The organism is Shewanella avicenniae (genome assembly GCF_017354945.1).
Lineage (GTDB): Bacteria > Pseudomonadota > Gammaproteobacteria > Enterobacterales > Shewanellaceae > Shewanella > Shewanella avicenniae.
The window spans coordinates 1-57,671 of record NZ_CP071503.1; the positions used below are offsets into that span (position 1 = coordinate 1).

50 protein-coding genes, 4 tRNA genes and 3 rRNA genes (1 of these 57 running past the window's edge) are annotated in these 57,671 nt (G+C 48.7%); 34 read left to right on the forward strand and 23 right to left on the reverse strand.

What is annotated here, in order from left to right; all coding sequences use genetic code 11:
* From dnaA to gyrB, 4 genes are read left to right on the forward strand one after another with little or no spacing between them, the layout of a single operon-like run.
* Positions 1 to 1,380, forward strand: a complete 1,380-nt coding sequence (gene dnaA, locus JYB87_RS00005; protein WP_207354904.1) for a chromosomal replication initiator protein DnaA — start codon at positions 1 to 3, stop codon at positions 1,378 to 1,380.
* 16 nt (positions 1,381 to 1,396) lie between these two features.
* Positions 1,397 to 2,497, forward strand: a complete 1,101-nt coding sequence (dnaN, locus tag JYB87_RS00010; protein WP_207354905.1) for a DNA polymerase III subunit beta — start codon at positions 1,397 to 1,399, stop codon at positions 2,495 to 2,497.
* Between the two features lie 15 nt (positions 2,498 to 2,512).
* Entirely contained in the window at positions 2,513 to 3,598 is a 1,086-nt protein-coding gene (gene recF, locus JYB87_RS00015) for a DNA replication/repair protein RecF (protein ID WP_207354906.1), read from the forward strand.
* A gap of 16 nt (positions 3,599 to 3,614) precedes the next feature.
* Positions 3,615 to 6,032, forward strand: a complete 2,418-nt coding sequence (gene gyrB, locus JYB87_RS00020) for a DNA topoisomerase (ATP-hydrolyzing) subunit B (protein WP_207354907.1) — start codon at positions 3,615 to 3,617, stop codon at positions 6,030 to 6,032.
* A 147-nt stretch (positions 6,033 to 6,179) separates the two neighbouring features.
* Here gyrB and glyS read toward each other — a convergent pair whose 3' ends face one another.
* Complete coding sequence (glyS, locus tag JYB87_RS00025; RefSeq protein ID WP_207354908.1) at positions 6,180 to 8,249, reverse strand: glycine--tRNA ligase subunit beta; 2,070 nt, start codon at positions 8,247 to 8,249, stop codon at positions 6,180 to 6,182.
* 11 nt (positions 8,250 to 8,260) lie between these two features.
* Entirely contained in the window at positions 8,261 to 9,166 is a 906-nt protein-coding gene (gene glyQ, locus JYB87_RS00030) for a glycine--tRNA ligase subunit alpha (RefSeq protein ID WP_207356546.1), read from the reverse strand.
* 106 nt (positions 9,167 to 9,272) lie between these two features.
* Between glyQ and JYB87_RS00035 the strand changes: the two genes are divergently transcribed.
* Positions 9,273 to 9,860: a DNA-3-methyladenine glycosylase I gene (locus tag JYB87_RS00035; protein WP_207354909.1), complete on the forward strand. Its 588-nt coding sequence runs from the start codon at positions 9,273 to 9,275 to the stop codon at positions 9,858 to 9,860.
* Between the two features lie 518 nt (positions 9,861 to 10,378).
* On the opposite strand, the gene tusA is transcribed toward JYB87_RS00035, so the two are convergent.
* The 3 genes from tusA to fadB form a co-directional block, all read right to left on the reverse strand.
* Entirely contained in the window at positions 10,379 to 10,630 is a 252-nt protein-coding gene (gene tusA, locus JYB87_RS00040; RefSeq protein WP_207354910.1) for a sulfurtransferase TusA, read from the reverse strand.
* A gap of 159 nt (positions 10,631 to 10,789) precedes the next feature.
* Entirely contained in the window at positions 10,790 to 11,956 is a 1,167-nt protein-coding gene (fadA, locus tag JYB87_RS00045; RefSeq protein WP_207354911.1) for an acetyl-CoA C-acyltransferase FadA, read from the reverse strand.
* Positions 11,957 to 11,969: 13 nt separating this feature from the next.
* A complete protein-coding gene (fadB, locus tag JYB87_RS00050) occupies positions 11,970 to 14,117 on the reverse strand; it encodes a fatty acid oxidation complex subunit alpha FadB (protein ID WP_207354912.1) in 2,148 nt (715 codons plus the stop codon).
* Between the two features lie 297 nt (positions 14,118 to 14,414).
* Between fadB and JYB87_RS00055 the strand changes: the two genes are divergently transcribed.
* From JYB87_RS00055 to hemG (JYB87_RS00065), 3 genes are read left to right on the forward strand one after another with little or no spacing between them, the layout of a single operon-like run.
* Complete coding sequence (locus tag JYB87_RS00055; RefSeq protein ID WP_207354913.1) at positions 14,415 to 15,047, forward strand: YigZ family protein; 633 nt, start codon at positions 14,415 to 14,417, stop codon at positions 15,045 to 15,047.
* Positions 15,048 to 15,067: 20 nt separating this feature from the next.
* Positions 15,068 to 16,525, forward strand: coding sequence for a TrkH family potassium uptake protein (locus tag JYB87_RS00060; protein WP_207354914.1), 1,458 nt, complete (start codon positions 15,068 to 15,070; stop codon positions 16,523 to 16,525).
* Positions 16,525 to 17,046 (forward strand): menaquinone-dependent protoporphyrinogen IX dehydrogenase, encoded by a 522-nt coding sequence (gene hemG / locus JYB87_RS00065; protein ID WP_207354915.1) that lies wholly within the window; start codon positions 16,525 to 16,527, stop codon positions 17,044 to 17,046. Before JYB87_RS00060 ends, hemG (JYB87_RS00065) begins: the two co-directional genes overlap by 1 nt.
* Positions 17,047 to 17,060: 14 nt before the next feature.
* Here hemG (JYB87_RS00065) and JYB87_RS00070 read toward each other — a convergent pair whose 3' ends face one another.
* A complete protein-coding gene (locus tag JYB87_RS00070; RefSeq protein ID WP_207354916.1) occupies positions 17,061 to 17,369 on the reverse strand; it encodes an ArsR/SmtB family transcription factor in 309 nt (102 codons plus the stop codon).
* Positions 17,370 to 17,571: 202 nt separating this feature from the next.
* Here JYB87_RS00070 and hemG (JYB87_RS00075) point away from each other — a divergent pair, with 202 nt between their 5' ends.
* Positions 17,572 to 18,129, forward strand: coding sequence for a menaquinone-dependent protoporphyrinogen IX dehydrogenase (gene hemG, locus JYB87_RS00075; protein WP_207354917.1), 558 nt, complete (start codon positions 17,572 to 17,574; stop codon positions 18,127 to 18,129).
* 3 nt (positions 18,130 to 18,132) lie between these two features.
* Here hemG (JYB87_RS00075) and JYB87_RS00080 read toward each other — a convergent pair whose 3' ends face one another.
* From JYB87_RS00080 to def, 5 genes are read right to left on the reverse strand one after another with little or no spacing between them, the layout of a single operon-like run.
* Positions 18,133 to 19,575 (reverse strand): TrkH family potassium uptake protein, encoded by a 1,443-nt coding sequence (locus tag JYB87_RS00080; protein WP_207354918.1) that lies wholly within the window; start codon positions 19,573 to 19,575, stop codon positions 18,133 to 18,135.
* Positions 19,576 to 19,587: 12 nt separating this feature from the next.
* Positions 19,588 to 20,997: a Trk system potassium transporter TrkA gene (gene trkA / locus JYB87_RS00085; RefSeq protein WP_207354919.1), complete on the reverse strand. Its 1,410-nt coding sequence runs from the start codon at positions 20,995 to 20,997 to the stop codon at positions 19,588 to 19,590.
* Between the two features lie 14 nt (positions 20,998 to 21,011).
* Positions 21,012 to 22,295, reverse strand: coding sequence for a 16S rRNA (cytosine(967)-C(5))-methyltransferase RsmB (gene rsmB / locus JYB87_RS00090; protein WP_207356547.1), 1,284 nt, complete (start codon positions 22,293 to 22,295; stop codon positions 21,012 to 21,014).
* A gap of 2 nt (positions 22,296 to 22,297) precedes the next feature.
* A complete protein-coding gene (fmt, locus tag JYB87_RS00095; RefSeq protein ID WP_207354920.1) occupies positions 22,298 to 23,251 on the reverse strand; it encodes a methionyl-tRNA formyltransferase in 954 nt (317 codons plus the stop codon).
* 24 nt (positions 23,252 to 23,275) lie between these two features.
* Positions 23,276 to 23,788: a peptide deformylase gene (def, locus tag JYB87_RS00100; protein ID WP_207354921.1), complete on the reverse strand. Its 513-nt coding sequence runs from the start codon at positions 23,786 to 23,788 to the stop codon at positions 23,276 to 23,278.
* A 128-nt stretch (positions 23,789 to 23,916) separates the two neighbouring features.
* Between def and JYB87_RS00105 the strand changes: the two genes are divergently transcribed.
* From JYB87_RS00105 to hemF, 6 genes are all read left to right on the forward strand, one after another.
* The gene (locus JYB87_RS00105) at positions 23,917 to 25,011 is read left to right on the forward strand and encodes a LysM peptidoglycan-binding domain-containing protein (protein WP_207354922.1); all 1,095 of its coding nucleotides are present in this window, start codon (positions 23,917 to 23,919) and stop codon (positions 25,009 to 25,011) included.
* Positions 25,008 to 26,108 (forward strand): DNA-processing protein DprA, encoded by a 1,101-nt coding sequence (dprA, locus tag JYB87_RS00110; protein ID WP_456114976.1) that lies wholly within the window; start codon positions 25,008 to 25,010, stop codon positions 26,106 to 26,108. The genes JYB87_RS00105 and dprA overlap by 4 nt, the downstream gene beginning before the upstream one ends.
* 2 nt (positions 26,109 to 26,110) lie before the next feature.
* The gene (locus JYB87_RS00115) at positions 26,111 to 26,584 is read left to right on the forward strand and encodes a DUF494 family protein (protein ID WP_207354923.1); all 474 of its coding nucleotides are present in this window, start codon (positions 26,111 to 26,113) and stop codon (positions 26,582 to 26,584) included.
* 152 nt (positions 26,585 to 26,736) lie between these two features.
* On the forward strand, positions 26,737 to 27,300 hold the full coding sequence (locus JYB87_RS00120; RefSeq protein ID WP_207354924.1) for a DNA topoisomerase family protein: 564 nt from the start codon (positions 26,737 to 26,739) through the stop codon (positions 27,298 to 27,300).
* Positions 27,301 to 27,389: 89 nt separating this feature from the next.
* Complete coding sequence (locus JYB87_RS00125; protein WP_207354925.1) at positions 27,390 to 27,953, forward strand: L-threonylcarbamoyladenylate synthase; 564 nt, start codon at positions 27,390 to 27,392, stop codon at positions 27,951 to 27,953.
* 16 nt (positions 27,954 to 27,969) lie between these two features.
* On the forward strand, positions 27,970 to 28,881 hold the full coding sequence (gene hemF / locus JYB87_RS00130) for an oxygen-dependent coproporphyrinogen oxidase (RefSeq protein ID WP_207354926.1): 912 nt from the start codon (positions 27,970 to 27,972) through the stop codon (positions 28,879 to 28,881).
* A gap of 29 nt (positions 28,882 to 28,910) precedes the next feature.
* On the opposite strand, the gene JYB87_RS00135 is transcribed toward hemF, so the two are convergent.
* Positions 28,911 to 29,342, reverse strand: a complete 432-nt coding sequence (locus tag JYB87_RS00135; RefSeq protein ID WP_207354927.1) for a group II truncated hemoglobin — start codon at positions 29,340 to 29,342, stop codon at positions 28,911 to 28,913.
* 151 nt (positions 29,343 to 29,493) lie between these two features.
* Between JYB87_RS00135 and aroE the strand changes: the two genes are divergently transcribed.
* On the forward strand, positions 29,494 to 30,330 hold the full coding sequence (gene aroE / locus JYB87_RS00140) for a shikimate dehydrogenase (protein ID WP_207354928.1): 837 nt from the start codon (positions 29,494 to 29,496) through the stop codon (positions 30,328 to 30,330).
* Positions 30,327 to 30,587 (forward strand): DUF1488 family protein, encoded by a 261-nt coding sequence (locus tag JYB87_RS00145; RefSeq protein WP_207354929.1) that lies wholly within the window; start codon positions 30,327 to 30,329, stop codon positions 30,585 to 30,587. The genes aroE and JYB87_RS00145 overlap by 4 nt, the downstream gene beginning before the upstream one ends.
* 14 nt (positions 30,588 to 30,601) lie before the next feature.
* Here the strand turns inward: JYB87_RS00145 and JYB87_RS00150 are convergent, their stop codons facing one another.
* Positions 30,602 to 31,141, reverse strand: a complete 540-nt coding sequence (locus JYB87_RS00150) for a gamma carbonic anhydrase family protein (RefSeq protein WP_207354930.1) — start codon at positions 31,139 to 31,141, stop codon at positions 30,602 to 30,604.
* Positions 31,142 to 31,555: 414 nt separating this feature from the next.
* On the opposite strand from JYB87_RS00150, the gene JYB87_RS00155 reads away from it, so the two are divergent.
* The 9 genes from JYB87_RS00155 (at position 31,556) to JYB87_RS00195 (ending at position 37,886) form a co-directional block, all read left to right on the forward strand.
* Positions 31,556 to 33,098, forward strand: a 16S ribosomal RNA gene (locus tag JYB87_RS00155).
* An 81-nt stretch (positions 33,099 to 33,179) separates the two neighbouring features.
* Positions 33,180 to 33,256: transfer RNA gene (locus JYB87_RS00160), tRNA-Ile, on the forward strand.
* A gap of 14 nt (positions 33,257 to 33,270) precedes the next feature.
* Positions 33,271 to 33,346 (forward strand) — tRNA-Ala (locus JYB87_RS00165).
* Positions 33,347 to 33,613: 267 nt separating this feature from the next.
* Positions 33,614 to 36,503 (forward strand): 23S ribosomal RNA (locus tag JYB87_RS00170).
* 88 nt (positions 36,504 to 36,591) lie between these two features.
* Positions 36,592 to 36,667: transfer RNA gene (locus JYB87_RS00175), tRNA-Val, on the forward strand.
* A gap of 76 nt (positions 36,668 to 36,743) precedes the next feature.
* Positions 36,744 to 36,859, forward strand: a 5S ribosomal RNA gene (rrf, locus tag JYB87_RS00180).
* The 16S, 23S and 5S rRNA genes sit together here with 4 tRNA genes alongside, the layout of an rRNA operon.
* 69 nt (positions 36,860 to 36,928) lie before the next feature.
* Positions 36,929 to 37,005 (forward strand) — tRNA-Asp (locus JYB87_RS00185).
* A 164-nt stretch (positions 37,006 to 37,169) separates the two neighbouring features.
* Positions 37,170 to 37,424: a YkgJ family cysteine cluster protein gene (locus tag JYB87_RS00190; protein ID WP_228729908.1), complete on the forward strand. Its 255-nt coding sequence runs from the start codon at positions 37,170 to 37,172 to the stop codon at positions 37,422 to 37,424.
* 9 nt (positions 37,425 to 37,433) lie between these two features.
* Positions 37,434 to 37,886, forward strand: a complete 453-nt coding sequence (locus JYB87_RS00195; RefSeq protein WP_207354931.1) for an Rrf2 family transcriptional regulator — start codon at positions 37,434 to 37,436, stop codon at positions 37,884 to 37,886.
* On the opposite strand, the gene JYB87_RS00200 is transcribed toward JYB87_RS00195, so the two are convergent.
* The 3 genes from JYB87_RS00200 to gpmM all read right to left on the reverse strand — a co-directional run bounded on the left by JYB87_RS00200 (position 37,883) and on the right by gpmM (position 41,450).
* Positions 37,883 to 38,644, reverse strand: a complete 762-nt coding sequence (locus JYB87_RS00200; protein ID WP_207354932.1) for a divergent polysaccharide deacetylase family protein — start codon at positions 38,642 to 38,644, stop codon at positions 37,883 to 37,885. The genes JYB87_RS00195 and JYB87_RS00200 overlap by 4 nt on opposite strands.
* A gap of 129 nt (positions 38,645 to 38,773) precedes the next feature.
* Positions 38,774 to 39,907: a murein hydrolase activator EnvC family protein gene (locus tag JYB87_RS00205; RefSeq protein WP_207354933.1), complete on the reverse strand. Its 1,134-nt coding sequence runs from the start codon at positions 39,905 to 39,907 to the stop codon at positions 38,774 to 38,776.
* Positions 39,908 to 39,917: 10 nt separating this feature from the next.
* Complete coding sequence (gpmM, locus tag JYB87_RS00210; RefSeq protein WP_207354934.1) at positions 39,918 to 41,450, reverse strand: 2,3-bisphosphoglycerate-independent phosphoglycerate mutase; 1,533 nt, start codon at positions 41,448 to 41,450, stop codon at positions 39,918 to 39,920.
* A 221-nt stretch (positions 41,451 to 41,671) separates the two neighbouring features.
* Between gpmM and JYB87_RS00215 the strand changes: the two genes are divergently transcribed.
* The 3 genes from JYB87_RS00215 (at position 41,672) to gpsA (ending at position 43,722) form a co-directional block, all read left to right on the forward strand.
* Positions 41,672 to 42,100 carry a rhodanese-like domain-containing protein gene (locus tag JYB87_RS00215; RefSeq protein ID WP_207354935.1) on the forward strand — a complete coding sequence of 143 codons (429 nt, stop codon included), beginning with the start codon at positions 41,672 to 41,674 and terminating at the stop codon, positions 42,098 to 42,100.
* A gap of 116 nt (positions 42,101 to 42,216) precedes the next feature.
* Positions 42,217 to 42,696, forward strand: a complete 480-nt coding sequence (secB, locus tag JYB87_RS00220) for a protein-export chaperone SecB (RefSeq protein WP_207354936.1) — start codon at positions 42,217 to 42,219, stop codon at positions 42,694 to 42,696.
* Positions 42,697 to 42,702: 6 nt separating this feature from the next.
* On the forward strand, positions 42,703 to 43,722 hold the full coding sequence (gene gpsA / locus JYB87_RS00225) for an NAD(P)H-dependent glycerol-3-phosphate dehydrogenase (RefSeq protein ID WP_207354937.1): 1,020 nt from the start codon (positions 42,703 to 42,705) through the stop codon (positions 43,720 to 43,722).
* Between the two features lie 84 nt (positions 43,723 to 43,806).
* Here the strand turns inward: gpsA and JYB87_RS00230 are convergent, their stop codons facing one another.
* The 4 genes from JYB87_RS00230 to JYB87_RS00245 all read right to left on the reverse strand — a co-directional run bounded on the left by JYB87_RS00230 (position 43,807) and on the right by JYB87_RS00245 (position 49,571).
* Positions 43,807 to 46,941 carry an efflux RND transporter permease subunit gene (locus tag JYB87_RS00230; protein WP_207354938.1) on the reverse strand — a complete coding sequence of 1,045 codons (3,135 nt, stop codon included), beginning with the start codon at positions 46,939 to 46,941 and terminating at the stop codon, positions 43,807 to 43,809.
* On the reverse strand, positions 46,922 to 48,619 hold the full coding sequence (locus JYB87_RS00235; RefSeq protein ID WP_407695822.1) for an efflux RND transporter periplasmic adaptor subunit: 1,698 nt from the start codon (positions 48,617 to 48,619) through the stop codon (positions 46,922 to 46,924). The genes JYB87_RS00230 and JYB87_RS00235 overlap by 20 nt, the downstream gene beginning before the upstream one ends.
* A gap of 40 nt (positions 48,620 to 48,659) precedes the next feature.
* On the reverse strand, positions 48,660 to 49,034 hold the full coding sequence (locus JYB87_RS00240) for a heavy metal-binding domain-containing protein (RefSeq protein ID WP_207356766.1): 375 nt from the start codon (positions 49,032 to 49,034) through the stop codon (positions 48,660 to 48,662).
* 114 nt (positions 49,035 to 49,148) lie between these two features.
* The gene (locus tag JYB87_RS00245) at positions 49,149 to 49,571 is read right to left on the reverse strand and encodes a hypothetical protein (RefSeq protein ID WP_207354939.1); all 423 of its coding nucleotides are present in this window, start codon (positions 49,569 to 49,571) and stop codon (positions 49,149 to 49,151) included.
* Positions 49,572 to 50,068: 497 nt separating this feature from the next.
* Here JYB87_RS00245 and JYB87_RS00250 point away from each other — a divergent pair, with 497 nt between their 5' ends.
* Together JYB87_RS00250 and JYB87_RS00255 are read left to right on the forward strand one after the other, a co-directional pair.
* On the forward strand, positions 50,069 to 50,632 hold the full coding sequence (locus JYB87_RS00250; protein WP_207354940.1) for a NapC/NirT family cytochrome c: 564 nt from the start codon (positions 50,069 to 50,071) through the stop codon (positions 50,630 to 50,632).
* 174 nt (positions 50,633 to 50,806) lie between these two features.
* Positions 50,807 to 53,152: a Tex family protein gene (locus JYB87_RS00255; protein WP_207354941.1), complete on the forward strand. Its 2,346-nt coding sequence runs from the start codon at positions 50,807 to 50,809 to the stop codon at positions 53,150 to 53,152.
* Between the two features lie 96 nt (positions 53,153 to 53,248).
* Here the strand turns inward: JYB87_RS00255 and JYB87_RS00260 are convergent, their stop codons facing one another.
* A complete protein-coding gene (locus tag JYB87_RS00260) occupies positions 53,249 to 53,773 on the reverse strand; it encodes a hypothetical protein (protein ID WP_207354942.1) in 525 nt (174 codons plus the stop codon).
* 44 nt (positions 53,774 to 53,817) lie between these two features.
* Positions 53,818 to 54,609 carry a pimeloyl-ACP methyl ester esterase BioH gene (bioH, locus tag JYB87_RS00265; protein ID WP_207354943.1) on the reverse strand — a complete coding sequence of 264 codons (792 nt, stop codon included), beginning with the start codon at positions 54,607 to 54,609 and terminating at the stop codon, positions 53,818 to 53,820.
* A 21-nt stretch (positions 54,610 to 54,630) separates the two neighbouring features.
* Between bioH and JYB87_RS00270 the strand changes: the two genes are divergently transcribed.
* Positions 54,631 to 55,407, forward strand: a complete 777-nt coding sequence (locus JYB87_RS00270) for a ComF family protein (protein ID WP_228729909.1) — start codon at positions 54,631 to 54,633, stop codon at positions 55,405 to 55,407.
* Between the two features lie 141 nt (positions 55,408 to 55,548).
* Positions 55,549 to 56,127 (forward strand): Fe-S biogenesis protein NfuA, encoded by a 579-nt coding sequence (gene nfuA / locus JYB87_RS00275; RefSeq protein WP_207354944.1) that lies wholly within the window; start codon positions 55,549 to 55,551, stop codon positions 56,125 to 56,127.
* Between the two features lie 87 nt (positions 56,128 to 56,214).
* On the opposite strand, the gene JYB87_RS00280 is transcribed toward nfuA, so the two are convergent.
* Positions 56,215 to 57,555, reverse strand: coding sequence for an MATE family efflux transporter (locus JYB87_RS00280; RefSeq protein ID WP_207354945.1), 1,341 nt, complete (start codon positions 57,553 to 57,555; stop codon positions 56,215 to 56,217).
* A 21-nt stretch (positions 57,556 to 57,576) separates the two neighbouring features.
* Between JYB87_RS00280 and JYB87_RS00285 the strand changes: the two genes are divergently transcribed.
* A protein-coding gene (locus JYB87_RS00285) for a polysaccharide deacetylase family protein (protein WP_207354946.1) crosses the window boundary here: on the forward strand, positions 57,577 to 57,671 show its 5' portion. It continues 961 nt past the right edge of the window; only the first 95 of its 1,056 coding nucleotides appear in the window; its start codon is at positions 57,577 to 57,579; the stop codon falls past the right edge of the window.

Consider the following 57,671-nt stretch of genomic DNA (forward strand, 5'->3'; position numbering starts at 1 on the left):
GTGACAGTTTCTCTTTGGCAACAATGCATTGGCAGGCTGCAGGATGAGCTTTCAGCGCAGCATTTCAGTATGTGGATCCGTCCACTGCAGGCTGAGATGGATGGTGAAACGCTAGTATTGTATGCGCCAAATCGCTTCGTGCTGGATTGGGTTCGGGATAAATACCTCAACTTGATCAATCAGTTCTTCACCGAACAACTGGGGAATGATGCGCCAAAATTGCGTTTTGATATTGGTAGTCGTCCGGTGGCTAAGCCGGTTGTTGCGCCTGCACCAGTGAACAAAGGTGTTGCGGCTAAAGCAGCAGTGCCTGCGGCAAACGCATTCACAGCAGAAGAGCCAGTGGTGGAGCATGGCTATCGCAGCAATATCAACCCAACTTATCAATTCGATAACTTTGTTGAAGGTAAATCGAACCAATTAGGTAAGGCTGCTGCATTGCAGGTCTCTGAAAACCCTGGCGGCGCCTACAACCCGTTGTTTCTTTATGGTGGTACCGGTTTAGGTAAAACCCACTTATTGCACGCAGTTGGCAACGGCATTTTGAAAAACAAGCCCAATGCCAAAGTGGTTTACATGCATTCTGAGCGCTTCGTACAAGACATGGTAAAAGCGCTGCAAAACAACGCCATTGAAGAGTTTAAACGTTATTACCGAAGCGTTGACGCCTTGTTTATCGATGATATTCAGTTCTTTGCCAATAAAGATCGTTCTCAAGAAGAGTTCTTTCATACCTTTAACGCGTTATTGGAAGGTAACCATCAGATCATCTTGACATCAGATCGTTATCCGAAAGAGATCGACGGGGTGGAAGATCGCCTCAAATCGCGTTTTGGCTGGGGTTTAACAATTGCTATCGAACCGCCAGAGTTAGAAACTCGCGTGGCGATTTTGATGCGTAAAGCATTAGAAAACGGCATTACTCTGCCAGATGAAGTGGCTTTCTTTATTGCGAAACGTTTACGCTCAAACGTACGTGAGTTGGAAGGGGCGTTAAACCGCGTGATTGCCAACGCCAATTTTACCGGTAGACCAATTACTATCGATTTTGTGCGCGAAGCGTTACGTGACCTCTTGGCTCTGCAAGAAAAATTAGTCACTATAGACAACATTCAGAAAACAGTGGCTGAATACTACAAGATTAAGATGGCAGATATGCTATCTAAGCGCCGCTCCCGCAGTGTTGCCCGTCCACGGCAAATGGCAATGGCGTTGTCTAAGGAATTGACTAACCAAAGTTTGCCAGAGATTGGCGATGCATTTGGCGGTCGAGACCATACAACCGTGCTTCATGCTTGCAGAAAGATTGCGCAGCTGCGTGAAGAAAGCCACGACATCAAAGAAGATTACGCGAACTTGATCAGAACTCTATCTTCTTAAATCAGGGATCTACACAATGAAATTTTCTATAGAAAGGGATGAGTTGCTTAAACCATTGCAACTAGTTTCAGGTGCTGTTGAAAGACGTCACAATCTCCCCATTCTCTCTAATGTTCTTGTGGAAGTAAGTGGTCACTCACTTAAGCTAACTGGTACTGATTTAGAAGTGGAACTGGTAGGCTCGGCGCCAATTAGTGGTGAGATCCAAGAGGGGCGAACCACGGTTCCCGCGAAGAAGTTACTCGATATTGTGAAGTCTTTGCCTGAGCACAGCGAAGTCAATATTGAACAACAAGAAAACAAGTGGTTACTGCGTTGTGGTCGCAGCCGTTTTTCGTTGGCGACCCTGCCAGCGGAAGAATATCCGAATGTTGAAAGCTTCGCGCCAAATATCGAATTTACGATTAGCCAAGGATTGCTCAAATCACTGATTGAAGCGACGCAGTTTTCGATGGCGAACCAAGATGTGCGTTATTACCTCAATGGCTTGTTATTTGAAACCGAAGGTAGCGTTTTACGAGCGGTAGCCACAGACGGTCATCGTTTGGCACTGAGTCATCGTTCTATCGAAGCGCAGTTGGCCGAAAACCAAGTGATTGTGCCGCGTAAAGGGGTGATGGAAATGTCACGTCTGTTAGACAGTGACGACCAAACGATTACCTTAGCGATTGGTGAAAATGCCATTCGAGCCACTACGCAAAGTGCTGTACTGACCAGTAAGTTGGTTGATGGACGCTTCCCTGATTATCGCCGCGTTTTGCCAAAAGGTGGAGATAAAGTGGTGATTGCCAGCCGCAATTCGTTGAAACAATCTTTGCTGCGTGCATCTATTCTATCGAATGAAAAATTCCGCGGTGTACGGATTCAACTGTCTGATTCAATTTTGAAGATCAATGCTAACAACCCAGAGCAGGAAGAAGCTGAAGAGATTGTTGATGTTGAGTACAGTGGTCCAGCTCTAGAAATCGGCTTTAACGTGTCCTATCTGCTCGACGTTCTTAACAGCCTCAAGTCTGATGATGTACGTATTACCTTGTCAGATGGAAACTCCAGTGCACTGATTGAAAACCACGTCGAAGAAGATTCTATGTACGTGGTTATGCCTATGCGTCTGTAGGTTTTTGCTGCCTTAATGATTATTCAGCAGCTGCAGGTTGCGCACTTCCGCAATATCCATTCAGCCCAATTGTCTCTCGGCAATGGGCTGAATCTCATTTATGGCCACAACGGCAGCGGTAAGACGAGTCTGCTTGAAGCCATTCATTTTCTTGGTTTAGGGCGATCCTTTCGCAGTCATCTATCACAGCGGGTTATCCAAGAAGGTGAAGAGTGTTTGCAACTCTTTTCCCGGTTAGTCAGTCATGATGAGCAGCAGCACAAGCTGGGGCTTAGGCGCTTTCGCAGTGGCGATACAGAAGTGCGTATGGATGGCGAGCGCATTAAAAAACTATCGCTATTGGCCGAAGCTTTACCCATCCAATTGATCACCCCAGAGAGTTTCGCGCTGCTGTTTGAAGGCCCTAAAGCGAGACGGCAATTTATTGATTGGGGCGCATTTCATTCTGATCCGAACTTTTACCTCAATTGGATGAATGTTAGACGTATATTAAAACAACGTAATCAATTGCTTAGAGATAAAGCCAGCTATCAGCAAATTGCGTTTTGGGATAAAGATTTTTTACGCTATGCCACTGTGGTGACTGATATACGAAAACACTATGTGGACTCGTTAAATGAGCAACTTAAGGGTATAATCGGAGGGTTTTTACCGCAGGTGGAAGTGAAGGTTTCCTTCACCCAAGGCTGGGACAGTAAAACCGATTTTGCCGAGCTCTTGCCGATGCAATATGAGCGTGATTTAGCCACAGGTTTTACGGTCAGTGGGCCACATAAAGCAGATTTACGTTTACGCGTTGGCAATCTACCAGCGCAAGATGCTTTGTCCCGTGGTCAATTGAAGCTGTTGGTCTGTGCGCTACGCATTGCACAGGGAAAATTGCTAAAACAGCAGTTAAACAAAAACAGCATCTATCTGGTGGATGACTTACCGTCAGAGCTAGATAAACAACATAGAAAATTACTGCTGCAGGAGCTGGTGGACACCCAAGCGCAAGTGTTTGTGACCGCCATTGACCCTGCCGCGATATCGGATTCTTTGAACTTCCCACCTGACAGGACGTTCCGCGTGGAGCGGGGGGAAGTGAAGGTCATTGAATAGCCAACGAGAGAATAATATGTCAAACAACAGTTATGATTCTTCGAGTATTAAGGTGCTCAAAGGCCTGGATGCCGTACGGAAAAGACCAGGTATGTACATTGGTGATACCGATGATGGTACCGGTTTGCACCACATGGTATTTGAGGTAGTAGATAACTCTATCGATGAAGCATTGGCGGGTTATTGCAGCGATATCACAATCACTATTCACCTCGATGGCTCTGTATCCGTTAAAGACGATGGCCGCGGGATCCCAGTTGCATTGCACCCAGAAGAAGGGGTATCTGCCGCGCAAGTGATCATGACAGTGTTGCACGCTGGCGGTAAGTTCGACGACAACTCTTATAAAGTGTCGGGTGGTTTGCACGGTGTGGGTGTGTCGGTTGTAAACGCCTTGTCAGAAAAACTGAAACTGACCATTTGCCGTGACGGCCACAAATATGAGCAGTACTACATTCACGGGGAGCCTAAAGCGCCGATTGCAGCGATTGGTGACTCTGATAAAACCGGTACTGAAATCCGCTTTTGGCCAAGCAAAGAAACCTTCACTGATGTTGAATTCCATTACGAAATTTTAGCAAAGCGCGTTCGAGAATTGTCATTCCTGAACTCAGGCGTGGGTATTCGCTTAGTTGATGAGCGCGATCAGAAAGATGAATTTTTCCACTATGAAGGTGGTATCAAGGCTTTTGTTAACTACCTCAACGTCAACAAAACGCCAGTAAACAAAGATATTTTCCACTTTTCACAAGAACGGGAAGATGGCATTACCGTTGAAGTGGCAATGCAGTGGAACGATGGTTTCCAAGAAAATATTTTGTGTTTTACCAACAACATTCCGCAACGTGACGGCGGTACCCACTTAGCTGGTTTCCGCGCCGCGTTGACCCGTAACCTCAACAACTATATGGAAGCTGAAGGTTACAATAAGAAGAACAAAACCAGCGCCACCGGTGATGATGCCCGTGAAGGTTTGACTGCGGTGATTTCGGTGAAAGTACCGGATCCAAAATTCAGCTCGCAAACCAAAGACAAACTGGTATCCAGTGAAGTGAAAGCGGCTGTGGAACAAACCATGGCGGAAAAACTGAACGATTACCTGCTGGAAAATCCGAACGAAGCACGCTTGATTGTATCCAAAATCATCGATGCAGCACGTGCCCGTGAAGCAGCGCGTAAAGCCCGTGAAATGACTCGCCGTAAAGGCGCATTAGATTTAGGTGGTTTGCCAGGTAAATTGGCAGATTGCCAAGAGAAAGACCCAGGTCTGTCTGAAATCTACATTGTGGAAGGGGACTCAGCGGGCGGTAGTGCTAAACAAGGCCGTAACCGCAAGAATCAAGCGATTCTGCCGCTGAAAGGTAAAATTCTCAACGTAGAAAAAGCGCGCTTTGACAAGATGCTGTCTTCGCAAGAAGTCGCCGCGCTGATCACTGCTCTGGGCTGTGGTATTGGCCGTGACGAATATGACCCAGACAAGACCCGTTACCATAACATCATCATCATGACCGATGCTGACGTCGACGGCTCGCACATTCGTACCCTGCTGTTGACCTTCTTCTTCCGTCAAATGCCCGAACTGATTGAGCGTGGTTATATCTACATTGCGCAGCCACCATTGTTTAAAGTGAAAAAGGGTAAGCAAGAGCAATATTTGAAAGATGAGCCAGCATTAACCGAGTATCTGACCAACCAGGCGTTGGACGGTGGTTGTATCTACCCATCAAAAGATGCGCCAGCCATTTCTGGTGCTGCGATGGAAAAACTCGTGCTGCAATATCGTGAAGTTGAAAGTGTGGTGGAACGTTTGGAAAAACGTTTCCCTACTAACGTGACCGATCGCATGATTTATCATCCTCGCGTAACCGCTGAAATGCTGGCCAATGAAACTGATATGGTCAGCTGGTGTAAGGCATTACTGGAAGATTTGGAAGCTCGCGAAACCCACGGTGTGCTGTATAAGCTGGCGCCAACATTAGAGCCAGAGCGTGGTGTGTATTTGCCACAACTGACGGTACGTAAGCATGGTATCGATACCCATTACCTGTTTAGCTATGACTTCTTCCATTCTAACGATTACAACAAGATCGCATCTCTTGGCGAACAGTTGGATGGTTTGATTGAAGAGGGTGGTTTCGTACAACGTGGCGAGCGCAAGAAAGACGTGGTCACCTTTGCTGAAGCGTTGGAATGGCTGGTGGCTGAGTCTAAACGTGGTGTTTACATTCAACGCTACAAAGGGTTGGGTGAGATGAACCCAGAGCAGCTGTGGGAAACTACCATGGACCCTGAAGCACGTCGTATGCTGCAGGTCACCATTGAAGACGCTATCGGCGCTGATCAGCTGTTTAATACCCTGATGGGTGATGCAGTAGAACCTCGTCGCGACTTTATCGAATCTAATGCGTTAAACGTCGCCAACTTGGACGTATAACATTATCCAAGCGTTTAAAAAAATACAAAAAAGGAGGGCTTAGCCTTCCTTTTTTAATGTCTGAATCGTGCACTGTAATCTGTTGAATCGACATAAAAAACGCGCTCCGAATCATCGGTAGCGCGTTTTTAATATTTGCAGCAAAGATTATTGCAGCAATGAGATATCCGCAACCTTGAGGAACAACCCTTGCAGCTTGTTCAGTAGTGCTAAACGGTTGTTACGCAGCGCTGCATCGTCAGCCATTACCATCACATGTTCGAAGAAGTTATCTACCGATTCACGTAGACTTGCCAGTAAGGTCAAGGCGGATTGATACTCACCTTGATCAAACAATGGCGCCAACTGTGGTGCTAATGCGTTTAATGCATCATTGAGTGCGATTTCAGCGGATTCTTGCAGCAGTGCTGGGTTGATGTCGCTTGGCAATTCGCCGTCAACTTTGGCCAGAATGTTCGATACACGTTTATTCGCTGCGGCTAGTGCCAATGCGGGTTCTAGCGTACGGAAGTGGCTCACGGCGTTGATGCGCGCGTCAAAGTCAGCTGGCTTGGTTGGGTAACGCGCCAGTACCGACAGGATTACGTCGGTGGCGATACCTTTATCTTGATACCAAGCACGGAAGCGCGCCATCAAGAACTCGACCACGTCATCAGCGGTATTGGCATTGCTCAGGTTGCTGCCATGAGCAGCAATGGCTTGTGCCACGATATCACGCAGATCTAAAGCCAACTTGTTCTCAACGATGATACGCAACGTACCAATCGCTGCACGACGCAGCGCAAATGGGTCTGCCGCGCCTTTAGGTGCTTGGCCGATACCGAAAATACCGGTCAAGGTGTCCAGCTTTTCGGCCAGCGCTACTGCGCATGAGGTGATAGCTGTTGGTACGCTGTCGCCTGAGAAACGTGGTTTGTACTGTTCTTCCAAGGCAACGGCTACTGCTTCAGTTTCACCATCAAGACGGGCGTAATGCATGCCCATGGTGCCTTGAGTGTCGGTGAATTCCATCACCATGTTGGTCATCAAGTCAGTCTTAGACAACAACCCCGCACGTGCTGCATCAACACCATCAGTGCCTAAGCTGCGCGCGATATAACCAGCAACCTGTGCAATGCGCTCAACACGGTCTTTCAATGTGCCGAGTTGCTGCTGGAATACCACGGTAGCTAAACTCGCGATACGAGATTCAAGCGTTTGTTTTTTATCGGTATTAAAGAAAAATTCAGCATCGGCAAGGCGAGGGCGAACCACTTTTTCGTTACCGGCAATAATCTGCTGTGGATCTTTCGATTCGATATTGGCAACGAAGATGAAGTGAGGCATCAATTTGCCTGCAGCATCAAATACTGGGAAGTATTTTTGGTCACCTTTCATGGTGTAAACCAGCGCTTCTGCCGGTACTTTCAAGAATTTGTCTTCAAATGACGCTGTCAGAACTACTGGCCATTCAACCAAAGATGCCACTTCTTCAAGCAGCGCTTCGTTGATATCAGCTGTACCGCCTAATTTGGCTGCTGCCGCTTCTGCATCGGCTTTAATAATGGCTTTACGTTGTTCGTAATCCACAATCACTTTGCCGCGTTCCAGCAGGGTTTGTTGGTAATCGTCGGCATGGGCGAGTTCAAAGCTGGCTTCACCCATAAAACGGTGACCGCGTACGGTGCGGGCTGAGGCGATGCCCAAAATGCTGCCTTCAACTATCGTGTCGCCAAGCAACATCGTAATTGTGTGTACTGGACGAATAAACTGGGCGGTGTTTGCACCCCAACGCATACGTTTTGGAATGGGCAGTTTGTCCAGCGCGGTTTGTACCATCGCTGGAATCAAGCTGGTGGTGGCGACGCCAGTCACTTTGGCGTGATACACCAGCCATTCACCTTTGTCTGTTGCCAGACGTTCAGCCTCGGCGACTTCAATACCATTACCCCGAGCCCAGCCCTGAGCCGCTTTGGTCGGATTACCATCGGCATCAAATGCTGCTTGAACGGACGGACCACGTTTCTCTACCACTTTATCTTGCTGTGCAGTTGCCAATTGTTCTACTGCAATTGCGAGACGACGCGGAGCCGCAAACCATTTAGCTGCAGTGTAAGCGAGTTCCGCCTTGTTTAACTCTTCAGTAAAATTGGCCAGGAACGACTCGGCCAAGGTACGTAGCGCTTTTGGCGGTAGCTCTTCAGTACCAATCTCAATTAGTAAGTTTTCAAATTTCATACTGCTAGTCCTCACTTACACATTGGGAAGCCAAGAGCTTCACGCGCTTGATAGTAGGCTTCCGCCACACCTTTGGCCATGGTGCGTACGCGTAGGATATAACGTTGGCGCTCGGTCACGGAAATGGCGTGGCGTGCATCTAACAAGTTGAATGCATGAGAGGCTTTCATCACTTGTTCATAAGCGGGCAGTGGTAACGGTTTTTCTAAACCTAATAAGTGGTTACAGGCCTTTTCGCACTGTTCGAACATACCAAACAGGAACTCAACATCGGCGTGTTCAAAGTTGTAGGTAGATTGTTCCACTTCGTTTTGATGGAATACATCACCATAAGTGATTTTGCCCAATGGGCCATCGGTCCATACCAAATCGTAAACACTATCAACGCCTTGAATATACATTGCTAGACGTTCTAAGCCGTAAGTGATTTCACCGGTTACAGGGCTACATTCCAAGCCACCAACTTGTTGGAAATAGGTAAACTGGGTGACTTCCATGCCGTTCAACCATACTTCCCAACCAAGACCCCAAGCGCCCAATGTTGGCGATTCCCAGTTGTCTTCCACAAAGCGAATATCGTGCACGGTTGGGTCGATGCCCAGCGCTTTGAGTGAGCCTAGATAGAGCTCTTGGATATTATCTGGAGAAGGCTTGAGTACTACTTGAAATTGGTAGTAGTGCTGCAAACGGTTTGGGTTTTCGCCATAGCGACCATCGGTAGGGCGGCGTGAAGGCTGAACATAAGCGCTGCTCATTGGCTCTGGGCCGAGTGAACGCAAAAAAGTCTGTGGATGGAATGTTCCCGCACCCACTTCCATGTCCAGCGGTTGGACAATCGCACAGCCTTGCTGTGCCCAGTAATCCTGTAACGTCAGGATAAAACCTTGGAAGGTTTTAACGTCATACTTACTCGTCATGTCTACTGTATCAGCCATTGATAGAAAATGTTTTCGATTATACCTTGTAGGTCACTGGTTATGTAGGTTAATTTTGCCGCAAGACGCCATTTTGCTGGAGATTGCTATGGATTCACTGACTCGTTGTGGTTGGGTTTCAACCGATACTGTGTATCAACAGTATCATGATGAGGTGTGGGGAAGACCGGTTTATGAACCACTGGAGCTGTTTGCCAAATTGTGTCTTGATGGCCAGCAAGCCGGGCTTAGTTGGATCACCATTCTTAAACGACAGCAAAATTACTATGATGCTTTTGCTAACTTCATCCCGAGTGAGATTGCCAAATTTGATGATGCTCGTGTAGATGCGTTGATGCTGAACAGTGGCATTATTCGAAATCGCGCTAAAATTCGATCCATTGTTGGCAACGCCAAAGCCTATTTAGCCATGGAGCAACAGGGTGAGAATTTTAGTGAATTCTTATGGAGTTTTGTTGGTGGAGAGCCACAGGTTAATCACTTTAAGCAATTAAGTGAGGTGCCAGCGCAAACGTCTGCATCATTGGCTATGTCAAAGGCGTTAAAGAAAAAAGGCTTTAATTTTTGTGGGCCGACTATCTGTTATGCGTTTATGCAAGCTGTTGGTATGGTGAATGATCATTTAACTGATTGTTTTTGTTATAATTCATGTATTGATGTTTCACGTGAAACATGAAAATGCGCTGCTACGTAAAATCTGAGTCGTCTGTGGCTAACTTCCGCCACAGAATTTAAAATATTTTTCGATTTTTTACGACTCGAATTCTGCTACCGATCGGATCGACGATATTAAATCTTATAAGATTTATTAATTTTTCCGCTCGAAGCTACAGACCAAATTCAATCCGAGCTGCATAGTTAGACATTGGTTTGTGTTATTTGCCGTCATTGCCAGTGTATTGATGGCAGCAAAACTTGCCGTAGTACTCTCTTGCCTTAGTCGAACCAAGTTAAGAACAAATTTAACTAGTTGATTTGACAGTTACGCCTTCGCAGACTTATCAACAATTCATTGGTGGCAATTTTTAGCAATAGGGACAACGGCTAACTTTTTAGCACAATGTCAAAATCAAATAACGACGGTTTGGTGTTGGTCTGACGGATTAATATGAGGCTTAAAGCCAGCCGTTGGCGTTCTAAGAACGTCCTTTCGAACGACGTGCATTCGTAGGATAGTTTTTCCCCCGCTGGCTATTAAAGGCCTTTCTTGATCAAATATTGAAAAGGCAACGCATCTGTTTGAAAGCTTACTAAGGTGTGGTCCATAAACTGGCAGAAGCCGGGAATGTCGCGAGTAGTCGCTGGATCATCCGCAATAACTAATAATGTTTCTCCCTCATTCATGTGACGTACTTGCTTTCTGATCATCATGATTGGCTCAGGACACCGAAGTCCTAATGCGTCTAAGGTAACATTGGCGTTTTCGAATTCAGTTGAAGATGACATCGTTTACTTCTCGTTTACGGATTGGTTTAGCCGTCGTATTTTATCCCTCTGCGTTAAAGAATGCAGCTGCCAATTTATGTAATGTTTCACGTGAAACAAAAAGGGACTCTTGTAAGAAAGTCCCTTTGAATAAAAGGCAAAAAATTGCGAAGTAAAGTGCTAGTCAACTCTTTCAAAGACGGTACTTATGCCTTGGCCAAAACCAATGCACATGGTTGCCAAGCCAAGACTAGCATCTCGTTGTTGCATGAGGTGTAACAAGGTCGTTGAAATACGGGTTCCTGAACAACCAAGTGGGTGCCCCAACGCTATTGCACCGCCATTCAAATTGACTTTAGTTTCCAGCTGTTCTAGCAATCCCAAATCCTTTACACAGGGTAGTGCTTGGGCTGCGAATGCTTCATTCAACTCAACTAAGTCGATATCATCGATCGTCAACTTGGCTCGAGCGAGCGCTTTTTGGCTGGCTGGTACTGGCCCGTAACCCATGGTGGCAGGATCACAACCAGCAACAGCCATAGATTTAACGCGAGCCATGATTGGCAAACCGAGAGTGCGAGCCTTAGATTCAGCCATCACCAACATGGCCGAAGCACCATCAGACAGTGCGGACGACGAGCCTGCAGTTACGGTGCCATTAACAGGATCAAAAACCGGTTTCAATTGGCTCAATGCCTCAAGACTTGCATCAGCACGAATGACTTGATCTTGCTTACACAAAATCAAATTACCCTGGTCATCGTGGCCAACAACCGGGGCTATTTCATTATCAAAGCTTCCTGCAGTCATCGCAGCATAAGCGCGTTGATGCGAGCGCAAGGCAAACTGGTCTTGCATCTCGCGAGAGATACCATGCAGTTTGCCTAACAACTCTGCGGTTAGTCCCATCATGCCTGAGGCTTTAGCCACCGTCTTACCTAAGCCAGTATGAAAGTCGACACCATGAGACATGGGCACATGTCCCATATGCTCAACACCACCCACAATAAAGATCTCACCCATGCCACACATTATCGATTTGGCTGCTTGATGCAGTGCTTCCATGGATGAGCCACATAGCCGATTTACGGTCACCGCAGCTACAGATTTTGGCAATCCAGCTAATAGTGCTGCGTTGCGACCGATGTTAAAACCTTGCTCTAATGTTTGCTGCACACAGCCCCAAATAACATCCTCTATATCAGTGGGATCGACTTGAGGATGACGGGCTAACAGTGCTTTCATTAAATGGGCTGATAGGTCTTCTGCTCGAACATGACGAAAAACTCCGGCTTTGGAGCGTCCCATTGGAGTACGTAAACAATCAACGATAACTGCATGTTCCATTTTCTACGTCTCCTTAAGCGTGTTGGTAAAAGTGTTCGCCACGTTCGATTCGTAGGCGAACAGAACTTGGTACTTGGTAAAGTGGCCCAAGATGACTAAAGTTTGCCGCCCAATCGATATACTTCGGCAATCCCATTTGCTCAAGATAGCTAAATACACCACCTCTAAATGGCGGAAATCCTAGGCCATAAATTAACGCCAAATCGGCCTCGGCAGCGGACTGCACTATGCCTTCATCAAGGCATAAGAGTGTTTCGTTAATCATCGGGATCATCATCCGTGCAATAATCTCATCTTCTGAAAATTGCGCAGCGGGACTATCTGTCAAATTAGCAAGTTCGGCACATGGTGTTTTAACTGACTTACCACGCTTGTCTTTACTGTAGCTGTAGAAACCTGAACCGGTCTTTTGGCCAAAACAACTGGCCGTAAAAAGCTTGTGAATGGCATCTTGATAAGTCACCGCCATTCGTTCAGGAAACCCCTCAGCCATAACTTGCTGGGCATGATGGGCGGTGTCGATTCCTACTACATCTAACAAGTATGCCGGCCCCATCGGCCAACCAAACACTTTTTCCATCACTTTGTCGATAACGGTATAGTCTGCGCCGTCTGCAACCAGCTGGCAGAACCCGGCGAAATATGGGAATAGCACCCGGTTAACGAAAAAGCCTGGGCAGTCATTAACCACAATTGCGGTTTTGCCCATTTGTGTGGCATATCCCACTACAGTCGCGACAGTCTCGTCGCTAGTGACACTTGATTTGATCACTTCAACTAACGGCATCCGATGAACAGGATTAAAAAAATGCATGCCGCAGAATCGTTCAGGATGCTTTAAAGCAAGCGACAGCTGATTGATAGAGATTGTGGATGTGTTAGAGGTAATGACCGCATTGTCGCTCACATGCTTTTCAACATCAGCAAGTACAAGCGCTTTAACTTTGGGGTTTTCAACCACAGCTTCAACCACAATATCGCTCATTTCAATGGCATCGTAATTCAAGGTGGGTTGAATGCTGTTGAGCACCTGCGCCATTTTCTCTGGTGTTAAGCGTCCACGTTCAATCTGTTTTTGTAGCAGCTTGCTTGCCTCGTTGAGTCCCAGCTGAATCGCATTGGCATTTATATCTTTCATTACTACTGGCACATGCTTCACCGCACTTTGGTAAGCAATGCCCCCTCCCATAATGCCTGCGCCAATCACGGCGGCGTTGCCTGTTGGGCGCGCCAAACTTACATTTCTTTTGGCGAGTGACTTGACGTACTGATCGTTCAAGAATAATTGGATGAGGGATTTTGCGGTTGCTGTTTTGGCTAAACTCATAAACGCATGATGTTCATTTACTAACGCGTGTTCGCGAGTATCTGCAGCACTTTTCTCTATCGCCGTTAGTGCAGCCATCGGTGCCGGATAGTGCTTACCGGCTTTGGCGTAAACGAGCCCTTTGGCGACATTAAACGACATCATCTGCTCTAACTTACTCAAACTGAGCGGTTGCTGCTTTTGCTGCCGCCGCGCCTGCCAATCAATCTCCTCATTTATTGCCAACGCGAGTAGCGCATTGGCGCTTTCAACAAGCTGTTCTTTATTGACTACAGCATCGACTAAGCCTAATGACAGCGCCTCAGTACTGCGACACTCTTTTGCTGACGTAATCAACTCAAGCGCATTATCAACGCCAATGAGCCGAGGCAATCTCACCGTGCCACCGAATCCGGGAATAATGCCCAGCTTGGTTTCAGGAAGGCCAATGCGCAGGTCATCACTCGCAACGCGGAAATCGGTGGCAAGTACGGTTTCACAGCCGCCACCGAGCGCGAAGCTATTTACGGCAGCGACTGTTGGAAAAGGCAGATCTTCGAGTTTATTGAAAATAGCGTTTGCGCTTAGTAGCCATTGATAGAGTTGCGCATCTTCCTCGGCAAAAAGCGTTAAAAACTCGGTAATATCCGCACCAACAATAAAACTGTCTTTAGCAGAACTGAGCACAAGCCCTTGCAGCTGCGGATCTGCATTGACGATGCTATCAAGCGCTTGATTAAAGTCATTAAGGGTTTGCCGATCAAACTTATTAATCGCGCTGTCTTCACGATCAAACAGCAGATGCGCAATACCGTTTTGCTGTGTCACTTTTACCGTTGAACTTTGATAGAGCATGGTCAACCTTCCATTTGAGTGCGCCCTTTGGCCACTTTAGCAACTGGTACGATGAGATTTTAGTGTGGAAGTTTATTAAGCAAATTACAATAACCAATTTAAACAGTTGTTTTAATTTTGTCAGTTGCTTGCAGTTGGTGTTGAAGTTTCTTTATGAATATCAGTTGGATATGTAACTATTTTGAGCTAGATATAGTGGGATATACCTTGGTCTAATACTTGATGGACACTGGCTGTAGCAGTGTTTAGTGACATCAAGGCATAATAGCCAGATTGAGATATCTAAAGGTTATAAGCTTGAGTCAGCACTATTTTGTTTTACAGCGCCCCGTTGAAGTCATGGAAGAGATTAAAGGCAGCAAATTTATTACCTTACTCTTTAATGCGAATAGTCCTGATGAGTTTCGAGCACAGCTACTGCTGGTAAAACAACAATACCCGGGCGCGAACCATTACTGCCAAGCCTTTATTGCCTCGATGCCGGGTGATAATGCTTCTGTCGGATTTAGTGATGACGGTGAGCCATCAGGTAGTGCAGGACGGCCAATGCTAAATGTGTTGCTGGGTGCCAATATTGGTTTTTGCGGTGCAATATCGGTGCGTTATTTTGGCGGAACTAAGTTGGGGGTGGGTGGCCTCGTGCGCGCGTATTCAAGTGGCGTGAAGCTGGCTATTGCTCAAGCGCTGCTTGAGCTGCGTCAGCCAAGTGAAGTCATCACCCTTGAATGCAGCTACAGTGAACTTGGATCAGTTGAACATTTTTGCCAACGCCAGCAATTAGTGATTGAGGATAAGCATTTTTCCGAGCAGGTGTCGCTGAAGATTCAACTTCCTCTATCCTGTATAAATGCGTTATGCGAGCAGTTAAAGGCGATAAACCCCATGGGCGTTTATATTGTGCGAGCTAATTCAGATTCAACTCAACGGTAACCAAGACGGTTAGGAGCAAAATGCACTATCGAACGATTACTCGTATCACTGGCCTGTTAGTTGGACTGTTTTCGATTACTATGCTGCCACCAGTTGCGGTGTCGATGATTTATAGCGATGGCGGCGGTAGAGCTTTTGTCCAAGCATTTTTTATCAGTATTATTATCGGCTTATTCTTGTGGTACCCCAATCGCCAATATAAGCATGATCTGCGCACCCGTGAAGGCTTTCTGATTGTGGTGCTCTTTTGGACTGTGTTGGGGGCGATTGGTACCTTGCCATTCCTGCTGGTAGATAACCCCGAATTAGGCCTAGCTGACAGCGTATTTGAATCTTTTTCGGCGCTGACGACGACTGGCGCCACCGTGATTGTCGGATTAGACCAACTCCCGAAAGCAATACTGTTTTACCGGCATCAATTGCAGTGGCTAGGGGGGATGGGGATCATCGTGCTTGCCGTAGCGATTTTGCCAGTCCTGGGAATTGGGGGAATGCAGCTATATCGGGCTGAAATTCCTGGGCCAGTAAAAGATAGCAAGATGACCCCTCGTATTGCCGAAACCGCCAAAACCCTCTGGTACATCTATCTGTTATTAACCATTGCTTGCGCCGCCGCCTATCACTTTGCTGGAATGCCAGTGTTTGATGCGATTTGTCACTCGTTTTCAACCATCGCTATTGGTGGGTTTTCTACCCATGATGCCAGTATTGGTTACTACCAAAGCCCTGCGATTAACCTGATTTGTGTGTTTTTTTTGCTGGTGGCTGCCGTGAATTTTAGCCTGCATTTCGCGGCATTTTCGCGTCGTGGTATTAACCTTAAAACCTATTTTCGTGACGCGGAATTTCGAGCGTTGCTGATTGTGCAATTTGCCTTAACAGCCGTGTGTTTTGCTACCTTACTGCATACTGGCATCTATGATTCGCCTGAAGAAACTCTGGACTATGCCTTGTTCCAAGCAGTATCTGTATCAACAACCGCAGGTTTTGGTACTGAAAGCTTTCATGAATGGCCATTGTTCCTGCCAATACTGCTAATCTTTTCCAGCTTTATCGGTGGCTGTGGTGGTTCCACTGCGGGGGGGATTAAGGTGATCAGGATGGTGCTGCTGATCCTGCAGGGCTATCGTGAATTGAAACGACTCATTCACCCCAGGGCCATGTTTTCTATTCGCATCGGCAGTAAAGCGCTGCCAGATCGGGTAATTGATGCGGTATGGGGGTTCTTTTCCGCTTATGCCTTGGTGTTTGTGGTGTGCATGCTCATTCTGATGGCAATGGGGATGGATGCTATCACCTCATTTAGTGCAACTGCGGCATGCCTTAATAATCTTGGCCCAGGCTTAGGTGATGTTGCCGCTAACTATGCGGCTATTTCCGATGCTGAAAAGTATGTGCTGGTGGTCGCTATGTTGTTTGGTCGTTTGGAAGTGTTCACCTTGTTAGTGTTATTTATTCCGAGTTTCTGGAAGAACTAATGGCCAATATTTTGTTACTGTATTCAACGGTAGATGGTCAGACACGTCGCATCTGTGAGGCAATGCTGGCACCATTTGCCGCTCATAACGCACAGCTTTGCTCCATCGAACAGGCGTCAGAGTCTCAACTGCTTTGGGCAGACAAGATCTTAATTGGCGCCAGTATTCGCTATGGCAAATTCCGTCCGAACCTGTTCCAGTTTGTGAATCGTTACAAAGCGTTAATTGATGCAAAACCGAATGGCTTTTTCTGCGTTAACGCAGTGGCACGCAAACCCAACAAAAACTCCCCAGCGACCAACAGCTACATGCATAAGTTTTTAAGACTATCGTTGTGGCAGCCCCGATTAATTGGAGTGTTTGCTGGACGGATTGCGTATCCACAGTATGGCTTCTGGGACCGGAACATTATCCGCTTCATCATGTGGCTTACTAACGGGCCAACCGATGTAAAACAGACATACGAATTCACTGACTGGGAGTGTGTACGTCAGTTTGCCAATGAATTCTTAGCGAAATAGCTGTTTAAACGGCGTTAAACAGAGCAGAACTTGCGATGCAGGATTGAGATAACTTCAGTCACTTGTTCGTTCTTTAACGAGTAATAAACGATTTGAGAGCTTTTACGGGTAGCCACTAAATCTTCGGTACGTAGTACTGCCAAGTGTTGAGATAAGGCAGACTGGCTCAAAGGAACTGTTTCGTTCAGTTCGGTCACACTCAGTTCGTTATCCAATAGCAGACATAAGATCATCAGTCGGTAAGGATTTGCTACTGCTTTGAGCCATTTAGCCGCGACTTCCGCGTTCGTCAGCATGGCACCGACGTTAATTTCTTTTGTCATTTGTGACATCCATCCCATTTTGATTAGATAATTCTAATCAAATACTAATAAATCCGCAATGAAGCAGTCTGCAACCTAGATCGCATTTTTACTAATTAGGAAATGCAACTGATTGTCTTCTTTGGGCATTATCGTAGATCCGTTGCTTGGAATACGGCAATATTTGTAGTCACTTAATCAAAAAATAATAGAGTCAACGTCAATGAAATCTGTGCTGATCTTGTATTTTTCCCGTGGCGGCCATACCGCCAGAATTAGTCGTCATTTGATGCGTTCAATAGCGGCTGAACAATGTCGTTGCGAGATGATGGACATTAGAGAAGCGAGCAAAGAAGGGGTTGATTGGGACGAGTGGGATGCCGTGGTGTTTGGTGCCTGTGTGTTGTACGGAACATATGACAAAACCGTGTTTGAGTTTTGCGAGCAGCACCAACTGCAGTTAGCGGAAAAAGGCGTGAGCTTCTATTCGGTCAACGTGGTGGCTCGTAAGCCGGAAAAACGCATTCTGGAAAATAACAAATACCTGCAGAAGTTTGTGAAGTTATCCGCCTGGAAACCTAAGGATTTGAAAATTATCGCGGGTAAGGTCGACTACCCATCTTGGGGGTGGTTAGACTCGCAAATGATCCGTCTGATTATGAAGATGACTGACGGGCCAACCGATCCTAAAACCGTTATCGATTACACCGACTGGAATGATGTCGCTGATTATGGCAAACATATCGCCAGCTTAGTGAAGGGGTCACCAAGCGCTGAATAAGCGTTAATAACGCCAGAAGCTGGGGTGAAATAGTACTGCTACCGTTAGAATCTCTAACCGCCCCAGCAGCATGCCGATCGCCAATGCCCATTTGGCCACGTTAGGTAGCGTGGAAAAGTTGCCCGCGGGACCAATGGTGTCACCTAAACCGGGGCCTACGTTGGTCACTGCAGTAATCGCACCTGATAAGCTTGTGAGCGGATCGAGTCCACACAGTACCAATACCAAGGTCAGCAGCACAATTACCAATGCAAACAACATCATGAAGGTTACTAACGAGCGCACAATTTCTTCGTTGATTGGCCGGTTGTTATAGCGTTCGCGGAAGATACCGCGCGGGTGAAATTGTTGCTTCAACTGCTCGCGCATAATGGCCACGGCAATTTGAAACCGGAAGATTTTAATCCCGCCGGACGTTGAACCGGAGCAACCGCCAACAAACATCAAGAACAGAAAGGCGATATTTGCCAATGCGCCCCAACTGCCATAATCCGTGAGGCCATAGCCGGTTGTAGTGACAACGGAAACCACGTTAAAACTGGCGAGTCGTAGCGCATCAATAAACTGAATATCGCGGGTGTCAAATAGCCAATACGCTAGACCGATAGAGACAACAGCGAGAAACAACACATAACCGCGGATTTGGGCATCATTCCAAACCTTTAAGGTGCGTTGTTGAATGGTCTGCACGAACACCAGTAATGGCAAACCACCCGCAGCCATAAACACAACCCCTACCCAGTGGCAGTTCTCAGAGAATGCGGCCATCGAACTGTCAGAGGTCGAATAGCCGCCGGTAGACAGTGTGGTCATCGAGTGGTTTACAGCAGCAAACCAATCCATGCCCGCCAGATGGTATGCAACTGCACAGGCGATGGTTAGGCCGATGTAAACCAAAAACAGATACTTGGCGAGACTTTGAGTGCGGGGAATTGACTTATCTGACCAATCGGAGGACTCGGTGCGGAACAGCCGCATCCCGCCAACGTTCAAAAATGGTAGTACGGCTACCGCCATCACAATAAAGCCAATACCGCCGAGCCATTGCAGTAATGAGCGCCACACCAAAATCGAATGGTCCATCTTATCTAGGCCAGATAACACGGTGGAACCGGTCGTGGTAACCCCTGACATGGTTTCGAAAAAGGCATCGGTATAACCAATACCGTGATACAAAGTGAATGGCATTGCCGCGAAAATACTGACGATAAACCACGTCAGGCTGGTCAGCAAAAACATATCGCGAATATTAAGGTGCAGATGTTTACTCTGGCCGCGATGGACGCAAATACTGGCGACAATACCGGTGACCATGGCTGAAATGAGAAAGGCCATTGCTGTTTCTTCGCCATAGACCAATGCCAATGCCAACGGAATAAACATAAATCCAGTCAGCATCGACAAAAAAAGCCCGAGAATAAACAGCAGCGGTTTGAAATTCAGCATGGCAACAACAACTTAGAAGAAGAAGGCGCTAGGTTGGAACAGTTTTTCAACTTCTCCAACAAACTTCTTGTTCACTAAGAATAAAATGACGTGGTCACCTTGTTCGATCACGGTACGGTCATGAGCCATCAGTACTTCCTCGTTCCGTACGATCGCACCTATAGTGGTGCCGGGCGGCAATTTGATTTCACCTACCTGACGTCCAACCACCTTACTTGTACCCGCATCACCGTGTGCAATTGCTTCAATGGCTTCGGCAGCGCCGCGGCGCAGAGAGTAAACGTTACAGATATCGCCTTGGCGAATGTGGGTTAGCAGTGCAGATATGGTGGCTTGCTGCGGAGAAATAGCAATGTCGATATTGGCTTCTTGCACAATATCCACATAGGCTTCGCGTTGGATCAGCACCATCACCTTTTTGGCACCTAAGCGTTTAGCCAGCAGTGCCGACATAATGTTGGCTTCATCATCGTTTGTTACGGCGATAAATACGTCGGTCTGGTCGATGTGTTCTTCTAATAGCAACTCTTGATCAGAGGCGTCACCACAAAACACTGTGGTATTTTCTAACGCTTCAGACAGCGCTTCAGCACGTTCTCGGCGATGTTCGATTAACTTGACGGAATGATTACGTTCTAGTTTTTTGGCCAAGCCTAAGCCGATGTTACCACCACCGGCAATCATCACGTTGCGATAGGAGTTATCGAGCTTTTGCATCTCACTCATTACCGCACGAATGTGGCGACTATCGGCAACAAAGAAAACTTCATCATCTGCTTCAATGATGGTGGTACCGCGCGGCATGATCGCACGACCTTGACGGAAAATTGCCGCAACCCGGGTATCAATATTTGGCATGTGTTCGCGGAGCGCCGCCAGCGCATTACCCACCAAAGGACCACCGTAGTAAGCCCTAACCGCAACCAAACTGACCTTGCCATCGGCAAAGTCACGGACTTGTAAAGCGCCAGGATATTCGATGAGCCGTTGAATGTAAGTAATCACTAACTGCTCGGGTGCGATCAGTTCATCGATAACAAAACCGCCACGCAATTTGGCTTCGCTATTTTTGGTTTCGCTGTCGATAAATAACTTGTCTTGAATGGCGAGATATTGCTCAGAACGGATACGCGCAATCTTGGTTGGGGTGCCAAACAGGGTATAAGCAATTTGACAGGCGGACATGTTGCATTCATCGCTGTTGGTCACTGCAACCAACATGTCGGCATCCTCAGCGCCAGCCTCTTGCAGCACACCAGGATGTGCGCCGTGGCCAACGACGACCCGTAAATCGAACTTATCCTGCAGTGCACGCAGGCGAGCACGGTCGTTGTCGATAATGGTAATGTCGTTATTTTCTCCGACAAGGTTTTCAGCCAGTGTGCCGCCGACTTGCCCTGCACCGAGGATGATGATTTTCATGCCGCGAAAAGCTCCTAAGCGATAGCTTTAACCAATTTGGCGTAGTAAAACCCGTCCATATTGTCCTGTCCGGGCAAGATTTGCCAGCCTGTCGTGCTGTTTTGTTGTGAAGCTGTGATGGCGACTAATGATGCATCTGGCGTGCGCGCGACAAATGCATCAATCTGCTGGCTGTTTTCTTGTGGCAGAATGGAACAAGTTGCATAGAGCAGGGTGCCGCCCGGTTTCAACCATTGCCAGCAATGGTCTAGAATCTGGGCTTGGATAGATTGCAGCGCATCAATGTCGTTGGCTTTACGGAGCCATTTGATATCGGGATGGCGGCGGATTACGCCGGTCGCGGAACAGGGCGCATCTAATAAAATGCGATCAAATTTTTCACCTTGCCAACTCGCATCAATGTTAGCGGCATCCGCACACAATATGGTGGCATCTAACCCCAAGCGTTGGCAGTTCTCAGTAACACGTTCCAATCTTTTTGCATCATTGTCCAGCGCGACTAAACGCACATCGGCAGATTCGAGAATATGGCAGCTCTTTCCTCCCGGTGCCGCACAGGCATCGAGAATCAAGTCACCATTCTTCGGTTCCAGCAAGGTGGCTGCCCATTGAGCCGCTTGGTCTTGCACCGACACGCTACCACCAGCAAAACCGGGCAGTACAGCAACATCGGTTGGCTGCGCTAACAAAATAGCATCGGCGGTAAGCCCTGCTGTTGCGGAGATTTCAAGTGCGTTTAACTGCGCTAGATAGCTATCACGTGATTGCTGGCGTTGGTTGTTGCGTAGCCACATTGGTGGCCGTTGCTGGCTTTGCTCAATAATCTGTTGCCAACTATCGGGATATGCGGCTTGGAGTTTTTTCACCATCCAGCCAGGGAAGCAGTATTTTAGCGTTTCATTGCTGGTTTCTAACGGTTCTTCCGCGCGTTGAATGTTACGCAACACGCCGTTAATCACTTTGACGAGGTTTTCAAAGCCAAGTTGGCGACAGGCTTCAACGGTTTCTGAAATCGCCGCGTGTGCCGGAATTCGAGTGAAATACAGTTGATAACAACCAATCAACAGCAGATGGTGTAATAGACGTTGTTTGTTTTTAAATGGCTTTTGCAGCCGTTGGCTAACAGAGTTATCCAGTTGCGGTAATACCCGCATCACGCCGTAGCTTAATTCGGCCAGTAAGGCGCGATCTTTACCGTTACTAAGCTGTGCCTGATGTTGCGGCAATACCGTGGACAATGAAGCACCGTTTTCTAACACTTGGAAAACAACTTGGGCGGCGAGGGCGCGGATATTCAATCTCATAGTTTGCTATCCAGTTGCGTACCTTCGGCAAACCATTCGCCTCTGGCATTCAGAATGTCAGCCACTGGCATCGCTTTCTTGCCCGGCAGTTGCATCTCGGTGATCACCAGTTGGCCTTCGGCGGTGGCAATCGTTAGCCCTTGCTTGTTGGCCGTTAAAATAGTGCCAGCGGGATGAGCGCTGGTGGTCGCTTCCGCATGCGCTTGCCAGACTTTAATGTTTTGTTCATTGAGCGTGAAATAACTAACAGGCCAAGGATTAAATGCGCGAATTTCTCGCGATAGCGCTGCCGCTGACTTCTGCCAATCTAGTTGCGCTTCCTCTTTGGAGAGCTTTTCCGCATAGGTCGCCAAACTATCATCTTGAGGAATAGCAGTGAGCGTGCCTGCTGCTAAACCGCTCAACGCCTCGATCAATGAAATGGGCCCTAATTCAGCCAGCTTGTTATACAGGGTGGCGGATGTATCAGTCGGTTCAATTGGTAACTTGCTGATCAACAACATGTCGCCCGTGTCGAGGCCGGCGTTCATCTGCATGATGGTCACGCCCGTTTCCGCATCGCCCGCCCAAAGCGCACGTTGAATTGGTGCCGCGCCACGCCATTTGGGCAAAATCGAACCATGCACATTGATACAGCCAAGTTTAGGTGTATCGAGCACGACTTGAGGCAAAATCAGCCCGTAGGCCACAACCACCATAATGTCAGCGTCTAATGCGGCCAAGACCTGCTGAGCTGATTCGTCGCGTAACGATTTCGGCTGGTATACCGGGATTTGGCTTTCCTGCGCCAGCACTTTCACTGGGCTCGGGGTTAACTTATGGCCGCGACCCGCTGGGCGGTCAGGCTGGGTGTAAACCGCAATCACTTCATGTTCGCTTTCAATAAGCGCTTGTAGATGGCGTGCGGCAAAATCCGGTGTACCGGCAAAAATAATTTTCAGCGAATTCAAAACGTGTTCCTGAATTAGAGGCGATTAGCTGCTTTTAGCGTCAGCACGCGCGGCTTTTTCAAGCTTTTGGCGAATGCGTTGGCGCTTTAATGGTGAGAGATAGTCAACAAAGAGTTTGCCTTGAAGGTGATCCATCTCGTGTTGAATGCAGATTGCAAACAAACCATCAGCTGCTACGGTGAACTCGTTACCGTCGCGATCAAGCGCTTTAACGGTCACAAATTCACAGCGATCAACTTTGGCATAAACACCGGGAACCGACAGACAGCCTTCCTCGTTACAAAAGTCACCGCTTTTATTAATGATGGTCGGATTGATAAACACTTTTGGGCGTTCAACCTCATCCTGTAAGTCCATCACAATCAATTGCTGATGAAAATCGACTTGTGTTGCCGCTAAACCAATGCCTTTTTCTTCATACATGGTTTCGAACATATCGTCGATTTGGGTTTGCAAAGCGGCACCGAATTCAGTGACCGGCTTGGCAATTGTTCTAAGTCTTTCATCTGGATAGCGTAATACGTTTAACAAAGCCATATATAACTCTTAACAATCGTGCTAAAACCAAGGGACTTGGTTATACTCTTTGGTGCTAATGACATAATTTTAATCGTTAGCGGGGATCAATAACAGAAAAAGCGCATTTTTCCTAATGTGTTGACTACATGGACGGGCCCATGAAAAGGTTTACTCTACTTGCGTTGCTTGCAATTGTCTGCGGTGGAACATATGCAGATGTGCTCACGTTAAAAGCTGGTCACCCAGACTCATACGTTGTAAAGAAGGGTGATACGCTGTGGGATATCTCGGCAATGTTTCTCAAAGATCCTTGGCGCTGGCCAAAATTGTGGGGAGCAAACCCACAAATTGCAAACCCGCATCTTATTTATCCAGGGGATAGACTCACATTGGTGTTTATCGATGGTGAGCCAAGATTAGTCACAAAACCCTTTAAAAAATCCGGTCCAACAGGACAGGTCAAACCCAAAGGCGATGCGGTTCCCGCGATTGATCTCGCCGTTATTCAACCTTATCTAGTGCAAAACCGTGTGGTGGATGAAGCGTGGTTAGCTGAGCAACCTAAAGTCTTAGGTGGTGAAAACCCCTCTTATCATCATGTAGATGGTGATGTGGTTTATGTGCAAGGCAATGTTGCCGAAGGCACTAAACTGGCGTTTTATGCAGAAGGGCGCAAGTTTGAAGATGACGCCACCGGTGAGTCGTTAGGGCAAGAAATTATTCTGTCCGCCACTGGCCGAGTTATCGAAAGTGGTGATGTGTCGCGGGTACTGCTTTTCAGAAGTTTCCAAGAAACCAAAGCGGGTTATCGGGTGATGTCGATTGAAGATGACTCCTTGATACCAGCCTATTTTATGCCAATGGCCGGTGAAGCTGAGGGCGCAACACTGTTGGCAGCTAATGGCAATATCCGCGAAATGGGTAAGCTCGATGTCGCCTATATTGACCGTGGCGCTAACGCTGGCGTAAAACCGGGTCAGGTGTTCACCGTGTACAAGCCTGGCGCGACCGTGGTGTTTGATAACGATGGTATTCCGGTTGCACCCGCTGATCAGTCGGCATATGACAAGTTGAAAGCGGCAATGGGTGAAGATATTCAATTACCCAAACTGTATCGTGGCCAAATGATGGTGTTTAAGGTGTTTGATAAAACTGCGCTGGGCATCATCTTGGTAGATCAACGCCCAATGCGCGTCGGTGACCAACTGTTTAAGCCAAACGCTATTTTAAAAGGAGAATGACCGAAGACTATTTGGTCGATTGGTTAGTTGTCAGTGCGGTATCCGGGCTTGGCCCGCTGCGGATTTGGCAATTACTTCAGCACATGGATGTGCAGCAATTACGACACCGATTAGCATGTGAACCGCAATCGGTGTCGTCTAGACTGCAAGCGTCCGATATCGCTGCGGCTGAACAAAAAGTCGAGCAAGCCTTAGCTTGGCAGGCCGCTTCTCAACATCACTTCATCGTGACACCGCATTCCCCATTTTACCCACCCTTATTAGCTGAGCTTGATGACGCGCCGACCGTGTTATTTTGTAAAGGCGAAATCGATAGCTTAGTCGCACCATCAATCGCGCTAGTTGGCAGTCGTGATGCCAGTCGCAATGGACTGCAACATGCCTATGATTTTGGCCGACAACTGGCAGAGTTGGGGCTGGTGGTGGTCAGCGGGATGGCGGCCGGTATTGATGGTGCCGCGCATCAAGGTTGCTTGATGGCTGGTGGGCGAACGCTCGGTGTGCTGGGTACCGGCGTGGAACAGATTTATCCCAAGCGTCATCGCAAGCTCTATGACGACGTGATGCAGTCTGGCTGCTTGATCAGCGAGTTCTGGCCTGATGTTAAACCCTATGCCGGCAATTTTCCCAAGCGGAACCGCATTATCAGTGGCTTATCGCTGGGAACGCTTGTGATAGAAGCGCGCCGAAAAAGTGGTTCATTGATCACCGCAAGACTCGCCAGTGAGCAAGGCCGAGAAGTTTTTGCTTTACCGGGCAGTATCTTAGCGGGCGACCACCAAGGGTGTCATGATTTGATTAAAAATGGTGCAAAACTTGTCGACACGCTGGCCGATATAGTGGAAGAGCTGCCGCCTTTATTGCGGGCGCACCTTGAATCTTTGCCGATTGAGCCCCATTTAACCAAAGAAGACAGCTCCGAGTTGCCATTTAAAACACTGTTAGCTAGTGTAGGGTATGAAACCACAGCAGTAGATGTAGTGGTTGCAAACAGTGGTATAGCGGTAGATCTGGTGTTGGAACAGTTGCTTGAGCTTGAACTACAAGGGTTTGTAGCGGCTGTACCTGGTGGTTACGTTAGACTTAAGAGGAGCTAGCCATGTTCGATATCCTCATGTATTTATTTGAAAACTACGTCCATAGTGAAGTAGAGCTAATGGTTGATGAAGATGAATTGACCAAAGAGCTTACTCGCGCTGGTTTCCATCAGTCTGAAATTTTAAAAGCCTTAAACTGGTTAGAGCGACTTGCTGCCCTGCAAGAAAGTGAATCGCCTTACCTTACCGCCAGCAACAAAAACGCGTTCCGTATCTATACGGCTGCCGAAATGGATAAGCTTGATGTGGAGTGTCGTGGATTTCTGTTCTTCCTGGAGCAAGTTAACGTGCTCAGCTTTGAAACTCGGGAGATGGTGATTGACCGAGTGATGGAGTTGGATGAGCCCGCAATTGTGTTGGAAGACTTAAAGTGGGTCATTTTGATGGTGCTGTTTAATGCCCCCGGCAACGAATCTGCCTATTCGCAGATGGAAGATCTGATCTTTGAGCAGCCCGACGGGCGATTACACTCATAAGCGCAACATCAGAATGAATAAGAAAGGGGCTAAAAGAGCCTCTTTTTTAATACACAAAACAAGGCGCTTGGCTATGTTAAACTGCAGCCAAAGTTTTTAGTAAAACTCTGTAGCCGCGGGCTGTAGAGAACGTCAGCAGTGAAAGGCGAGTTATGGCAAAGATAGATCAACAGCTATTTAATGCGAAAGCGCATGCACTGGAGAAAGAATTCGAACTGTGCCCCAAGTGTGGTGCAGAGCTGAATATTCGCCATAGTAAGCATGGGAGCTTCCTTGGCTGCTGCAACTATCCGCAATGTGATTATAGTCGTCCGCTTGTTCAGCATGAATCGATTGAATCTCAGCCTATTCCCGGCTCTGAATGTCCTGATTGTGGTGCTGAGTTAGCTGTGAAATCGGGTCGCTTTGGTATTTTTATCGGTTGCACCAACTATCCAGAATGCCGTCATATCGAAAAACACACCCAAGATGTCATCGAACAGCAGGTGCAATGTCCGCAATGTCAGACCGGCTTTCTCGAAACCAAAACTAATCGCTATGGCAAAACCTTCTTTGCTTGCAGTGGTTATCCCAAATGTCGTTTTGTGGTGAATTACCCGCCTCATGCTGAGACGTGCCCTCAATGCGGCTTCAGGATTTTGGTTGAGCGCAAAACTGCCTCTGGCAAGCGATTGGAGTGCCCAAGCAAAAGCTGTAACTACAAACGACCGGTGTGATCTTGCTCAAGTTTTACTGGTCAGTCATTATCGCTGCGTTATAATTCCGCCACTTACATTATTAAACACCTTATCGTTAAGGATTGAGCATGTTGCAGATCGCTGCGACCGATGTTGCTGAGTTGGTCGCTAAAGGCGGTGTAATCGCCTATCCCACAGAAGCGGTTTTTGGTTTGGGCTGCGACCCAGATAACCTTGCTGCCGTTCAACGCATTCTTGATATCAAGCAACGTCCTTGGGAAAAAGGGCTGATCATGGTGGCCGATACCTTCGAGCAACTACGGCCGTATCTGGACTTAACCAATATTACTGAAGCGCAGCTTGCGCACGCGCATCAGTATTGGCCAGGGCCATTTACTTTTATCTTCCCCGCCAAGCAAAGCCTTTCCACCTTAGTGCGCGGTAAATTTGATACTGTCGCGGTGCGAGTATCCGCTCATCCGGTAGTCAAAACTTTGTGTCAAACGGTGGGTAAACCATTGATTTCGACCAGCGCCAATCCAGCGGGAGAAGATCCCGCGTTAGACAGCGATACCATCCAACAGATGTTTGGTGACACTTTAGATGCTGTGGTGGTGGGGGAGTTGGGCGAACAACGCCAGCCATCGACCATCATTGATATTCGCAGCGGTAACGTATTACGTCAGGGATAAGTAGACAGGAGAACCCATGGTTCCGGATTCCAGTGCAGTAAAAGCTTTTTTACTTCAGTTGCAGAATAAAATCTGCCAAGCGTTAGAGCAGTTGGATGGCAGCACCACATTTGTTGAAGACAGCTGGCTACGTGACCAAGGTGGTGGTGGTCGTAGTCGAGTGTTGACCAATGGCGCGGTGTTCGAGCAAGCAGGGGTTAACTTCAGTCATGTGACGGGTGAGCAAATGCCTGCCTCGGCAACTGCTCATCGGCCTGAATTGGCGGGGCGTAGTTTTGAAGCCATGGGCGTGTCACTGGTGATCCACCCACTCAATCCTTATGTGCCGACCACACATGCCAATGTGCGTTTCTTTATTGCCCACAAAGAGGGCGCCGATCCGGTGTGGTGGTTTGGTGGTGGCTTCGATCTCACGCCTTACTATCCGTTTTTGGAAGATGTACAACAGTGGCATCGTCAAGCAAAGGCGTTGTGTGAGCCGTTTGGTGACGATGTCTATCCACGTTACAAAAAATGGTGTGATGACTATTTCTACCTGCCACATCGCAATGAAACCCGAGGTGTGGGTGGTCTATTTTTTGATGATCTCAATCAAGGTGGGTTTGAGCGCTGTTTCGACTTTATGCAAGCCGTTGCAAATGGCTTTATTGCGGGTTATAGCCCGATTGTCGAACGTCGTAAACATACCGAATATGGCGCGCGCGAACGAGAGTTCCAGCTTTATCGTCGTGGTCGCTATGTGGAATTTAACTTGGTTTATGATCGCGGCACCTTGTTCGGGCTACAAACCGGCGGACGCACCGAGTCAATCCTGATGTCGATGCCGCCGTTGGTGCGTTGGCAATATGGCTATGCGCCAGAAGCGGGGACGCCTGAAGCTGAGCTCTATGAAGACTTCCTCAAACCGCGCGACTGGTTAGCTGATTAGTCTGACTTACCTGATAGCGTAATCCGGCGCTATTGGTTACGCATATGGTCAGCAAGTTGGCTAATTGCTTGGTAAATAACGCGGCGATGTTCCGCGTTTTTTACTGCTTGCGTTAACGCAGCGTTCATACACAGCAACCATTGATCCCGCATCTGTTCGTCGATAGCAAATGACAAGTGCCTTGCCCGTAACATTGGCGCGCCACGGCGTTGGGTAAACAGTTGCGGTCCGCCCAACCAGCCACTTAAAAACTCAAACAACTTCTGTTCTGATTCATCCAGAGTTTGCGGATGGATAGCGAGCAACGCCTGTGTTGCTGGGTTGCTGCGCATCTCTTGATAGAACAAATGCGCGATGTTGCGAATGGTCGCTTCGCCGCCAATTAAGTCATATGCATTTGATTGTGTCGGATCGCGCTCTGCAGCAGCTTGTTTACCGAGTAAACGTTTAATAAAGTTCATACCGATTATTTTGAGTTGCGTTACCGCCATTATAACGGGCAATGCCGATTTGATGCAGCGTATCGTTGCCTTGTTAACATTGCCTCGTTGCTGGTGGCCATTTACACTGAGGCTAAATATTCCACTCACAACCTACGCGACAGATTCTCTTATGGCTGAACCGCAACAAGCAGATAGATACGCTGTATTTGGCAATCCTATCGCACACAGTAAATCCCCAGATATTCATCAAGCGTTTGCCAAGCAAACAGGGCAGCAGCTGAGTTATGAACGAATCCTCGCGCCTGTTGAAGCGTTTGAGCAAACTGCCCGTAGTTTTTTTGCCGATGTGCGAGCAAAAGGTGCGAATGTGACCGTGCCATTCAAAGAGCAAGCTTTCGCCATGTGCGATACGTTAAGCGAGCGCGCCAAATTAGCCGGCGCAGTCAATACCCTCATCAAGCTGGAGAATGGTCAACTGCAAGGCGATAACACCGATGGGCTTGGCTTGGTAAGCGACCTACTGGCGTATACAGTTCTTGAGGACAAGCGGGTGTTGTTAATTGGTGCTGGCGGTGCTGCAAAAGGATGTTTGTTGCCATTATTGGAAGCTGGCGTTGCGAGTATCGACATTTACAACCGCACACTGGTAAAAGCCGAACAATTGGCTGCGGTTGCTCCACACCGTTGCCAAGCAGTAACAGCAGCGGCTTTGGCACAAGGCTATGATGTCATCATCAACTCCACTTCCGCGAGTTTACATGGTCAGCTCCCCGAGGTTCCCGCGCACATTATTGCGGAGCACACAGTTTGCTACGACATGATGTATGGCAAAGCGATCACCTTATTTAACCAATGGTCGCTTGAGCAAGGTGCAAAGGCCTCGATTGATGGCTTGGGTATGCTGGTGGGGCAAGCGGCGCACAGCTTTAACCTTTGGCGTGGGGTGATGCCTGACGTTGCCCCTGTACTTAGCCTGCTCAGACAACAACTTGAGACATCGGCATGAATCAACAATTGATTTTTAATGATGACGCTATGCTCGACAGTGCGCGCCAGGCAATTGTCTGTTCAGTGATGGATGGGGGGATGAAGCTAAGATGTGTCGTGAGTCTGGAGTATTTATCCCGACTCAATGGCAGCCCTGTTCCACTAAATCAGTTGCTCGATTGCTTTGAGCAATATCGCTTCGACATTGAAGATGAGATCGAAGCGATGCTTGCGAAAGAGCAGTTTAATCAAGCTGGCGAGCTAGAATTGCACTAGGTCGCCTGACCGGGTCAAAGCTCAGCGAGATATTCATTCTTTAAGCGTACATAGTTGTCCGCAGATTTAGGTAAAAAAGCCAATTCACTTTCGCGTAATGGCCGTGCTTGTTTCGCTGGATTACCCACATACAAATAGCCGCTTTCTAAACGTTTGTTCGGTGGCACCACAGAACCGGCTGCGATAATCACATTATCTTCTACCACCACATTATCTAAAATAACCGCGCCCATTCCGACTAAAACGCAATTGCCAATCTGGCAACCGTGCAACATTGCCTTGTGGCCCACAGTAACATCGTCACCAATGATCAGTGGGTAGCCGTCAGGATTTGACTCGCTGCGACGGGTGACATGCAACACAGTGCCATCTTGAATACTGGTGCGCTTACCGATACTGATGTAATTCACATCACCACGCGCAGCGACCATTGGCCAAACATTGGCATCATCATCTAAACGAATGTCCCCGATAAGCACTGCAGCTTCATCAACGTACACATCCTTGCCCAATTTTGGTGTCATGCCCTTATAAGCACGTAACTTTTGACTCATAAAGAGCTCCTTTGCTGATGTTTTGCCCATTATATGGTGAAAAATAAACAAGTTGGCTCAAATAGTCAGCAAACAAACTAAAAAAGCCAAAAAAGCGTAAAAAGCCACTTGCGCGGATTTCTGATGTCCCTATAATGCGCACCCACTGAGACGGCACAGCGCGAAAGCAAAGGCGGTTGAGGTGGTGATGAGGATGACTCATCGCAAGGCGAAAATAAGTTTGAAATCAAGCTTGACGCCGACTCGGGGAAGTGTAGAATACGCAGCCCTGACCTGAAGTGAGTTCTTCAGGCTGCTCTTTAACAAGTTATCAAGCAATCTGTGTGGGCACTCTCAGGTTGATATATCGACAAACGATTTATCGACTTTATGAAGAGTGTTCATACGAACAGAATTCATTAGAGTCAAAACTTTCAATTGAAGAGTTTGATCATGGCTCAGATTGAACGCTGGCGGCAGGCCTAACACATGCAAGTCGAGCGGCAGCGGGGAGTAGCTTGCTACTCTGCCGGCGAGCGGCGGACGGGTGAGTAATGTCTGGGAACTTGCCCATTCGAGGGGGATAACAGTTGGAAACGACTGCTAATACCGCATACGCCCTACGGGGGAAAGGAGGGGCTCTTCGGACCTTCCGCGAATGGATAGGCCCAGATGGGATTAGCTAGTTGGTGAGGTAAAGGCTCACCAAGGCGACGATCTCTAGCTGGTTTGAGAGGATGATCAGCCACACTGGAACTGAGACACGGTCCAGACTCCTACGGGAGGCAGCAGTGGGGAATATTGCACAATGGGGGAAACCCTGATGCAGCCATGCCGCGTGTGTGAAGAAGGCCTTCGGGTTGTAAAGCACTTTCAGCGAGGAGGAAAGGTTAGTAGTTAATACCTGCTAGCTGTGACGTTACTCGCAGAAGAAGCACCGGCTAACTCCGTGCCAGCAGCCGCGGTAATACGGAGGGTGCGAGCGTTAATCGGAATTACTGGGCGTAAAGCGTGCGCAGGCGGTTTGTTAAGCGAGATGTGAAAGCCCCGGGCTCAACCTGGGAATTGCATTTCGAACTGGCAAGCTAGAGTCTTGTAGAGGGGGGTAGAATTCCAGGTGTAGCGGTGAAATGCGTAGAGATCTGGAGGAATACCGGTGGCGAAGGCGGCCCCCTGGACAAAGACTGACGCTCATGCACGAAAGCGTGGGGAGCAAACAGGATTAGATACCCTGGTAGTCCACGCTGTAAACGATGTCTACTCGGAGTTTGGTGTCTTGAACACTGGGCTCTCAAGCTAACGCATTAAGTAGACCGCCTGGGGAGTACGGCCGCAAGGTTAAAACTCAAATGAATTGACGGGGGCCCGCACAAGCGGTGGAGCATGTGGTTTAATTCGATGCAACGCGAAGAACCTTACCTACTCTTGACATCCACAGAATCTGGTAGAGATACCTCAGTGCCTTCGGGAACTGTGAGACAGGTGCTGCATGGCTGTCGTCAGCTCGTGTTGTGAAATGTTGGGTTAAGTCCCGCAACGAGCGCAACCCTTATCCTTACTTGCCAGCGGGTAATGCCGGGAACTTTAGGGAGACTGCCGGTGATAAACCGGAGGAAGGTGGGGACGACGTCAAGTCATCATGGCCCTTACGAGTAGGGCTACACACGTGCTACAATGGTCAGTACAGAGGGATGCGAAGCCGCGAGGTGGAGCCAATCTCTTAAAGCTGGTCGTAGTCCGGATCGGAGTCTGCAACTCGACTCCGTGAAGTCGGAATCGCTAGTAATCGCAAATCAGAATGTTGCGGTGAATACGTTCCCGGGCCTTGTACACACCGCCCGTCACACCATGGGAGTGGGTTGCACCAGAAGTAGATAGCTTAACCTTCGGGGGGGCGTTTACCACGGTGTGATTCATGACTGGGGTGAAGTCGTAACAAGGTAGCCCTAGGGGAACCTGGGGCTGGATCACCTCCTTACCTAAGCGATATACGATTTGATGAGTGTTCACACAGATTGCTTGATGAAATGTAGAGCAAGAAAACAGAGAAATCTGTAAGGGGTCTGTAGCTCAGGTGGTTAGAGCGTTCGCCTGATAAGCGAGAGGTCGGTGGTTCGAGTCCACTCAGACCCACCAATAATCTTGAAAATGGGGCTATAGCTCAGCTGGGAGAGCGCCTGCCTTGCACGCAGGAGGTCTGCGGTTCGATCCCGCATAGCTCCACCATCTTTCAAGATGAACACTTGCTCCGTGGTAACGGAAATGCCAAAGATAAGTTTCGAATTTATCTTTGGCTTTTTTAAGCCTGCTCTTTAACAATTTGGAAAGCTGATAGTAGAGATTAAATAGCGATATTTAATCGAAATTGAGTTCTCAAAATACTTCAATCAAGTGTTTTGGATATTCATGTGTTCGAAAGGACACAATCAAGGCGAAAACAAACCATATGGGTCGTGCATGCGATTCGGTCGAGGAAACTCATCCGGGTTGTATGGTTAAGCGACTAAGCGTATACGGTGGATGCCTTGGCAGTCAGAGGCGATGAAGGACGTATTAACTTGCGATAAGCTCAGATGAGGCAGTAAAAGCCGCTTGAGTCTGAGATTTCCGAATGGGGCAACCCACTTACATAAGTAAGTATCATTAAGTGAATACATAGCTTAATGAGGCAAACCGGGAGAACTGAAACATCTAAGTACCCCGAGGAAAAGAAATCAACCGAGATTCCCCTAGTAGCGGCGAGCGAACGGGGACCAGCCCTTAAGCTTTTGGGGTGTTAGTGGAATGCGTTGGAAAGCGCAACGGTACAGGGTGACAGTCCCGTACACGAAAACTAACCTTAAGTGAAAACGAGTAAGGCGGCACACGTGACATGTTGTCTGAAGATGGGGGGACCATCCTCCAAGGCTAAATACTCCTGACTGACCGATAGCGAACCAGTACCGTGAGGGAAAGGCGAAAAGAACCCCTGTGAGGGGAGTGAAATAGAACCTGAAACCGTATACGTACAAGCAGTGGAAGCGGTTCTTGAGACCGTGACTGCGTACCTTTTGTATAATGGGTCAACGACTTACATTTAGTAGCAAGGTTAAGCGAATAGCGGAGCCGTAGGGAAACCGAGTGTTAACTGCGCGTTTAGTTGCTAGGTGTAGACCCGAAACCCGGTGATCTAGCCATGGGCAGGTTGAAGGTTGAGTAACATCAACTGGAGGACCGAACACACGTCTGTTGAAAAAGACGGTGATGACCTGTGGCTGGGGGTGAAAGGCCAATCAAACCGGGAGATATCTGGTTCTCCTCGAAAGCTATTTAGGTAGCGCCTCGAGCGAATACCATTGGGGGTAGAGCACTGTTAAGGCTAGGGGGTCATCCCGACTTACCAACCCTTTGCAAACTCCGAATACCAATGAGTACTACTCGGGAGACAGACGGCGGGTGCTAACGTCCGTCGTCAAAAGGGAAACAACCCAGACCGTCAGCTAAGGTCCCAAAGTTATTGCTAAGTGGGAAACGATGTGGGAAGGCTTAGACAGCTAGGATGTTGGCTTAGAAGCAGCCATCATTTAAAGAAAGCGTAATAGCTCACTAGTCGAGTCGGCCTGCGCGGAAGATGTAACGGGGCTAAGCAATACACCGAAGCTACGGGTACATACTTTGTATGTGCGGTAGAGGAGCGTTCTGTAAGCCGTTGAAGGTGAAGGGGTAACCCACACTGGAGGTATCAGAAGTGCGAATGTTGACATGAGTAACGATAATGGGGGTGAAAAACCTCCACGCCGAAAGACCAAGGGTTCCTGTCCAACGTTAATCGGGGCAGGGTGAGTCGACCCCTAAGGCGAGGCTGAAAGGCGTAGTCGATGGGAAACGGGTTAATATTCCCGTACTTCTGCTAACTGCGATGGAGAGACGGAGAAGGCTAGGCCAGCGCGGCGTTGGTAGTCCGCGTTTAAGGTAGTAGGTGTTGTGCTTAGGCAAATCCGGGCACATTTACACTGAGAGCTGATGACGAGTCACTAAGGTGATGAAGTGGTTGATGCCAAGCTTCCAGGAAAATCTTCTAAGCTTCAGGTTAGTAGGAATCGTACCCCAAACCGACACAGGTGGTCGGGTAGAGAATACCAAGGCGCTTGAGAGAACTCGGCTGAAGGAACTAGGCAAAATGGTACCGTAACTTCGGGAGAAGGTACGCTCCTGTTGGTGATGAGACTTGCTCTCTAAGCTGACGGGAGTCGCAGATACCAGCTGGCTGCAACTGTTTATCAAAAACACAGCACTGTGCGAACTCGCAAGAGGAAGTATACGGTGTGACGCCTGCCCGGTGCCGGAAGGTTAATTGATTGGGTTATCTTCGGAGAAGCTCATGATCGAAGCCCCGGTAAACGGCGGCCGTAACTATAACGGTCCTAAGGTAGCGAAATTCCTTGTCGGGTAAGTTCCGACCTGCACGAATGGCGTAATGATGGCCAGGCTGTCTCCAGCCGAGACTCAGTGAAGTTGAAATTGCGGTGAAGATGCCGTATACCCGCGGCTAGACGGAAAGACCCCGTGAACCTTTACTATAGCTTGGCACTGAACATTGACCCTGCATGTGTAGGATAGGTGGGAGACTATGAAGTTAGGACGCTAGTCCTGATGGAGTCGACCTTGAAATACCACCCTTGCAGTGTTGGTGTTCTAACCTTGGCCCCTAATCGGGGTTAGGGACAGTGCCTGGTGGGTAGTTTGACTGGGGCGGTCTCCTCCTAAAGAGTAACGGAGGAGCACGAAGGTTGGCTAAGTACGGTCGGACATCGTACGGTTAGTGTAATGGCACAAGCCAGCTTAACTGCGAGACAGACACGTCGAGCAGGTACGAAAGTAGGTCATAGTGATCCGGTGGTTCTGAATGGAAGGGCCATCGCTCAACGGATAAAAGGTACTCCGGGGATAACAGGCTGATACCGCCCAAGAGTTCATATCGACGGCGGTGTTTGGCACCTCGATGTCGGCTCATCACATCCTGGGGCTGAAGTCGGTCCCAAGGGTATGGCTGTTCGCCATTTAAAGTGGTACGCGAGCTGGGTTCAGAACGTCGTGAGACAGTTCGGTCCCTATCTGCCGTGGGCGTTGGATGATTGAGAGGGGCTGCTCCTAGTACGAGAGGACCGGAGTGGACGAACCGCTGGTGTTCGGGTTGTCATGCCAATGGCATTGCCCGGTAGCTACGTTCGGAATCGATAACCGCTGAAAGCATCTAAGCGGGAAGCGAGCCTCAAGATGAGTCATCCCTTAGACTTTAAGTCTACTAAAGAGCCGTTCAAGACCAGGACGTAGATAGGCAGGGTGTGTAAGCGTTGTGAGGCGTTTAGCTAACCTGTACTAATGACTCGTGCGGCTTAACCATACAACCCCGATGGGTTTTGGTAACCTTGATGAATAAAGAAATACTTGATTTGAAGTATGAGAACACAGCTTAAAAGAATTTGAAAAGGGGTCGCTTAGCTCAGCTGGGAGAGCACCTCCCTTACAAGGAGGGGGTCACTGGTTCGAACCCAGTAGCGACCACCATTTCAAACGAACTACAAAAAAGCAGCTTTCCGAATTACTTGTTTTTGCCAGAAAGGCGAGAGCAGAAAAGAATTTGTCTGGTGACAATAGCATTGTGGTCCCACCTGATCCCATCCCGAACTCAGAAGTGAAACACAATCGCGCCGATGGTAGTGTGGGGTTTCCCCATGTGAGAGTAGGTCATCGCCAGACGCCCAATTAGATTTTCGCTTGAAAAAGCGAAATCAATCAGCTTAGTACCACGTTGTGGGAAACAGAGTTGGAGCGGTAGTTCAGTTGGTTAGAATACCGGCCTGTCACGCCGGGGGTCGCGGGTTCGAGTCCCGTCCGCTCCGCCAACACATCAAGGCCTCGTCTTACGACGAGGCCTTTTTGTTTTTGTCATATTTCGATACGGTTCTTTTTAGTTCAGCTGATTACGTGAGTGATATCATGGCTCTGTGATTAGAATATCAATTCATTCTGTTATATTCGTTATAATCCATCATCGGAGAAAATATCGTTGCAATGCCGTATGGGATGCGGTGCCTGTTGTGTGGCACCTTCGATCAGTAGTGCGATTCCAGGGATGCCAAACGGCAAGCCTGCAGGTGTACGCTGCATACAGCTTGATGATAATAATCTCTGCAAGTTATTTGGCTTACCTGAACGTCCAGCAGTATGTCTTGAGTTCACTGCTACGAAAGACGTTTGTGGATCGAGTAATGAAGAGGCTTTCTCGATCATTACGTCCTTGGAACAACTGACTTCACGATAAGGCTCGCTGATGCAATTAACTCGGTATACAGATTTTGGTATTCGCACGCTAATGTATTTGGCGTTAAACCCTGAGCGGGACACCTTGTTTCGCATTGCTGAGATCACCGAGGTTTTTGACTTGTCGCCGAACCACGTGTCTAAGATTGTGCATCACCTAGGTAAGCTAGGTTATTTGCACACTGTGCGCGGTAAAGCGGGTGGTTTTCGTTTAGCTAAGCGGGCTGAAGATATCAATATGGGGCAGTTGGTGCGTGAATTAGAGCACTCGCTCGAGCCTATCGATTGCAGCAACCCTTATTGTCGTATGTTGCCAGCATGCCGCTTAAAAGGCGTTTTAGCCAATGCGGTTGAGGCTTATCTTAACGTGTTGGCGCAGTATACCTTGGCAGATGTAGTGGTTAACCGTACTGAGCTGTTGGCGACTCTACCCAAATCTGACAATGTGCTAAGCATTATTTAAAGCTGCTCGTTGCTGCTGTCTTTCTTCGATTGCTCTTTAGCAAACTGGAACGAGAGCAGCTCTGATGCTTTGACCAATTCAACGCCTCGCCGTTTTAATCGCTCTTTTAGCTGCCGTTTTAGGAAGGCAATGGTCTCGGGATAGGGATGTGCGATCAGTACCGCTTGGCCATCCTGTTTCGCTAGAGTCATCGCTTGTTCGAGTTGTTTGGCTAAGGTGGCTTGGTCTAACTGGTTATCAAGGAAAACCTGCCGCCGCAACAATGGCACGTTAAAGGTGTTCGCTTCTTTACTCGCCTTGGAGTAGCGGGTGGTCATGCTGTCGACAAAATATAAGTTCTCACTGCGTAATACTTCCATCAACCATTGCATCGGCTTGTCTAACTGAGTCAGTAAACTGCCCATATGATTGTTGCTGCCCTTGGCATAGGGCACGCTGCTGAGCGCTTCTTCAACTGCCAGTTTGAAATCTTGCTCATCCATCTGATTATTGAGTCCACCCGGGCCCATCGCTTTGCCGTTAAGCGCTTGCATGGGCAGATGAACCATTATTTCATGACCCTTATGATGGCCTTGTTCGGCGAGTTTTTGTCCAAGAGGGGTGTGCGGTAGTACCGAAAGTGTAATGCCTGATGGCAGCGACAGTGCATCCTCGTCAGTGTGACGATAGCCAATGTCATCAATAATGATCGCTAGTTGTCCTGCATTACATGGGTTGCAACACAGGGCAAGGAACAGTCCCAGTATGAGTCGGCGCACTATTATTTTTTGTATTAATTGTTATGGTTACTAATCAGCATGACTGAATGGCTGATTTATAAATGAGTTACGATCCTTCGTATCCAGTTATACCAGTTATTGCCCTGTCAGTGTCAAGTTGTCGCTGTGTTATTGGCAATATTTTGCAGGGTTTTCTGCTTCACCTTTGTGGCGAATTTCAAAATACAGGCCTGACTGTGTTTGTCCGCCAGAGCGTCCGACCAGTGCGATCTCTTCTCCCGCGTTGACGCTGTCTCCCACTTCTTTTAGTAGTGCTTGAGAGTAACCATACAAACTCATAAACCCTTGGCCATGGTCGATCACCATCAACAAACCAAAGCCTTTAAGCCAGTCAGCGTAAATCACTTTGCCAGCGGCCGGTGCGTTGATTGCTTGGCCTTCGCGGGCATCAATGACCACCCCTTTCCAGCGCACGTTACCCGAGCGAGCACTGCCATAGGCGTGGCGAATACTTCCCTTGGTGGGCCAGTCTAAACGGCTACTGCTCTTGGCTAAACCTTCCATGGAAGGACTTTCTGACATCGCTTTCATCGCTTGCTCGATGACACGTTTCAGCGATGCTTCTTCGATCTGCAGCTGTTCTAACCCCAACGCTTTTTGGTCGATTACTTTTTGCAGTTGTGCCACGGTATTTTGCCGTTGCTGCTGTTCGGCGGCGAGTTGTTGAGACTGTGAACGCTGGTCAATCGCGAGCGAATTTAGACGCTCTGTTTCGACTTGAGCTTGTTGCTGCACTTGCTGTAGTTCGCTGCGGGTCTTTTTAAGCGACTCTATGGCGCTAATGCGCGCTTTATTTAAGTAGCCATAATAGGTAAGCAGCCGTTCGACGGTGGCGGGATCTTGCTGATTAAGCAGCATTTTACTGTAGTCATGATTGCCAGCCAGAAAGGCGCTCTTCAACTGCTTGGCCAAGACTTGTTGCTGTGCTTGCTGTTGGCTGACTAAGCTATCCTGTTGTTTGGTGAGTTCTTTAATGCGGCTTTTGGCGCTATCGAGATTGTTTTCAGTTTGGTTCAGTTGTTTAGCTGCGCTGGCGATGGCTTGCTCATCACGTTTAAGCAGTTGCAACAGTTTATCGCGTTGCTGGCTATTGCTGCGCAGATCCTGCTGCTCAGAAGCAATTTGCTGTTGAATAGCTTTCAGCTCCGATTGACGTTTGTCGAGATCAGCTGCGAAGCTTTGGCATGTAGACAAAAGAAAGCCAGCAATAATGCTGGCTTTCACGATAGCGTTAATAATCACGGATGCGTGGTTACTCTTTAACGTGAATGATAGCCTTGCCGGTCATTTCGGCCGGAATGTCCTGTCCTAACAGGGTCAACATGGATGGGGCGATATCACTCAAACGACCGCCGTTATCGATCTCAGCCTTACGGCCAACATAGATAAATGGCACCAGCTCACTGGTATGCGCGGTATGAGGTTGCCCTGTTGTTTCATCCATCATCTGTTCGGCGTTGCCGTGATCAGCGGTAATAATGCATTCACCACCGACCTTGTCTAGCGCAGCGACCACGCGCCCTAAGCAGCTATCCACTGCTTCACAGGCTTTTACTGCAGCATCAAAGCTGCCAGTGTGGCCAACCATATCGCCGTTAGGATAGTTACAGATGATGACATCATATTGAGATGATTCAATGGCTTCAACTAACTTATCGGTCAGTTCTGCTGAGCTCATCTCAGGTTGCAAGTCGTAGGTCGCGACTTTAGGTGAATTGATCAGAATGCGGTCTTCACCGGTAAATGGCGTTTCAACTCCACCGTTGAAGAAGAAGGTCACGTGGGCGTATTTTTCCGTTTCAGAAATACGTAACTGACGCATGCCTAATTGCTGCAGCGTTTCACCGAAGGTGTTCACGAGTTCTTCTTTCGGGAAGGCGACCGGCACTTTGATGTCAGCGGCGTATTCTGTCAGCATCACAAAATTCAGCTTAGGTGTTTTGTGGCGGACAAAGCCATCAAAGTTGGCGTTGACGAATGCGCGAGTAATTTGACGAGCCCGATCAGCGCGGAAATTCATGAAAATCAGCGCATCGTTGTCGTTGAGCTCAACAGTATCACCAATGGTGGTGGCGGCAACAAACTCATCATTTTCATTGCGGGCGTAGGCATTTTCTAGTGCGGTAACGGCGTTTGCTGCGTTGAATTTGCCTTTGCCTTCAGTGATTAACTCATAGGCTTGTGATACGCGATCCCAACGGTTATCACGATCCATCGCATAATAACGGCCAACCACGGATGCAATTTTCCCAACTCCGAGATCAGCAAACAGTTTATCGAACTGCTCTAAGCTGCTCTTGGCGCTACGCGGTGGGGTGTCACGTCCATCCAAAAAGGCGTGTAGATATACCGCTTTTGCCCCGCGTTTAGCGGCCATTTGGCACATGGCGGCGATATGGCTTTCGTGGCTGTGTACGCCGCCGGCTGATAGCAAGCCCATGATATGCACCGCGCCGTCAGCAGCAATTGCAGCATCGACAGCATTGACTAGCGCTGGGTTATCAAAAAATTCACCATCATCAATCGCTTTTCCGATGCGGGTCAGCTCTTGATAAACGATGCGGCCGGAGCCGATGTTGATATGGCCAACTTCTGAGTTACCCATCTGCCCATCGGGCAAACCAACGTCGAGCCCAGAACCTGAAATTAGGCTGTGGGCATATTTTTCTGCGAGACCGTCGAGCACTGGGGTTTTGGCATGAAACACAGCGTTGTTGCTGGTGTCTGCGCGATAACCCCATCCGTCGAGGATCAATAACGCCAAAGGACCTTTAATTGCCTTCATAATTGATACCTAAAAGTAAATGAAAAATTTTTATCTGGTTGAATATTACTACAGCTGCCAAGGCCGAAAAAGCGGCGCTGAACCGATTGATGTGATGGAATTCATCGTAAATAGCGGTTTGATCGCGGTATAAAAGCGGGGTTTTAACTGCTGCATTCTGCTTGGCGGATGGGTATACTCAGCGCTTATTATTTGAGGCTCGCTCAACACAGGCAGTAACCATGCAAGAATATATTGAGTTTTTTCAAGCACACACCATCATGTGTGTGGCTTGGGTTGCTTTATTTATCGCGTTGATCGTGACAACGTTCAAGATGGCGTTTTCAAAGGTAAAAAACATCGACACTCAGCAAGCAACCTTGTTAATTAACAAACATGACGCTGTGGTAGTTGATGTGCGTGGTCCGGAAGAATTCCGTAAGGGCCACATCGTTAACGCGCAACATATTCCGATGGCGGAGATTAAAAATAGCCGCTCAAAGCTTGAAAAGCATAAATCTAAACCCATCATATTGGTATGCAACGCAGGGATGACCTCATCTCAAGCGGGGCAAATCCTCGTCAAAGATGGTTTTGAACAGGTTTACAGCCTCAAAGGCGGTATGGGGGAATGGCAGGCTGCGAATATGCCTGTTAGTCGCAAAAAATAACCGCGACCATACAACTGTTCAGTTTAATTTGGGATGATGACCGGTATTCCGCGTAACAGATGCCCTTCACAAAAATTAGCCCAGTTTGGGGCATCGATAAGAATAGGTATAGCAACATGGCTGAAGCGATCAACAACGAACAACCACAAGGCCCACAATTCAACATTCAACGCGTTTATGTAAAAGATATCTCTTTTGAAACGCCAAATAGCCCTGCGATCTTCCAAAAAGAATGGACGCCAGAAGTTAAGTTGGATCTGGACACTCGCAGTTCAAAACTGGGTGACGATGTTTACGAAGTGATCCTGACCCTGACCGTGACGGCGACCTTGGGCGAAGAAACTGCGTTCCTGTGTGAAGTACAACAAGCGGGTATCTTCACTATTTCTGGTCTGACTGAGCCACAAATGGCGCATTCAATCGGTGCATATTGCCCGAACGTACTGTTCCCATATGCGCGTGAAACAATCGCAAGCTTGGTATCTCGCGGTACCTTCCCACAACTGAACTTGGCACCAGTAAACTTTGACGCACTGTTTGCGCAATACGTACAGTCTCGTCAAGCTGAAGCTGCTGCAGCAAGCACAGAAGCTTAATTATCAATGAGCACTGAAGCCGAAATTACGGTACTAGGCGCGGGGTCTTATGGCACCGCGCTTGCCATTTCTTTGGCAAGCAATGGCCATCGTACTGTGCTTTGGGGCCACGAAGCCGACCATGTTGCGCGTTTAGCTGAAGCGCGTAGCAACGAAGAGTTCTTACCGGGCATTGCATTTCCGGACGAGCTAATTATGGAAGCAGACTTGGCAAAAGCCGTGACTGCTTCACGTAATCTGTTGGTAGTTGTCCCAAGCCATGTATTTGCTGACGTTTTAGCACAAGCCAAGCCGTTGCTACGTGCCGATGCCCGCATTGTGTGGGCGACCAAAGGACTTGAGCCACATACTGGCCGCTTATTGAAAGACGTTGCCCAAGAGGTGATTGGCGATCAATATCCGTTGGCTGTGTTGTCTGGCCCTACCTTTGCTAAAGAGCTTGCCGCCGGTTTACCGACAGCGATTTCTGTCGCGGGTACTGACGAAGCCTTTACTGCTGATTTAGCTGAGTTGCTGCACAGCCCTAAACGGCTGCGGGTTTATGCCAACGACGATTTTATTGGTCTGCAACTGGGTGGCGCGGTGAAAAACGTGATTGCCATTGGCGCGGGTATGTCTGATGGGATCGGCTTCGGCGCTAATGCGCGTACCGCGTTGATCACCCGTGGTCTGGTTGAACTTACACGTTTAGGTGTAGCGCTTGGCGCGAAAGACTCCACCTTTATGGGCATGGCGGGATTAGGTGACTTGGTGCTCACATGTACCGATAACCAATCACGCAACCGCCGGTTTGGAATGGCGTTGGGTCAGGGCTTAGATGTTGATACCGCCCAGACACAAATTGGCCAAGTGGTTGAAGGTTACCGTAACACCAAAGAGGTGTTTACCTTGGCGAGCCGCTTGGGCGTTGAAATGCCAATTACTGAACAGATTTACCAAGTGTTGTATCAAGGTAAATCACCGCTGGATGCCGCTAAAGAGCTGCTGGCGCGTGAGAAAAAATCAGAAACCGGCAGCGCTGAATAAGCACGGTTTTCGAACCGATTTTTTGTTCTCAGTGACCAATTAAAAAGGATGCCCAAGGGCATCCTTTTGTTTTTACTCGCCACATTAGCCATTTTTTAATTGTCGGCGGTACAGCAGTAAGTAGATTGCAGGTAGAACAAATAGAGACAGTACTGGCGCTGTGATCATCCCGCCGACCATAGGTGCCGCGATTTTCTGCATCACTTCGTTGCCTGAACCTGCGCCCCACATGATGGGCAGTAAGCCGAAGAAAATGGTGGCCACCGTCATCGCTTTGGGGCGAATGCGCATGACCGCACCTTCAATTAAAGCCGCTTTTAAGTCGCTCACGGAGTGGTACATATCCTCGTCTTGGCGATGCTTAATGGCGTTATTGAGATACACCAACATCACCACGCCAAACTCGGCGGCAACACCGGCGAGGGCGATCGTCCCCACCGCCACCGCGGCAGAAAAGTTGAACCCCAGTCCGTAAAGCACCCACATACTGCCCACCAGTGCAAATGGCAGCGACAGCATAATGATGGCGGCTTGCTGGGCTGAGCCAAAGGTCATCATCAACAGAATGAAGATTACCGCCAACGCCATTGGTACCACCTGCTCAAGTTTTTCGGTCACCCGCTGCATATATTCGTATTGCCCAGCAAAGCTGAAGCTATAGCGCGGTGGCAGCTTCACATTTGCGGCCAAAATCGGTTTCACCGTGTTGATGTACTCGCCAATTGAGGTGCCTTTAATGTCAACAAACACCCACGAGATTAATCGACCGTTTTCACTTTTGAGCATCGGTGCCCCATCGGTAATCTCAATATCAGCCAGATTACGCAGTGGTAAGTAATGGCCAGACTTAGTGATCACTGGCAGATCCCGCAGTTTTTCGATGTTATCGCGCAGCTCGCGCGGATAGCGCAGGTTGATCGGGTAACGTTCGGCGCCTTGTACTGACTCGCCCACATTCATACCGCCAATGGCATAACGCACCACATCTTGAATATCGCTAAGGGTCATGCCGTAGCGAGATGCCACGTTCAATTTTGGGGTGATATCGATATAACGACCGCCACCAACCCGTTCGGCATAGGCTGAGCGTGTATGCGGTTGTTGCATCAAAATCGCTTCAATCTGCGCTCCGATGCTTTGCAGTTCATTGATATCAGAACCGGTAATCTTGATGCCTACCGGGGTTTTAATCCCAGTTGAAAGCATATCGATGCGGGTTTTGATCGGTTGTACCCAAGCGTTGGTCAATCCCGGCACTTTCACCGTTTGTTGCAGTTGCTCAATGATGTCATCCAGTTTTACCCCTTCACGCCATTCTTCTTTAGGCTTGAGCATGATGGTGGTTTCCAGCATGGTCAGAGGCGCCGGGTCGGTGGCGGTTTCAGCGCGGCCAACTTTACCGAACACCCTTTTGACTTCCGGTACGGTTTTAATCAAGCGGTCAGTTTGTTGCAGCAGTTGTGCGGCTTTACCGGCACTGATTCCGGGCAGGGTGGTTGGCATGTAGAGCAAGTCACCTTCCTCTAAATCGGGCATAAATTCGCTACCCATACGAGTGGCGGGGTACCAAGCACTTACCAAGGTGATAATGGCTAGTACTAAAGTGATTTTAGGAAAGCGCAACACCAAAGACAGTAATGGCTTATAGCCGGCAATCAATACGCGGCTGATCGGGTTGCTAGTTTCTGACGGTATTTTTCCGCGAATAAACAGCCCCATCAAAATCGGCACTAGAGTGACCGATAAAATGGCTGCGGCGCCCATGGCAAAAGTTTTGGTGTAGGCCAGCGGGGTGAACAGGCGTCCCTCTTGGTCTTCTAAGGCGAACACTGGCACAAAGCTGAGGGTGATAATCAGTAAAGAGAAGAACAGCGCAGGGCCTACCTCTTTCGAGGACTCAGACACAATGCGCCAGTGTTCGGTTAAATCGGGGCGTCGTTGATGCTCATGCTCAAAATGCTCGAGATGTTTGTGCATATTCTCGATCATCACAATCGCGCCATCGACCACTGCGCCGATGGCAATCGCAATGCCGCCCAGACTCATAATGTTGGCATTCACCCCCATATGATTCATCACGATAAACGCCATCAAAATCGACATCGGGAGGGTGATAACGGCAACCAGTGTTGAGCGCGCGTGCATCAGGAATAGCAAACAGACGACGCTAACTACCACCATCTCTTCAATCACTTTGTGCACTAAGTTTTCAACTGAGTTTTCAATCAAGGTGGAGCGATCATAGGTCGGCACGACTTCAACGCCATCAGGTAGGCCAACTTGCAGTTCTTGCAGTTTGGCTTTCACGGCTTCGATGGTGGCCAACGCGTTTTCGCCATAACGCATGACGATAATGCCGCCAACGGTTTCCCCTTGGCCATCGAGCTCAACAATGCCACGGCGTGCGGCGGGGCCTTTACGAATGTAGGCAATATCTTTCAGCATCAGTGGTGTGCCGGCGGGACTTGCCACCCCGAGCGGGATCTCTTCAAAGTCTTTTAGGGTTTGGCGGTAACCTTTGGCGCGCACCATATATTCCGCTTCCGCCATCTCAACCACAGAGCCACCGGCTTCGTTATTGGCCTTATTAATCGCGTTGCGAATGGTGGCGATATCCATTTTATAGAGCGCCATTTTGTCAGGATCGAGAATCACCTGATAGGTCTGCTCCATACCGCCAATGGTAGCGACTTCAGACACGCCTGCGACGCTCTGCAGCTCCAGTTTCAAATACCAATCTTGTAAGCTTTTCAGCTGCGACAAATCCAGTTTGCCGCTGCGGTCGACGAGCGAATACTCGTAAACCCACCCGACACCGGAGGCATCGGGGCCTAACGAAGGTTGTACTCCGTCAGGCAAACGATTACCAATTTGACTCAGATATTCCAACACCCGCGAGCGCGCCCAGTAGATATCGGTGCCATCTTCAAAAATGACATAGACATAGGAATCACCAAACATCGAAAATCCGCGTACGGTTTTAGCGCCGGGTACTGCCAGCATCGCCGTTGAAAGCGGGTAGGTGATCTGCTCTTCAACCAATTTTGGCGCTTGGCCGGGATATTCGGTTTTGATGATGACCTGCACATCTGACAGATCTGGCAGCGCATCCAACGGGGTTTGCTTTAAGGCGTGAATCCCCATCGCCATCACAATTACCGCCAGCACCAACACCATCACGCGCTGACGAATAGAGGCATCAATGATGGTTTTTAGCATCGGTGGCCTCCTGTGGTTGTGCCGCGCTCATCCGCATCAAACTGCCTTTGAGGCTGGCTTCAGAATCGAGCAAGAACTGGCCGGAGATCACCACTTCATCACCGGCGTTAAGCCCAGTGAGAATTTCCACTTGGCCACGGCTCATCATGCCAGTGGTGACAGGTTTAGCGACAAAGCCTTGGTCACTGGTTTTCACCACAACGCGGTTGTCTTTACCTGTCTGGATAAGCGCTTCTTGTGGAACGACTAAGGCATCTTTATTTGCGCCACCAAAGATAGACACTTTGGCTAGCGTGTTCGGGCGCAGTTTAATGCTTGGGTTATCTAACACCACCCGTACCCGTAAGCTGCGAGTTACTGGATCGAGTTCGGGGTAGATGTAATCAATCTTGCCTTCGAGATCTTTAATTCCCATGGCTGGAATACTGACTTGCGCTGGTTGACCAACTTCTAGCCAACTTTGCTCGTTCTCAAACACATCGGCAATCACCCAAACTTTGTCTAGATCGACCATCGACAAGACTTCTGTGGCCGGTTGTAGATACATGCCATCGCGAATATTTAGACTGGTAACATAGCCATCAGTTTCTGCATAAAACGGCACGCGGTAACGGGTTTTTCCGGTTTGCTCCAACAGCTTGATTTGATCGCGGCTAATGCCGAGCAGTTCTAAGCGGGTTTGTGCTTTACGCAGTAACTCGCTGTTACGGCTGTTACTACCGCGCTGTTTTAAGCTATCGGCAGCGAGCAAGTAGTCATCTTGTGCGTTGACCAGCTCGGGCGAATAGATCTCATACAGCAGTTGGCCTTGTTTGATCTTATCGCCGGCAGAGGTCACCGTCAGTTTTTCCACCCAACCGCTTACCCGCGAGTGAATATGGGTAATTTGGCTTTGGTCATAATCGATTTCACCAACGGTATCCACATAGCGCCACATGGTTTGATGGTGGGCTTTGGCGACTTTCAATGCTAATGCTTGCTGCATCGCACCTGAAACATTCACCTGCACCTCATCTTGATGGCCGCCGAGTTCAACTTTTTCCAAGTTCATACCACAGATTGGGCAGGTACCGGGAGTATCGCTGACTATTTGCGGGTGCATCGGGCAGACATACTTAATGGTGCCAGAGCCACCACTATCGGATTGCGCTACCAGTTTGTGCTCATGTTCGGCATCGCTGTTGATTGCGGATGTACTCGCCGCCGCGCTGGGTTGTTCCATGCTGGCATCATGCTTGTGGCCGGCATGTTCCAGCTGTTGTTGCGCGACATTTGGGGCTTGTTCAACAAGGAACATGCCGCAGATAGGGCAACGGCCCGGCTCATGGCTTACGACTTCTGGGTGCATTGGGCAGCTATAGGTCTTGCCTTCGTCTTGCGCTGCGTTCGTGTCTTTATCGACGCTCGCCGCTGGTGGCGTGGCGTCGGGCTGCGATGCTTCCGGCGCATCATCTTTCACTAAAAACATGCCACAGATCGGGCAGCGACCCGGTTTGTCGCTGCGTTCTTGCGGATGCATTGGACAATAATATTCGCCATGTACATGGGCGCTTACTGCGGTGGCAACCTCAGTTTGCGCGGCTGTTGCGGCGAGGAGAGGCGCAGACGGCTGCAGTGCAGCCGTCATCGCCATGACAAACAAACACGTCATTTTTTGGGTTTGGGGTTTACGACTCATGACCTCATGTCCTCTAATGCTACTTCACCTAAGCGCCTAATTACTGTTGGTGAGCGTGGTTCATGTCCTTGTGCTGCATTTCACTCATATTGGCATGTTTCATCTCGCCATGACTCATTTCTTTAGCTGGTTGCAAGTTCATGCCACATTTAGGGCAGCTATCGCCTTTGTGACCTTTCACCTCTGGGTGCATTGGACAGTGGTAGACCGCTGGCTCAGCTTTCACTAAAGTCATGCCGCATTTAGGGCAACTGTCACCTTTTTTGCCAGTCACTTCAGGGTGCATTGGGCAACTGTAGGTTTCGGCCGCAGCAGCGTGTTGATGCTCTGCTTGTTGTTTATCAGCAGCAAAGCTGTTGAATGAGAATGCCATTGCTAACAGGGCTGCAAACGCAATAGATACGATAGATTTCATTGTTATGTCTCCAACATGGTTAGCAATAGCACATCAAATAGGCGCAGCTAACCTAAATATTTTGGGTTTTATAGAGTGTTTCAGCAGATTTTGGGCACACGTGTGCCGTGGAGATTAGGCTATTGGTGGTTTAAATGCTGGATTGGCAGCGATAGAGGAAAAATGAGGTGCAGGAGTCGCAATTGCGCCTTCGGGTAACGGATGACTCGACGGCGTTTGTGCAGACATCAGGTATCCTGCAACCGACACCACTAAGCATTGACAGTTGCCTTTACACATTCCTTTGCCATCGCAACAATGATGAGTTGGCGCATCGGGAAGCACACTTTTGGTTGCCTGCTCGCCATCGCAGCAATCAGACATGTCAAAGTTGGTGTGGACGGTGACAGGGTTCATTTGATGATGTGTCATCATCATTTGATCCATCTCTTGGGCGTTTGCAGGTGCGATCATCACATGGCCATTCGACAGCAGCCCTTGCCCGACAAATGCGAGCAATAGCAACAGTGTCTGAATGTGACGAGTCATGCTATGCATATTAATAAACATTTCCAAAGATAGAGCCTGCGCTGCTGTTTGGTGGAGCAAATTACTCTGGGTAATCGAGATTTGCCTTGCCAAGCATTTATACAATATATGACGCAATGTGCAGTTAGCAATCACTTAAAACTGATCGTTTTCACAAAAGCTTATAAATATTCAAAAACTGTAATATTGAATTGAGTCTGAGCTGTTTGGCGAATAAGTCAGCAATAATAGGTATATTAAAATTTACTAAAAAGCTTAATTACTTGTCGGTGATCAATGCGGCAAACAAAGAATTGTTGTCCAACTTGTGTCACATTTCGTCAGAAAAACCCAGTCGTAGCATTCTGTTAGCAATATTCGCTCTATTTTAAAGCAGAGTTAGAGATAGCTCTCATTTTCGATTTTTAAGTCCCATTTAACGTACAAAAGTTGGTTTATAATCGAAAGCCTTAAAAGGGGTCCCTATTTCAGATAGTGATTAATAAAAAATATTTTGGAGAAGAGTGATGAATTGGCGTGCACTATTCAAACCTAGCGCGAAATTTTCCATCCTGTCACTGTTGGTGATCGGTATTGTAGTTGGTGTGGTAGGTTACTTTGCTACTCAGCAAACCCTTCATGCGACAAGTTCAGATGCATTCTGTATGTCTTGCCACAGCAACCATTCACTGCGTGACGAAGTGATGGCTTCTGCTCACGGCAACGGTCGTGCTGGTGTGACTGTACAATGTCAGGACTGTCACTTACCGCACAACCCTGTGAAGTATTTAGTGAAGAAAATCATCGTGTCTAAAGACCTGTACGGTTTCCTGACTATCGATGGTTTCAACACTCAAGCATGGTTGGATGAAAACCGTAAAGAACAAGCTGATCATGCATTGAAATATTTCCGCAGCAATGATTCTGACAACTGCCAACATTGCCATACTCGCATTTACACCAATCAGCCAGAAAGCATGAAGACGATTGCGAAGAAAATGCATGAAATGAACTTCAAGAAAGAAGAAGACAAACGTAAGACTTGTGTGGACTGCCACAAAGGTGTTGCACACGTTTATCCTAAAGGTTAATCCTAACCTTCTTCTCCGAAAAACCGGTGCTTAGGCGCCGGTTTTTTATTGCCTGCAATAAGTACAGCGGCTGAACAAAGCAGCGATTGCGACTTATCGCCCATGAAACTTTGCTAAGCCTTATGTTATTGTTGGCGCAAATTTCGATAACTCCATACTCAGACGATTCGCACTATGCACAATATTGCTGAAATAATCGCTCAAGAGCTGCAGGTTCGTGAGCAGCAAGTAGCCGCAACTATCACGCTGTTAGATGAAGGCGCAACCGTGCCGTTTATCGCGCGTTACCGTAAAGAAGTCACCGGCGGCTTAGATGATACCCAACTGCGTACTCTTTATAGTCGCTTGGGCTATCTGCGCGAACTTAATGAGCGTCGTCAGGTGATCATCACCTCGATTGAGGCGCAGGGGAAATTGACCCCCGAGTTACAACGCGCATTAAACGATGCCGACACCAAAACTCGCCTCGAAGATCTCTATCTGCCTTATAAACCAAAGCGCCGTACCAAAGGCCAAATCGCCATCGAAGCGGGCATCGAGCCGTTGGCAGACAAATTGTTTGCTGCCGCGGGCGACGACTCGGTGATGCCTGAGCTAGAAGCCGAGGCTTTCTTGAACCCTGAAGCCAGCTTCGCTGATGCCAAAGTCGTATTAGATGGCGCGCGCTATATTCTGATGGAGCGCTTTGCCGAAGATGCCGAGCTACTGGCGAAGGTGCGCCGTTATATTGCCGATAACGCCGTCATTGAAAGCAAGTTGGTCTCAGGTAAAGAGAAGGACGGTGCCAAGTTCCGCGATTATTTTGAACATACAGAACCGCTGGCCAGCGTGCCTTCTCATCGCGCGTTAGCTATGTTGCGTGGTCGCAATGAAGGCGTGTTAGCGCTCAACATCAATGCCGATCCTAACAATGACGGCAGTGGTAGTTATTGCGAACAGATCATCGCGGACCATCAACGTCTGTCGCTGAGTGATAGCGCTATTGATAGCTGGTTGCGCACGGTCGTAACAGCGACTTGGCGAATCAAGATTGCGCTGCAGATGGAAACTGAATTTATCGGCCAGATGCGTGAAGTGGCGGAAAGTGAAGCCATTAAAGTGTTTGCCCGTAATTTGGGCGATTTGCTGATGGCAGCTCCTGCAGGCGCCAAAGCCACCATGGGGCTCGACCCCGGCTTACGCACTGGGGTTAAAGTGGCATTGGTGAACGATACCGGCAAGCTGGTGGCCCACACCACCATTTTCCCGCATGCACCGCAAAATCAGTGGGATAAATCTGTGCGTACTTTGGCTAATCTGGTCAAAATGCACAGCATTGAGCTGATTGCGATTGGTAACGGTACCGCGTCGCGCGAAACGGATCGTTTAGCCGCCGAAGTGATTGCCGAAGTGAAAGCTGAAGTGCCGAGCTTGACCAAAGTAGTGGTGAGCGAAGCGGGGGCATCGGTGTACTCTGCATCTGAATTGGCTGCCAATGAATTTCCAGATCTCGATGTGTCGTTGCGTGGCGCAGTATCTATCGCCCGACGTCTGCAAGATCCGCTGGCCGAGCTGGTAAAAATCGAGCCGAAATCGATTGGGGTGGGGCAATATCAGCATGACGTGAGCCAAAGTCAGCTGTCATCGTCACTCGAAGCCGTGGTGGAAGACTGTGTTAACAGCGTAGGTGTGGATGTCAACATGGCGTCAGTACCCTTGCTTAGTCAAGTGGCTGGGCTAAACCGCACGCTGGCAAAAAACATTGTCGATTTTCGTGATGCAAACGGCCGCTTTAATAGCCGCAAAGAGTTGCTCGGCGTACCGCGCTTAGGGCCAAAAGCCTTTGAGCAAGCTGCTGGCTTTTTGCGTATTCGCGATGGTCAAAACCCGTTAGATGCCTCTGCCGTGCACCCTGAAGCTTATAAGCTGGTGGAGCAGATCGCCGATGCGAAAAATAGCCCAGTGGCCGAGTTGATTGGCAACTCAAGCGTGCTTAATGCGATCAATCCGAGCGAATTTACTACCGCTGAATTTGGCCTGCCCACCATCAGCGATATTTTGAAAGAGTTGGATAAGCCGGGAAGAGATCCGCGCGGTGAATTTAAAACGGCGACCTTTAAAGAAGGCGTTGAAGAGATCAAAGACCTACGCCCAGAGATGATTCTGGAAGGCGTAGTCACCAACGTGACCAACTTTGGTGCCTTTGTAGATATCGGTGTACATCAAGACGGCTTAGTGCATATCTCGTCATTGACCGATAAATTTGTCAGTGACCCGCACTCAGTGGTGAAAGCGGGCGATGTGGTCAAAGTGAAGGTGATGGAAGTTGACGTTGAGCGCCGCCGTATCGGTTTGACGATGCGCTTGGATGAACAGCCTGCTGAAAAAACAGCCGCGCCAGCACGGAATGATAAAGCCGCGAAACCGCATAAACCAAATCAAGGCCAAGCGAAACCGCAAAAGCGCCCGGAAAAGCCGAAACAGGTCAATGCGGCAATGGGAAATGCATTTGCTGAGGCGTTTGCCAAACTGAAGAAATAAACTAAAAAGCCGGCATCGCCGGCTTTTTTCTTATGGGTATTATCTGTTCGTTATTCCTTCATTATCCGACCACGGTCGCTGGCAGCATCACAAAGGTTAGGCGGTGGTCGACAATCCAGCTTCTCGCAGCGGCTCGCTGCGGGCATGATAAAACTGAGAAATATGCTGCCCAAATTGGCGATAAATACCTTGCTGCTGAGTTGGCCGCGCGGCAGTAGCATCGCTGCCATTGGTGGCCTCATTGGCTTTGCCTTTACTGCTAAAGTCTGCCGCAACGCGATTGCGAATGTCGCGTCTATCAAATGCCGGTTTAGAGGGCGACAGTAATTGCAGCATCTGCGCCTTACTTTGGTGTTGGCGCTGTTGCTGACCACCTTGTTCCTGCTGCTGTTGCTGATTGGATTGTTGCCGCTCATGAATGGTATCCGCCTGTCGTGCTTGTTGCTGGGCAAGTACGTTAGCGCGTTCATTTTGCGAATTAAGCGCGCGCTCTTCATGGTTGCTGGTGGCTTGCTGTGGTGGAATCACCGGCGGACGTTGTAAGTTTTCAGCGCGCGCAACATCGGTCGCGGGATTACTGGTCGCGATCGGAATTTGCGGATAGTTAGAGATAACTTGCATGCTGAAACCTCACTGAGTTGACTAAATTCTAGTCAAACAGCGGCTTAAATAAAACCCTTTTGCATGCTCCACTGCTGAAAATGGCGTAAAAATTCATCCGTGTGCGAGATAAACGGCGCATGTGAGGCTTTGTTGATGATCACGTCTGTTGCGTCAACGCCTTGGTTCATCTCTGTGTTGAGTAGTGGTACGACTCGACGTGGCACCAAACCATCAAGTTTGCCCCATATTCTTAACCAAGGGCTGTTCACCTGTTTGAGTGAATCTCGCAGATCGACCGAACCTAACATCGCTAATCCTTGTTCCAGCGCGCTTGCTTGAGGTTGCGGTCTCGCGAGCACTAACTCTCGGATACGTTTGATGTCGTCGCGAGCTGTTTCGCTGCCCATCGCCTGCAGGGCTAAAAAGCGTTCTACGGTTTTTGGCAGATCTTGGAGGAGCTGTTGTTCAAATTGCTGTAACACAGGCGCAGCGATCCCCGGCCATTGTTGCTCTGGCTCAGCAAGAAAGCAGGGCGAAGAGGCAACAGTAATCAACCCTGAGACCAAGTCTGGATAGCGTTGCGCGATACGCGTTGCCAATAATCCGCCGAGCGACCAGCCTAGTACCAACGACTGCGACGGAATATGTGCGGCGATGGCATCAACCCACTCTTCAAAATCGCCTTCAACAGCATTGCTATCACCAAAGCCCGGCAGATCAATGGCGAGACAACTATACTGATGCAAATGCTCAAGCAAGGGCAGAAAGATGCTGCTGTTAACGCCCCAACCATGCAGTAACACCAAAGGTTGGCCGTTACCCACGGCATGATAGAACAGGGATGTCGAAGTCATTACTACGCTCAAGGATGAGTTATGGTTAGCCGTTATTTTGCGGTTCGCTGGGCCCGATTGGCGAACATTTTACCCAACCGCTGCTTACTGTGTCATCAGACCATTCTGACAAAGCCAGCGTCACCCACTATCGACTCGCAAATGATTGCTCAGCAGCGTGGCATCTGTCAGCCGTGTTTAACCAGCTGCCTTTATGATACCGATATCTGTCTTGGTTGCGGTAAAGTGATGCAAGTAGCTGCAGAGTATTGTGGTGGCTGCATCAAGTCGCGCCCCATTCCTGTCGTTGCGCCAGCGAGTTATCACACTATGCTCGGGCGGCTGATCCCCGCGATCAAATACCAAGCACAGTTTGCCGCCATGCCAGCATTGATTGAGGCGTTAGCGCAACGCATCGAGTCGCTTTGTCAGCAGCAGCTACTCAGCTTGCCACAAGTGTTGCTGCCGGTGCCGTTACATCGACAGCGACTAAGCAGTCGTGGTTACAATCAGGCGTGGCTAATCGCTCATGCATTATCATCACGGCTCGGTATTGCGATGGATGACCAACTGTTAATCCGTGTCAAACATACTCCTGCGCAGGCACAACTCTCTGGTAAACAACGGCGGCAAAATTTAGCGGATGCGTTTGCCTTAACCCGCCCTTTGCCCTATCAGCGAATAGCCTTGGTGGATGATGTGGTGACGACGGGCAGTACGGTTGATGCCATTGCGCGGGTGCTGCGTGCCTCGGCACCTAGTGTGCAGGTGTGGTGTTTAGCTCGCGCAGAGGCTCCATCACTGCAGGATAAATCCTAATCAGCCGGGCACTGGGCGATTTTTTCAAGACGCTATGCAGTTTCGTATGTTAATGGGACTACAAAGCGGCGTTTATCAGGAGTATCATAGTGAGCAATTCTTACTAAATCACTCAGGTTTATCCTGATGGAGCAGGTTTTCATGATCAGTATTTCTGAAGCAGCTCAGGCTCACTTTGTGAAGCTGCTGGCTGACCAGCCAGAAGGCACTAACATCCGCGTATTTGTTATCAGCCCAGGTACTCCACAGGCTGAGTGTGGCGTATCTTACTGCCCACCCGATGCAGTTGAAGCTGACGATATCGAAATTGAATTTAATGGCTTTAATGCCATGGTTGACGAGAAAAGCGCACCATTTTTGGAAGAAGCCAGTATCGATCTGACCACGGATCAACTGGGTTCTCAACTGACGTTGAAAGCACCAAATGCCAAAATGCGTAAAGTGGATGATGATGCGCCGCTGCGTGATCGCATCGAATACATGATCCAATCTGAAATCAACCCGCAGTTGGCCAGCCACGGTGGTCACATCATGTTGGTCGAACTGACTGACGACGGTGTTGCCGTGTTGCAATTCGGCGGTGGCTGTAACGGTTGTTCAATGGTTGATGTGACCCTAAAAGATGGTATTGAAAAGCAGATGCTGGAGCGTTTTGCTGGCGAACTGACTGCAGTGAAAGATGCTACCGACCATCAGCATGGCGAGCACTCGTTCCAATAAGCTCTGTCTCTATTGCTCAATCAAACTGATTGAAAAGGCAGATAAAAAAAAGGCGCGTGAGCGCCTTTTTTGTCGACTGAAATTAGCTTAAGGCGCTAAAAACTGCTGACGTCGCCACCAGTAATAGCCGCCGAGACTTACGCTACGCGCCAGCATAAAGCCTGACAGCGCCAGCCATAATCCCTGATTGTGCCAAGCTTGAGTGAGCCACCATAAGGGTAAAAATACCCCAACACTGGCGACCATCATGCTGTTACGCATGATGCGACCTTTGGCGGCACCAATAAACACTCCATCGAACAGGTAGCAGCCAAACGACAAGATCGGCAGGGCAATCAACCAGGGTAGCAGGGCGCTTGCTGCGGTAATCACGCCCTCAATTGAGGTCATCAAACCAATCAATTGCGTGCCCCACAGCCAAAATCCGAGAGAAAACATCACGGCGACCACTGCCGACCAGATAAATGCCAACGATACCGTGGCATGTAACTCTGGGTAACTGTGTTCACCGGTGGCGCGGCCAACTTCGGCTTCGGCGTAATAGGCGATGCCATCTAGCGCATAGGAGATCAGCAGTAGCAGATTGAGCATGACTGCGTTAGCGGCGACTGTGTTATCACCGAGGCTGGCACCGGCAAAGGTGATAAACGCAAAGGTTAATTGTAAAAATAAACTGCGAATAAAAATGTCGCGATTCAGGCGTAATAGTTTGCTGAAATCGACCAATCTGAGCGCGCGAATGAGTGGCTTAAGCGGCAGTTCGCCTAGTTGTGGCAACAGCTGCTTGATAAAAAACAGTGCCACCAATGTACTGATAATATCGGCAAGCACAGAGGCAAACGCTACTCCTTGCACACCCCAGCCGAAGCCCATCACAAACAACAGATCGAGCCCGATATTGACACTGTTGGCGATGATTAATTGCCACATGGCTGCCTTAGGTTGTTGCCGCCCCATCAACCACCCCAGCAGCACCATATTCAACAGCGCAAAGGGCGCACCCCAAATACGGATGTTAAAATAAGCATGACCGGACTGACGTACGTCGCTGCTGGCATCATTAAACTGCATTGCCAACTGCCAAATGGGCCACTGTAGCAGTAAAAATAGCGCCGCAATGACTAAGGCGATGAGGCTTGATTGCAGCAATATTTGCAGCTGCGCGGCGTTGTCACGCCGCCCCACACTTTGTGCAACTAAAGCTGTGGTGGACATGCGTAGGAATCCCATTAACCACAACATCAATGTTATAATCGTCGCACCAACCGCCACGCCGCCCAAGTAGGCTGCGTCACTCAGATGCCCAATCACCGCCGTGTCTACTAAGCCTAACAATGGCACGGTGATATTCGACAAAATCATCGGCAGCGCGAGTGCGAGTAACTTTTTATGACGTTGCTGAGTTGAGACAAAACTGCGCTTATTCATGGATTTTGGAGATAAATTAACATGTTGATTAGGTTGTGTTTGGCACTGTTTGTGGTGGCGCTAATGCCGGTGAAAGTGGCCAGTGCTGCGGTTATTCTACAATATCACCATGTGTC

Coding starts and splice junctions, on each gene's coding strand:
- dnaN (WP_207354905.1), top strand. CDS start 1,397: ATGAAATTTTCTATAGAAAGGGATGAGTTGCTTAAACCATTGCAACTA.
- recF (WP_207354906.1), top strand. CDS start 2,513: ATGATTATTCAGCAGCTGCAGGTTGCGCACTTCCGCAATATCCATTCA.
- gyrB (WP_207354907.1), top strand. CDS start 3,615: ATGTCAAACAACAGTTATGATTCTTCGAGTATTAAGGTGCTCAAAGGC.
- glyS (WP_207354908.1), bottom strand. CDS start 8,249: ATGAAATTTGAAAACTTACTAATTGAGATTGGTACTGAAGAGCTACCG.
- glyQ (WP_207356546.1), bottom strand. CDS start 9,166: ATGACGAGTAAGTATGACGTTAAAACCTTCCAAGGTTTTATCCTGACG.
- JYB87_RS00035 (WP_207354909.1), top strand. CDS start 9,273: ATGGATTCACTGACTCGTTGTGGTTGGGTTTCAACCGATACTGTGTAT.
- tusA (WP_207354910.1), bottom strand. CDS start 10,630: ATGTCATCTTCAACTGAATTCGAAAACGCCAATGTTACCTTAGACGCA.
- fadA (WP_207354911.1), bottom strand. CDS start 11,956: ATGGAACATGCAGTTATCGTTGATTGTTTACGTACTCCAATGGGACGC.
- fadB (WP_207354912.1), bottom strand. CDS start 14,117: ATGCTCTATCAAAGTTCAACGGTAAAAGTGACACAGCAAAACGGTATT.
- JYB87_RS00060 (WP_207354914.1), top strand. CDS start 15,068: ATGCACTATCGAACGATTACTCGTATCACTGGCCTGTTAGTTGGACTG.
- hemG (WP_207354915.1), top strand. CDS start 16,525: ATGGCCAATATTTTGTTACTGTATTCAACGGTAGATGGTCAGACACGT.
- JYB87_RS00070 (WP_207354916.1), bottom strand. CDS start 17,369: ATGACAAAAGAAATTAACGTCGGTGCCATGCTGACGAACGCGGAAGTC.
- hemG (WP_207354917.1), top strand. CDS start 17,572: ATGAAATCTGTGCTGATCTTGTATTTTTCCCGTGGCGGCCATACCGCC.
- JYB87_RS00080 (WP_207354918.1), bottom strand. CDS start 19,575: ATGCTGAATTTCAAACCGCTGCTGTTTATTCTCGGGCTTTTTTTGTCG.
- trkA (WP_207354919.1), bottom strand. CDS start 20,997: ATGAAAATCATCATCCTCGGTGCAGGGCAAGTCGGCGGCACACTGGCT.
- def (WP_207354921.1), bottom strand. CDS start 23,788: ATGGCTTTGTTAAACGTATTACGCTATCCAGATGAAAGACTTAGAACA.
- JYB87_RS00105 (WP_207354922.1), top strand. CDS start 23,917: ATGGACGGGCCCATGAAAAGGTTTACTCTACTTGCGTTGCTTGCAATT.
- dprA (WP_456114976.1), top strand. CDS start 25,008: ATGACCGAAGACTATTTGGTCGATTGGTTAGTTGTCAGTGCGGTATCC.
- JYB87_RS00115 (WP_207354923.1), top strand. CDS start 26,111: ATGTTCGATATCCTCATGTATTTATTTGAAAACTACGTCCATAGTGAA.
- JYB87_RS00120 (WP_207354924.1), top strand. CDS start 26,737: ATGGCAAAGATAGATCAACAGCTATTTAATGCGAAAGCGCATGCACTG.
- JYB87_RS00125 (WP_207354925.1), top strand. CDS start 27,390: ATGTTGCAGATCGCTGCGACCGATGTTGCTGAGTTGGTCGCTAAAGGC.
- hemF (WP_207354926.1), top strand. CDS start 27,970: ATGGTTCCGGATTCCAGTGCAGTAAAAGCTTTTTTACTTCAGTTGCAG.
- JYB87_RS00135 (WP_207354927.1), bottom strand. CDS start 29,342: ATGAACTTTATTAAACGTTTACTCGGTAAACAAGCTGCTGCAGAGCGC.
- aroE (WP_207354928.1), top strand. CDS start 29,494: ATGGCTGAACCGCAACAAGCAGATAGATACGCTGTATTTGGCAATCCT.
- JYB87_RS00145 (WP_207354929.1), top strand. CDS start 30,327: ATGAATCAACAATTGATTTTTAATGATGACGCTATGCTCGACAGTGCG.
- JYB87_RS00150 (WP_207354930.1), bottom strand. CDS start 31,141: ATGAGTCAAAAGTTACGTGCTTATAAGGGCATGACACCAAAATTGGGC.
- JYB87_RS00195 (WP_207354931.1), top strand. CDS start 37,434: ATGCAATTAACTCGGTATACAGATTTTGGTATTCGCACGCTAATGTAT.
- gpmM (WP_207354934.1), bottom strand. CDS start 41,450: ATGAAGGCAATTAAAGGTCCTTTGGCGTTATTGATCCTCGACGGATGG.
- JYB87_RS00215 (WP_207354935.1), top strand. CDS start 41,672: ATGCAAGAATATATTGAGTTTTTTCAAGCACACACCATCATGTGTGTG.
- secB (WP_207354936.1), top strand. CDS start 42,217: ATGGCTGAAGCGATCAACAACGAACAACCACAAGGCCCACAATTCAAC.
- gpsA (WP_207354937.1), top strand. CDS start 42,703: ATGAGCACTGAAGCCGAAATTACGGTACTAGGCGCGGGGTCTTATGGC.
- JYB87_RS00230 (WP_207354938.1), bottom strand. CDS start 46,941: ATGCTAAAAACCATCATTGATGCCTCTATTCGTCAGCGCGTGATGGTG.
- JYB87_RS00235 (WP_407695822.1), bottom strand. CDS start 48,619: ATGAGTCGTAAACCCCAAACCCAAAAAATGACGTGTTTGTTTGTCATG.
- JYB87_RS00240 (WP_207356766.1), bottom strand. CDS start 49,034: ATGAAATCTATCGTATCTATTGCGTTTGCAGCCCTGTTAGCAATGGCA.
- JYB87_RS00245 (WP_207354939.1), bottom strand. CDS start 49,571: ATGCATAGCATGACTCGTCACATTCAGACACTGTTGCTATTGCTCGCA.
- JYB87_RS00250 (WP_207354940.1), top strand. CDS start 50,069: ATGAATTGGCGTGCACTATTCAAACCTAGCGCGAAATTTTCCATCCTG.
- JYB87_RS00255 (WP_207354941.1), top strand. CDS start 50,807: ATGCACAATATTGCTGAAATAATCGCTCAAGAGCTGCAGGTTCGTGAG.
- JYB87_RS00260 (WP_207354942.1), bottom strand. CDS start 53,773: ATGCAAGTTATCTCTAACTATCCGCAAATTCCGATCGCGACCAGTAAT.
- bioH (WP_207354943.1), bottom strand. CDS start 54,609: ATGACTTCGACATCCCTGTTCTATCATGCCGTGGGTAACGGCCAACCT.
- JYB87_RS00270 (WP_228729909.1), top strand. CDS start 54,631: ATGGTTAGCCGTTATTTTGCGGTTCGCTGGGCCCGATTGGCGAACATT.
- nfuA (WP_207354944.1), top strand. CDS start 55,549: ATGATCAGTATTTCTGAAGCAGCTCAGGCTCACTTTGTGAAGCTGCTG.
- JYB87_RS00280 (WP_207354945.1), bottom strand. CDS start 57,555: ATGAATAAGCGCAGTTTTGTCTCAACTCAGCAACGTCATAAAAAGTTA.